This window comes from Embleya sp. NPDC127516 (assembly GCF_044765325.1).
In the GTDB taxonomy this organism is placed as follows: domain Bacteria; phylum Actinomycetota; class Actinomycetes; order Streptomycetales; family Streptomycetaceae; genus Embleya.
In genome coordinates, this window is sequence record NZ_JBIWJT010000002.1 from 170,734 (window position 1) to 228,404 (window position 57,671).

The following is a 57,671-nucleotide window of genomic DNA, read 5'->3' on the forward strand; positions in this document are numbered from 1 at the left end:
GGGTGGGGCGGTTGCGGTTGGCAGGCGCCTGCGGCGAGCGTCCTCAAGCGCCGGACGGGCTGGGTTGGTGTGCCCGGGGTGGGGCGGTTGCGGTTGGCAGGCGCCTGCGGTGAGTGTCCTCAAGCGCCGGACGGGCTGGGTTGGTGTGCCCGGGGTGGGGCGGTTGCGGTTTGTGGGTGCCTGCGGTGAGTGTTCTCAAGCGCCGGGCGGGCTGAGTTTGGTGGGGTCGGGCCGGGCGGTCGGGATTTTCGGGTGCGGGCGGTGGGGGTGCTCAAGCGTCCGATGGGCTGGGTTGGTCAGCGGTCGGGTTTTTCTTTGGGGAGGACGTCCTTGGCGAGGACGTCTATGCCGCAGATTTCCTTGGCGGCGGTGATCGGGTTGTTGGGGAAGCGGAACGAGGTGCGGTCGAAGGCGCCGGTGAAGTTCTTTTTGAAGCGGCTCCAGGACATCGGTTCGTGGACCGAGTCCTGGAGCTCCTTGAGCTTGCCCCGGTTGGCGTCGCCGCAGGTCAGGGCGTAGCGGGCGGCCTTGACCCGGATCGGGTCGATACCCGGGGGCAGAACGGCGTCGGGTGAGGCGTATTGGGCGAAGACCCAGGCGATGTCGATTTGCTTCTCGTGTCCGGGGCGGCCCCGGGTGGTGAGTTCGACGTGGGCGGCGAGCGGATACGCCAGGCCCAGGATGTCCACCGAGACGCCGTCGAGCGGGGTGTTGGCGCCGTTCATGCCCAGGTTGGCCCACACCGTGGCGACCGGGGCGGGCAGGTTCGGGTTGAGCGCGGTGACGTAGAAGCCGTCGTACCAGGGGTAGACGATCACGTGTGTGTGGTCGGCGCGGGCGGCGTTCGCGGCGGAGGGGAAGCGTGGGTAGTTGGCCACGTAGGAGTACGCGGTGACCGGGTTGGCGACGTTGAGCGCGCCGACGTAGAAGGCGCGTTCGTCGGCGACGCCGCGCGGGCCGATGCCGTCGTAGGGCACCCGGAAGGTGATCGCGCAGATCAGGGCCCAGCCGACGAGCACCGTGGCGGCGGGTACCGCGAGTCGGTTCGCGGGGACCATCAGGATCGGCAGGAGCAGCATGAACAGTCCGGGCAGCAACATCCGGGCGTGCATGAAGTCGCCGCCGACGCGCACCACGTACAGCAGCATCGCCAGGCCGCACAGGACCGGCACCGCGAAGACGGTGAACCGGTTCCAGGCGGCGCGGTCGATCGTGCGCAGGCGCCCGGGCAGGCCCGCGGGGTCGCTCAGGCGCGGCGCGAGTCGGCCGAGCACGACGGCCGCCAGCACGACGGCCGGGATCCACAGGTGGTACGGGTCGGCCAGGTCGTGGACGTAGTCCCAGCCCCGGGACCAGTCGGCCGCGGAGGCCTCCTTGGTGACGGCGGGCAGCGGCAGTACGACGCCGTAGTAGCCCATCCGGAAGATCTCGTACAGCAGCGGCAGGGTGAACGCGGTGCCGAGCAGGGCCAGGACCCGCAGCACCCGGGGGCGGCGGACGACGGCGAGCGCGATCAGGAAGCCGAGCCCGGCGATGGCCAGGTCGGGGCGCACCATCGGCCCGAGGCCGGCCAGGAAGGCCAGGGCGTAATCGACCCGGGCGCGCGGGTCGTGCGGCAGCCGGACCAGCAGCCACCAGCAGCCGGCCGTCCACAGCGTGGTCAGGCCGGTCTCCAGGCCGGAGGTGGCGAAGTCCCACACCGGCGGCAGCGCGAGCAGCGCGAGCACGCCGAACGGCACCAGCCAGGGGGTGTCGTCGGTGCGGGTGTACAGCCGGCGGGTGGCGTGCAGGGCGAGCGCGTAGCCGGCGGTGGTGCACAGCAGGCCCAGATAGACCGCGAGCCGGCCTACGTCCGTCTGGGTGGTCCACGAGGCCAGGACCAGGATCCACTGCCACAGCGTGCTCGTCGACGCCTCGGCGCGTTCGCCCACGTTGAACACGGGGCCGTGGCCGGCCAGGATCTGGCGGACCGTGCGGGTGAAGATCAGGCCGTCGTCGCTGATCCAGCGGCGGTGCCATCCCATGATCAGCACGATCAGTGCGGGAGCCAGCACCATCGCGGTGTTCCAGCGGGCGACGCCGCGGGGCCGCGGGCCGTCCACGGGCGGATCGGCCGGTCGCCCGGAGCGCGAGCGCCCGGACAGCACACTCACGAGGCTCATGGTTCGTTGACTCCAGTCGGGGCGGGCCGGCCGACCACACCATAACCACTGATGATCGCCTGCCGGGCCGATGGCGGGCTCAGGAGGGCGAGCAGAATTTCTTCTCCGCCAGGATCGGGTTGGCCGGGATCCGCAGGTTGGTCCGGTCGGCGGCGCCGGTCAGGTTCTTCCAGAAGCGCGACGCGGACATCGGTTCGGTGACCGATTCGACCAGTTCCTTGAGGTCGCCACAGCGCAGCGCGGCCCGGGCGGCCCGGATCTCCGCGGCGGGCGCCGCCGTCTCCGGGACCAGCGCGTCGCCCGAGGGGTCGACGTACAGTGCGACGTTCCAGGCGAACGGCAGCAGCTTCTTGTGGCCCGCGGCGACGTGCCGGGTCTCGGTGATGTGCGCGCCGACCGTGTTGGACAGGCCCCACACGTCGACCACGATGCCGCCGAGCGGGGTGATCGAGCCGCCCACGCCGAGCCGGCCGATGACCAGGCCCTTGTCGTAGGGCAGGTCGCGGCGCAGCGGCAGCGGCGGGATCTTCATGTAGTTCGGGTCCACGAACAACAAACGTTCGCCACCGGCCTTTTCGTTACGGAAGGCCTCTTCGATGGTCGGCAGCGTGCGGATGTGCGCTGCCTCGGTGGTGGGGTTGTCGGTCCGGGTCCAGGCCGCGTAGGTGTCGCGTTCGTTCCAGACCTGGTTGCCGTCGCCGCTGGGGGCGGGTGTGGTGATCACGCCCGAGCGCAGGGTGGTGCCGCAGACCACGGCCCACACCGCGAGCAGCACGACGACCGGGGTCAGCAGGCGGTCCAGTGGGGCGAGCAGGAGCGGGAGCAGGACGAGCAGCAGCACCGGCAGCCACATCCGGCCGTGCATGAAGTCGCCGCCGACCTTGAGCACGTAGACGGTCTGGCCGAGCGCCGCGACCAGCGGGGTGGCGATCACGATCCAGGTGCGCCGGTCGGCGGGGCGGCGGCGGGTGAGCGCGACCGCGACCGCGACCAGGATCAGGATCATCGGGATCCACAGGTGGTACGGCCGCATGTAGTCGGTCAGGTAGTCCCAACCCCGGCCCCACAGGGATCCCGACGCCTCCTTGGTGAGCGCGGGCATCGGGAAGATCAGGCCGTAGTAGCCCAGGCGGAAGATCTCGTACGCGGCGGGCAGGAAGCCGGCGCAGGCCAGCATCGCCAACGCCTTGGGCCAGCGGGCCCGAACGAGCAGGAACTGGGCGGTGAGCAGGACGATCATGGTCAGGCCCAGGTCCGGGCGGACCAGGGGGCCCAGGCCGAACCAGAGGGAGAGCGCGAGCGTGCGGCGGGTGGTATGGGTGCCGACCGGGCGCAGCCAGGTGCCGATCAGCAGCCACCAGGACAGGCCGATCCAGAACAGGATCAGTCCGGTCTCCATGCCGGCGGTGGCGAAGTCCCACACGGAGGGGATGGCGATGAAGACCAGTACGCCGGCGGGCAGCAGCAGGCGGGTGACGGCCATGCCGCGGAAGAGCCGGCGGGTGCCGTCCAGGGACAGCCACAGTCCGGCGACGGCCAGGATCAGGCCGGTGTAGACGGCGGTGGGCGCGTAGTCGAAGGGGGTGATCCCGCCGAGGAGCGCGAGCAGCCATTGCCACAGCGTGCTGGTGGAGGTCTCGACCCGTTCGCCGGCGCTGTAGACGGGGCCGTTGCCGGCCAGGATCTCGCGGACCGCGCGGGTGAAGATCAGGCCGTCGTCGGTGATCCACCGCTGGTGCCAGCCCATGATCGCGAACACCAGTGTCGGCAGCCCCAGCGCGAGCAGGTCCGGCAGTGGGACGCGGCCGGTCCGACGATCGGCCGAGGTCCGGCCCGTGGGGCCGTCGGGCGTGTCCGCGGTGCCCGATTCGGGCTCCGGCGGCGGTTCACCGGTCGGGGACTGTAGGTCCGTGCCCGCGGCGCGCGAGGCGCCGGCGGGCCCGGAGGTGCCGGGGGGAGGGGTCACGTGGTCTCGTTCGTTTCCTGGGCGGGGGCGCCCGCCGTCTGCTGCGTGTCGCTGCCGTCCCGCCGGCGGTCGACTGCCCGCTGGGGGGCGCGTATCCGAAGTCGGCTGATCCTAACGCACCGGCCCTGCGCCCTATTGGGGTGGAGGGCGGGCGCGGCATGGTTGCCCGGAGCGGGCCCCGGACGGGCGGTCACCCAACGTACTTGCATAGAGATTCATTGATACGTATAGTCATGCTCCTCACAAGGAGGCGGTAATGGGGGCCAAGGCGGCACTGGCCGGAGCGAGCGGATACGCGGGCGGGGAAATCCTGCGCCTGCTGCTCGCACATCCGGAGATCGAGATCGGCACGCTCACGGCGGGGTCCAACGCGGGCCGACGCCTGGGCGAGCTGCAGCCTCACCTGTTGCCGCTGGCCGACCGCGTGCTCGCCGAGACCACCGCGGACAACCTCGCCGGTCACGATGTGGTTTTCCTGGCCCTGCCGCACGGACAGTCCGGCGCGCTGGCCGCGCAACTGGGCGCGGACGTGCTCGTGGTGGACTGCGGCGCGGACTACCGCCTGCGGGAGGCGACGGACTGGGAGCAATTCTACGGATCCTCCCATGCCGGGACATGGCCGTACGGACTGCCCGAGCTGCCGGGCGGCCGGGCGGCGCTGGCGAACACCCGGCGGATCGCGGTGCCCGGCTGCTACCCGACCGTGTCGCTGCTGTGCACGGTGCCCGCGCAGGCCGCCGGGCTGGTCGAACCCGACTGGGTCGTGGTGGCCGCCTCCGGCACCTCGGGCGCGGGCAAGGCGCCCAAGACGCACCTGCTGGGCAGCGAGGTGATGGGCTCCGCGAGCGCGTACGGCGTCGGCGGCGTGCACCGGCACACCCCGGAGATCGTCCAGGGCCTGCGCGCGGTCACCGACGCGGACGTCACGGTGTCCTTCACGCCGACCCTGGTGCCCATGTCGCGCGGCATCCTGGCCACCTGCACCGCCCGGCTGAAGCCCGGGGTGAGCGCCGAGGCGGTGCGCGCCGCGTACGCCGCGGCCTACGCCGACGAGCCCTTCGTACATCTGCTGGCCGAGGGGCAGTGGCCCGCGACCGCGATGGTCTACGGAGCGAACACCGCCGTGTTGCAGGTCGCCGTCGACGAGCGGGCCGGCCGGGTGGTCGTGGTCGGCGCGATCGACAATCTCGCCAAGGGCACCGCCGGCGGCGCCATCCAGAGCACCAACATCGCCCTCGGCCTGGCCGAGGACCTGGGACTGAGCAAGACGGGAGTAGCGCCGTGAGCGTCACCGCAGCAAAGGGCTTCCGGGCCTCGGGCGTGGCCGCGGGCCTCAAGACCACGGGCCTGCCCGACGTGGCACTCGTGGTCAACGACGGCCCCTCGATCGCGGGCGCCGCCGTGTTCACCTCGAACCGGGTCAAGGCCGCACCGGTGGTGTGGTCGGAGCAGGTGGTCAAGGCCGGCCAGGTGCAGGCGGTCGTGCTCAACTCCGGCGGCGCCAACGCGTGCACCGGCGCCGAGGGCTTTCGCAACACGCACGCCACCGCAGAGCGCGTGGCCGAGCTGCTCGGGCTCAACGCGGGCGAGATCGTGGTGGCCTCCACCGGCCTGATCGGCCTGCAACTGCCGATGGACAAGCTGCTGCCGGGCGTGGACAAGGCCGCCGCGGCGCTGAGCGCGACCGGCGGCGAGGACGCGGCGATCGCGATCAAGACCACGGACAGCGTGCACAAGCAGTCCGTGGTCACCGACCCCGCCGGGTGGACGGTCGGCGGGATGGCCAAGGGCGCGGGCATGCTCGCCCCGGGGCTGGCCACGATGCTCGTCGTGCTCACCACCGACGCGGCCGTCGACGCCGAGACGGCGGACGCGGTGCTGCGCGGCGCCACGCACACCACGTTCGACCGGATCGACTCCGACGGCTGCATGTCCACCAACGACACCGTGCTGCTGATGGCCTCCGGCGCCAGCGGGGTCGAGCCCGACCCCGCCGCGTTCGCCGAGGCGGTGCGCACGGTCTGCGGCGACCTGGCCCGACAGCTGATCGGCGACGCCGAGGGCGCGAGCAAGGACATCCGGATCGACGTCACCGGCGCCGCGACCGAGGCCGACGCGCTCGAGGTGGCCCGCTCGATCGCCCGGAACAACCTCTTCAAGTGCGCGGTGCACGGCGAGGACGCCAACTGGGGCCGGGTGTTGGCCGCGATCGGCACCACCGCCGCCACCTTCGACCCCGACCGGCTCGACGTCGCGTTCAACGGGGTGTGGGTGTGCCGGGACGGCTTCGTGGGCGAGGACCGCGAACTGGTCGACATGAGCCCGCGCGAGACGCACATCGTGGCCGACCTGAACGCGGGCGACGCCGCCGTGACCGTATGGACCAACGACCTCACGGCCGACTACGTCCACGAGAACTCGGCCTACTCGTCATGACCGGTACGGACAGCCAGACGAGGGGGAGCGGGATGCGGACGGAATCGGCCGGCAAACAGGGGCGCAATAACGCGGCACTGGCCAAGGCACACACGCTGATCGAGGCGTTGCCGTGGTTGGAGCGCTTCTACGGCAAGACCGTGGTGATCAAGTTCGGCGGCAACGCCATGGTGGACGACGCGCTGAAGCAGGCGTTCGCCCAGGACCTGGTGTTCCTGCGCTTCGCCGGGCTGCGCCCGGTCGTCGTGCACGGCGGCGGCCCGCAGATCAGCGCGCAGCTCGACCGGCTCGGCATCGAGTCCTCGTTCGCGGGCGGCCTGCGGGTGACCACGCCCGAGGCGATGGACGTGGTGCGGATGGTGCTCGCCGGCCAGGTGCAGCGCGAGATCGTGGGCCTGATCAACGGGCACGGCCCGTTCGCGGTCGGGATGACCGGCGAGGACGCGCACACGATGACCGCCGTCAAGCGGCACGCGATCGTGGACGGCGAGCCGGTCGACATCGGCCTGGTCGGCGACATCGTCGAGGTCGACCCCGGCGCGATCAACGCCCTGCTCCAGGACAACCGGATCCCGGTGATCTCCTCGATCGCGCGCGGCACCGACGGACACGTCTACAACGTCAACGCGGACACCGCGGCCTCGGCGCTCGCGGTGGCGCTGGGCGCGGAGAAGCTGGTCGTGCTCACCGACGTCGAGGGGCTGTACGCAAACTGGCCCACCAGCGACGAGGTGATATCGAGCCTGGACGCCGAGGAGTTGGCGGCGCTGCTGCCGACGCTGTCCACCGGCATGCTGCCCAAGATGGAGGCGTGCCTGCGGGCCGTGCAGGCCGGCGTGCCCGCCGCACACGTCCTGGACGGGCGGGTCGCGCACTCGCTGCTGTTGGAAGTGTTCACCGACGAGGGCATCGGGACCATGGTGGTCCCGGCCCGGGAAAAGCCCGGCGTGCTCGCCGGACAGGGCCAGGACCGGACGGAGGGGGCGGCGTGACCGACATCGAGAGCGGTGCACTGACGCGGCGGTGGAACCAGTCGCTGATGAACAACTACGGCACGCCCGCGGTCGAGCTGGTCGGCGGATCCGGGGCCCGTGTCGTGGACAGCGCCGGCAACACCTACGTCGACTTCCTCGGCGGCATCGCGGTCAACTCGCTCGGCCACGCGCATCCGGCGATCACCGCCGCGGTCACCGCGCAACTGGGCCGGCTGGGCCACGTGTCCAACCTCTACATCGCCGAGCCGCCGGTCGCGCTCGCCGAGCGGCTGCTGGCCCTGTTCGGCCGCCCCGGCCGGGTCTACTTCGGCAACTCGGGCGCCGAGGCCAACGAGGCGGCGTTCAAGCTGGCCAGGCGCACCGGCCGGCCGCAGATCATCGCGGCCGAGGGCGGCTTCCACGGCCGCACCATGGGCGCGCTCGCACTGACCGGCCAGCCCGCCAAGCGCGAGCCGTTCGCGCCGCTGCCCGGCGGTGTCGACTTCGTGCCCTACGGCGACGTCGAGGCACTGCGGGCCGCGGTCGGCCCGCAGACGGCCGCGGTGATCCTGGAGCCGATCCAGGGCGAGAACGGCGTGGTCATGCCCGGCGAGGGCTACCTGCTCGCGGCCCGGGAGATCACCGCCGCGCACGGCGCGCTGCTGATCCTGGACGAGATCCAGACCGGCATAGCCCGCACCGGCGCGTGGTTCGCGCACCAGCCGTTGGGCATCGAGCCGGACGTGGTCACGCTGGCCAAGGGCCTGGGCGGCGGGCTGCCGATCGGCGCGTGCGTGGCCTTCGGCGAGGCCGCCGAGCTGTTCCGGCCGGGCCAGCACGGCACCACGTTCGGCGGCAACCCGGTGTGCTGCGCCGCGGCGCTCGCGGTCCTGGAGACCATCGAGAACGAGGGCCTGTGCGCGCGCTCGGCGCGGCTGGGCGAGCAGCTTCGGGCGGGCATCGAAAAGATCGCCCATCCGCTGGTCGATCAGGTCAGCGGAGCGGGCCTGTTGATCGGTATCGTGCTCACCGCACCGGTGGCCCCTGCCGTACAAAAGGCGGCGCAGGACGCGGGTTTCCTCGTCAACGCCGCCGTGCCCACCCGGGTCAGGCTCGCCCCGCCGCTCGTCGTCGACGACGCGGACGTGGACGCGCTGCTCGGAGCCCTGCCCGCAATCCTGGATGCCGGCCTCGCCGCCGCACCCGCCGGAGGAACACCGTGACGAACATCCGACGACGACGAGTCGCAGGCTAGGCGAGGTCGTCCGATGAGCAGCGAGCAGAGCAGTGACGCGACCCCGGTCGAGGGTGGGTACGCGGTGCCCAGCACCCGGATCGCCCGTCACCGGCGGATCGTCGACATCCTGACCCGGCACCGGGTCCGGTCGCAGAACCAACTCGCCCGGCTGCTCGCCGAGGACGGCCTCGCGGTCACCCAGGCCACGCTCTCCCGGGACCTGGACGAGCTGGGCGCGGTCAAGATCCGCGACGGGGAGGGATCGCTCATCTACGCCGTACCGGCGGAGGGCGGCGACCGCACCCCCCGGGCGCCGCTCGAGGAGTCCGCGGTCGAGGGACGGCTCTCGCGCCTGGCCGGTGAACTGCTGGTGTCGGCGGAGGCCTCGGGCAACCTCGTGGTGGTGCGCACACCGCCCGGGGCGGCCCAGTTCCTGGCCTCGGCCATGGACCACGCCGAGTCCCGGCTGATCCTGGGCACCATCGCCGGCGACGACACCATCCTCATGGTCTCGCGGGACCCCGAGGGCGGCGCGGCCCTGGCCGCCCACCTCCTGGCACTCGCCGAGAACAAGTCCTAGGCCCGGGCCCGGGGAGGCCCCGGGGCCCGGACCACACACACTTCCGCATCCTGCTGGACAGTTCCGCACCCTGCTAGAGCGCTCGGCTCCGGCAACACCGCACCACATCTGCCGAACCACTCTTTTCAAGGAGAACGCTCGTGACCGAGCGCGTCGTACTCGCCTACTCCGGAGGTCTCGATACCTCCGTGTGTATCCAGTGGATCGCCGAGGAGACCGGCGCCGAGGTCATCGCGGTGGCCGTCGACGTCGGCCAGAACGGCGAGGACCTGGACATCATCCGCAAGCGGGCGCTGGCCTGCGGCGCGGTCGAGGCCGAGGTCGCGGACGCCCGCGACGAGTTCGCCGAGGGCTACTGCCTGCCCGCGATCCAGGCCAACGCCCTCTACATGGACCGCTACCCGCTGGTCTCCTCGCTCTCGCGCCCGGTGATCGTCAAGCACCTGGTCGCCGCCGCGAGGAAGCACGGCGCCACCACGGTCGCGCACGGCTGCACCGGCAAGGGCAACGACCAGGTCCGCTTCGAGGTCGGCATCGCCTCGCTCGCGCCCGAGCTGAAGTGCATCGCCCCGGTCCGCGACTACGCGATGACCCGGGACAAGGCGATCGCGTTCGCCGAGGCGAAGAACCTGCCGATCGCCACCACCAAGAAGTCGCCGTACTCGATCGACCAGAACGTCTTCGGGCGGGCCGTGGAGACCGGCTTCCTGGAGGACATCTGGAACGCGCCGATCGAGGACGTGTACGAGTACACCCAGAACCCGGCCGACCCGCGGGACGCGGACGAGGTCGTGATCACCTTCGAGCGCGGCGTGCCGGTCGCCATCGACGGCCGCGCGGTCACCGTGCTCCAGGCGATCGAGGAGCTGAACCGGCGGGCCGGCACCCAGGGCGTCGGCCGGATCGACATGGTCGAGGACCGGCTCGTGGGCATCAAGAGCCGCGAGGTCTACGAGGCCCCGGGCGCGATCGCGCTGATCACCGCGCACCAGGAGCTGGAGAACGTCACCGTCGAGCGCGAACTGGCCCGCTACAAGCGGACCGTCGAGCAGCGCTGGGCCGAGCTGGTCTACGACGGCCTGTGGTTCTCCCCGCTCAAGCGGGCCTTGGACGGCTTCATCGCCGAGGCCAACCGGCACGTATCCGGCGACATCCGGATGACCCTGCACGGCGGTCGGGCCGTGGTCACCGGTCGGCGCAGCGACCAGTCGCTCTACGACTTCAACCTGGCCACCTACGACACCGGCGACACGTTCGACCAGTCGCAGGCCAAGGGCTTCATCGAGCTGTTCGGTCTGTCCAGCAAGATCGCCGCACGACGGGACAACGATCAGTCGTGACCAACAACAATCCCGATCGGGTGAGCCTGTGGGGCGGCCGCTTCTCCGGCGGCCCCTCCGAGGCCCTCGCCCTGCTCTCCGCCAGCGTGCACTTCGACTGGCGGCTCGCGCCGTACGACATCGCCGGCTCCCGGGCGCACGCCCGGGTGCTGCACGCGGCCGGGCTGCTCACCGACGACGAGCTGATCCGCATGCTGGCCGGCCTGGACACGCTGGCCGAGAACGTCGAGTCCGGTGACCTGGTCGCCACCATCGCGGACGAGGACGTGCACACCGCGCTGGAGCGCGGCCTGCTCGAGATCCTCGGCCCCGACCTGGGCGGCAAGCTGCGCGCGGGCCGCTCGCGCAACGACCAGATCGCGACCCTGGGCCGGATGTACCTGCGTGACCACGCGCGGATCCTGGGTCGGCTGCTGGCCGACCTCCAGGAGGCGCTGGTCGAGCAGGCCGCCGCGCACCCGGACGTGGTCATGCCGGGCCGTACCCACCTCCAGCACGCCCAGCCGGTGCTGCTCGCGCACCATCTGCTCGCGCATGTGCAGGCGTTCGCCCGGGACGCGGACCGGCTGCGCGACTGGGACCGGCGCGCGGACGTGTCGGCGTACGGATCCGGCGCGCTGGCGGGCTCCTCGCTCGGGCTCAGCCCCGAGTCGGTGGCCCGCGACCTCGGGTTCTCCGCGTCGGCGGCGAACTCGATCGACGGCACCGCCTCGCGCGACTTCGCGGCCGAGTTCGCCTTCGTCACCGCGATGCTGGGGGTGAACCTGTCCCGGCTGGCCGAGGAGATCATCATCTGGAACACGAAGGAGTTCTCCTTCGTGACGCTGGACGACGCCTTCTCCACTGGGTCCTCGATCATGCCGCAGAAGAAGAACCCGGACATCGCCGAGCTCGCGCGCGGCAAGTCGGGTCGGTTGATCGGCAACCTGACCGGGTTGATGGCGACCCTGAAGGCGCTGCCGCTGGCCTACAACCGCGACCTCCAGGAGGACAAGGAGCCGGTCTTCGACTCGTGCGACACGCTCGAGGTGCTGCTCCCGGCGTTCACCGGCATGATCGCCACGCTCACCTTCCACCGCGAGCGGCTCGAGGAGTTGGCGCCGGCCGGATTCTCGCTGGCGACCGACATCGCCGAGTGGCTGGTCCGCGAGGGCACGCCGTTCCGGGTCGCGCACGAGGTGGCCGGGGCCTGCGTGAAGTACTGCGAGCCGCGCGGGCTTGAGCTGTGGGACCTGACGGATGATCAACTCGCGGAGATCTCGCCGGAGTTGACCCCGGACGTGCGCGCGGTGCTGACCGTGCAGGGTTCGGTGGCCTCGCGGGACGGCCGCGGCGGTACCGCTCCGGTCCGGGTCGCCGAGCAACTCGCGGACGTTCGGGCGGACTTGGCCGGCCAACGCAAGTGGGCCGGCACGTAACAACACCGCACGCCGCACGGATTCAGCTGAGACGATGGGCCCGCATCCCCCGGGGGGAGGATGCGGGCCTTCGGCGTGTCCGGGCGCCGCGCCGCGCCGGGTCCGGTTTCGGGTCGGTTGCGCGTGTGTGAGCGGAAGTCGAGGTTCCAGTCCCATATGTGAATTCGCCGTTACCAAAAGCGATTCACCGTGTTCGCTCCGTGCGTCTGGTACTAGGGTCGGCCGTGATCGAGGGGAGGGAACACATGCTCGATCACCTGCGCCGAATACGTTCCGAGGGTGAGAAGTCCGTCTCCATGCTCTCGGATCTGCCGATCGGCGGGCTGCTGCTCAGCGTGCCCAGGTCCGTGGGGTTCGGGCTGCGCTCGTACGTCCGCTCGTTGCGCGCCGAGCGCCGCCGCTATCCCGACATGCCGACCGTCTTTCCCACGCCGGGACTGGTCTCCGCGGCCTTCCTGGACGAGCTGGTGGTCGCGCTGCTGGCGAACGGGCGCCTGTCGCCGGATCCCGGGGACGCCTCGCGCATCCGCGAGGAGATCGCCGACGCCGTGCACAAGTTCCGCGCCGAGACCTATCTGGACGACCCGACCCTGTTCCATCCCGAGCCGCCGGAGCTGGTCGATCCGGTGGTGCGGGGCAGGCTCTACGGCACCATCGGGTACGAACAACTGGCCTTCGACAGCGAGTACGTGCCCTGGGCCGGCGTTCCGGGCGCCACCCGCTGGCAGGCGGCCGGCGCGAATCAGCGGGTGTGGGCGTACGTGCTGCGCCACCCGGGCAAGCCGCGGCCGTGGCTGGTGAACCTGCACGGTTTCGGCATGGGGCGCCCGGGCGACCTGGCCGCGTTCCGCTCCCAGCGGCTGCACCGCGAACTGGGCGTCAACGTGATCCACCCGGTGTTGCCGATGCACGGGCCGCGCAAGAGCGCGCGCGCCCAGGACACGCCGTTCATCTCGTTCGACTACCTCGGCAACGTGCACGGTCTGGGACAGGCCGTGTGGGACGTGCGCCGCTGCCTGGACTGGATCCGCCGGCAGGGGGACACCCCGATCGCGGTGCACGGGCTCTCGCTGGGCGCGTACGTGGCCGCCCTGCTCGCGGGTCTGGAGGACCTGGACTGCGTCATCGTCGGCGTCCCCTCGGTCGACATGGCGTGGGTGATGTCGCACCACGCACCCGAGGACATCAAGCGCGAGGTGCGCGCGGCGGGCCTGCTCGGCGACGAGGCCGAGATGGTGCACCGCGTGGTCTCGCCGCTGGCGGTGACGCCCCGGGTGCCGTTGGACCGCCGCTTCGTCTATGCCGGCCTGGCCGATCGCATGGCCACGCCGCAGCAGGCGTATCGGCTCTGGAAGCACTGGGAGGAACCATCCGTCTGCTGGTACCGCGGCTCGCACATCGGAGCCATGTGGAACCGGGAGGCGCGCCGCTTCATCGAGGATGCCCTGACCTCGTCGGGCATCGGGAGGAGGAACACCTGGTGAAGCTCTCCGGTCTGGATTCGGCTTTCCTGGCCCTGGAGTCGCGGGAGTGGCCGGCGCACGTGGTCTGCCTGACCATCGTCGACGCCTCCGACACCGGGGGTCGCGTCGATCGCGACGCCTTCAAGCGCACGCTGGCCGCACGGCTGCCCCGGTTGCCGCTGCTCGGTCGCAAACTGGTTCAGGGCCCGTGGGGGCTGGCCCGGCCGCACTGGGTCGAGGACCCCGACTTCGAGCTCGAGAACCATCTGCACCGGGCCACCCTCGAGGCCCCGGGCGGTCGGCGCGAACTCACCGCCATGGCCGAGGAGATCTACCGGCACCGGTTGCCCCGGGACCGGCCGCTGTGGGACTGGTGGATCGTCGACGGCCTGGAGAACGGGCGGGTCGCGCACCTGTGGAAGGTGCACCACGCGTGCATCGACGGCCGTTCCGGTGCCGCCATGCAGGAGATCTTCTTCGACGCGGACCCCAACGCCTCGGCCGAGGCCGAGGGCGTCCCGGCGTTCGCGCCGGGCGAGGTGGTCGAACCGCCGCAGGGATGGGAGGCGGTGCGCGAGAGCGCGCTCTCGCTGGCCGGGACGCCGGCCCGGGTGGGCCGGCAACTCGGGCGGCTGGGGCAGGGCGTCGTGCAGGCCGCGCTGACCGGGCGACTGGGACAGGCGCTGCCGCTGAATGTGCCGCGCACCCGCTACAACGATCCGATCGGCAATCGGCGTTCGTACGGCTTCTGCACCGTGTCGCTGTCCGACGTCAAGCTGGTCAAGAACGCGTTCGGGGTCAAGGTCAACGACGTGGTGCTCGCGATCGTGGCCGGCGCGCTGCGCGAACAGCTGGACGGCCTGGGGGAGTTGCCCGAGCGGGAGTTGGTCGCCACGGTGCCCGTGGACGCCACGCGAGGCGGTGAGCGCGCGGGCGGCAACATGATCAGCGGGATGCTCGTGGGATTGGCCACCGACGTCGCCGAGCCCGCCGAGCGGCTGTTGTGCATCCACGAGAACTCCAACGCGGCCAAGGCCGTACAGAGCGCGATGGGCGGCGAGTTGCTCACCGGGCTCGCCGAGGCGCCGCCGCCGGCCGTGCTCGGTCTGCTCGGCGGCCTCTACCGCGACGCGCGACTGGCGTCCGTACTGCCCGCGTTGTGCAACGCCACCGTGTCGAACGTGCCCGGTCCGCGCGTGCCCCTGTACGCCCACGGTCAGAAGGTGGAGGCATTCCATTCGATGGGCATCATCGCCGACGGCTTCGGATTGTTCATCGGTGGCATGAGCTACCACGACCAGATCGACATCGGCGTGCTGGCGGACAAGGAGGCGCTGCCGGATCCGTTCGCGTTGGCCGACAGCATCGTCGAGCAGCTCAACCTGCTGCTGAAGGCCGCCGACGAGGTCGCGCCGGCGCCGGTGGTGCACGATGTGCCCGCCGACCCGGAGCGGGAGCCGCAGCCGGAGTCGCGGCGGGAGCCGCGGCCGGAGTCGGTGTCGGCGGAGGCGGCCGAGGGGATCGAGATGGTGAGCGAGGCGGCCGAGGCGGGCTCGACGCCCCCGGCTCGCGCGATGCCCGTGCCGGGCGAAGTCGGTTCGGGGAAAGGGGAATCCGTGCCGGAGGTCGCGGCCGCGATCAAGGTGCCCGGGCCCAGGCGCGGCCAGCCGGCCCGCAAGTCCGGTGCGGGCGCGGGCAAGAGCGGCGGCAAGGGCGCGAGCATGAGCGCGGCGGCCAAGCCCGCCGGCAAGACCGCGGCGCGCCGCGAACCGGCGAAGTCGCGTACCGCCGGCGTCGAGGCGGGTCGCGCGTGAGCAGAACGGCACTGGTCACCGGCGCCAACTCGGGATTGGGACTGGCCACGGTGCTGGCGCTGGCCGAGGCGGGCGTACGCACGGTCGGCACGGTGCGCTCCGCGGCGAAGGCGCAGGCGGTCGCCGAGGCGGCGGCCGGGGCCGGGGTCGAGGTGCGCACCGTGCTCCTGGACATCACCGACGCGGCCGCCGGCAAGGACGTGATCGAGGACGTGCGCCCGGACATCCTGGTCAACAACGCGGGTGGCACCTCGTTCGCGCCGGTGCTCGACGTGTCGGAAGAGGACGCCCGGCACCAGATGGAGACCGCGCTGTTCGGCCCGATGCGGTTGGCCCGTCTGGCCATCCCGCACATGCGCGAGCGCGGCTGGGGCCGGGTGGTGCAGGTCTCCTCGCTCGCCGGGCAGATCAGCTATCCGCTGCTGGGCTGGTACCAGGCCGGGAAACACGCGATGGAGGCGGTCTCCGACGCGCTGCGGGTGGAGGTGGCCGGCGCCGGGGTCGACGTCGTGGTGGTCTCGCCCGGCGGCTTCCGCAGCGGCGTCACCGACACGATGGCCGAGGCCGTCGAGCGGCACCGGGGCGGCCCGTTCGCGACCGCCTTCCGGCGCATGGACCTGGGCTTCTCGATCATGAAGCCGCTGTGGAGCGAGCCGGGGACGGTGGCCGCCACGATCGTCGAGGCCGCCACCACCACATCGCCCAGGTCGCGGTACGTGGTGGGCGCCGACGCGCACCTGACCCTGCTCGTGCACCGGGTCACCGAGCCGTTCTCGACGGTGCGGGCGATCAAGGAGGGAGTCGTGCGCCGGGTCACCGGCCTGTAGCGGGGCCGATCCCCGATCGCCCGAACGGGCGGACTTTCCCGAAGCGGTTGCCTGAACGGCGGATTGCGCGTAGGTGAGGGCCGGGTAGAAGTCCGGGAAAAGCCGTGTGGAACAGTGACGAATGCAGGGTCCAGGCGAGTGTTCGAGAAGGGGACAACCCTCCCCCTTCGCGGAGGCACTGTGACATGACGCTGCGGCACACACATCCGCACGGTGATCAGGGCGATCAGGGGAGCAATCCGATGGGGCAGAACGTAGGCATCGGCACGGCGGACGTATCCGACGCCGAGCAGATCCTCAAGCTTCAGTACCTCTGTTACCAGGGCGAAGCAGCCCTGTACAACGACTACGGCATCGAGCCGCTGACGCAGAGCCTGGAGAGTCTGCGCGCCGAGTTCGAGACGCACACCGTCCTGGTGGCGCGACTGGGCGATGAGGTCGTCGGTTCGGTGCGCGGCACCATCGAGGACGGCGTGGCCCGGATCGGCAAGCTGGTCGTGCACCCCCGGTTGCAGCGGCACATGCTCGGTACCCGGCTGCTGCGCGCGATCGAGGAGAAACTGGCCGACGCGGCCGAGTACGAGCTGTTCACCGGCCACCGCAGCGAGAACAACCTGCGGCTGTACGAGCGGCTGGGGTACGTCTCCGGCCGGGTCGAGAAGATCAGCCCCCGGCTGAGCCTGGTCTACCTGCGCAAGACGGCCGTCCTCGCGGCCTGAGCAAACCCTCGCGACACCCGGAAGCCCCGGTGACCATGGAATCCATGGCCACCGGGGCTTCGTCGGCTTCGGTCGCAGGTGCCCCGGTGGGATGACATTTCCATTGCGGGGTGTGTGTCTGCTTTAATCGGATCATGTTCACGACGGCTCACACATCCGGCACCGCGGCTACCGCCACGGGTTGTCGTCGCATGTGCCGTTCGTGTCAGATCTGTCGAATGTGTGGCTGTTGAGGATTTGAGGGCCTGATCCCTCTCCCGGGCCGAGCGCTCCGCGCCCCCGGTGTCATCCCCGCCACGCCCCCTGTGTGACGAAATCGCGCGGCCTTCGCCGGGCCCGATTCGGCACGCGCATCCACTTGAGGACTTACGGTGATCCGTACCACTGCCCTGAGCAAGGTCTATCGCAGCCGAGAACGGCAGGTGACCGCGCTCGACAACGTCGACCTGCACGTGCGTGAAGGCGAGATCTTCGGCGTGCTCGGTCGCAGCGGCGCCGGCAAGAGCACCCTGATCCGCTGCCTGAACCTGCTGGAGCGCCCCACGTCGGGCACCGTCGAGGTGGGCGGGCGCGACCTGACCGCGTTGTCCGCGAGCGCGCTGCGCGCCGAGCGGCGCGGGATCGGGATGATCTTCCAGCACTTCAACCTGCTCTCCAGCCGCACCGTCGCCGGAAACGTCGCGGTCCCGCTGGAGATCGCCGGCATCCCGCGCCGGGACCGGGCCCGGCGGGTGGCCGAACTGCTGGACCTGGTCGGCCTGTCCGAGCACGCCAAGGCGTACCCCGCGCAACTGTCCGGTGGGCAGAAGCAGCGGGTGGGCATCGCCCGCGCGCTCGCCGCCGATCCGCGGGTACTGCTGTCCGACGAGGCCACCTCGGCGCTCGACCCGGAGACCACCCGCTCGATCCTGGCGCTGCTGCGCGACCTGCGCGACCGGCTCGGCCTGACCATCCTGCTGATCACGCACGAGATGGACGTGGTCAAGAACATCTGCGACTCGGCGGCCCTGATGGAGGGCGGCCGGATCATCGAGTCCGGGACGGTGGGCGAACTGCTCGGCCGGTCCGACTCGCGGCTGGCCCGGGAGATGTTCCCGCTGGGCACGCCGGGGGTGCTCGAGGGCCGCACCGTGGTGGACATCACCTTCCGCGGCGAGGAGACGGCGCAGCCGTTCATCTCCACCCTCGCGCGCACCTACAACGTGGACGTCAACGTGCTGGGCGCGGCCGTGGAGAGCGTCGGCGGACGGCAGATCGGCCGGATGCGGATCTCGCTGGACGGCACGTTCGAGCACAACGTGGTGCCCATCGGCTACCTGCGCGAGCAGGGCCTGCAGGTCGACGTGGTCGACGAGGGCCCGAGCACCCCCACCGAGTCGGACGCCGACGTCGCCGCCGCGGACGGCGTGGCGCTCGCGGGCAAGGAGATCTGAAGATGACCTGGTCCGAGATGCGGCCACTGCTGGAGACCGCGACCCAGGAGACGCTGTACATGGTCGGCGTCGCGACGTTGATCACCGTGCTGATCGGGTTGCCGATCGGGCTCCTGCTCGTGCTCACCGACCGGGGCGGCCCGCTCGCGTTCGCGCCGGCGAACAAGCTGCTCGGGCTGGTGGTCAACGTGGGCCGCTCGGTCCCGTTCCTGATCCTGCTGGTCGCGCTGATCCCGTTCACCCGATGGGTGACCGGGACCACGATCGGCACCGACGCCGCGATCGTGCCGCTGACCGTGGGCGCCATCCCGTTCTTCGCGCGCCTGGTGGAGACCGCGGTGCGCGAAGTGGACCGGGGCCTGATCGAGGCCGCGCAGTCGATGGGCGCGAGCACGATCACCATCGTGCGCAAGGTGCTCGTGCGCGAGGCGGTGCCCTCGATCATCTCCGCGATCACCGTGACCATCGTCGCGATCGTCGGCTACTCCGCGATGGCGGGCGTGGTCGGCGGCGGCGGACTCGGCGACCTGGCCATCCGCTACGGCTACCAGCGGTTCGAGACGAACCTGATGCTGGTGACCATCGCGGTGCTCGTCGTGCTGGTGCAACTCGTGCAATTCCTCGGCGATCTGCTCTCCCGCAGGCTCGCCCACCGATAAGGCGTCCGTCCCCGGACCTGTTCCAGGACGCGAGGCGACCCACGCCCGCGTACTCCGTACCACCAGGAAAGGCACTCTTCGTGCGTATCAACAAGTTCGTCGCGCTCACCGCCGCCGCCGCCCTCGGACTCGGTCTCGCCGCCTGCGGCAGTGACGACAAGAAGGGCTCGTCCGCGTCCGACCCGCTCAAGGTCGCCGCCTCCTCCGTCCCGCACGCGCAGATCCTGAAGTACATCAAGGACAACCTCGCCGGGAAGGAGGGCCTGAAGCTGGACGTCAAGGAGTTCGCCGACTACACCCAGCAGAACCCGGCCCTGGACGAGGGCAACGTCGACGCCAACTTCTTCCAGCACAAGCCCTACCTGGAGGAGTTCAACAAGGAGAAGAAGACCAGCCTGGTCCCGGTCGTGCCGGTGCACCTGGAACCGCTGGCGCTCTACTCCAAGAAGGTCAAGTCGCTCGCAGAGCTCAAGGAGGGCGCGACCGTCGCGTTCCCGAACGACGCCACCAACGGCGGTCGCGCGCTCAAGCTGCTCGCCGACAACGGCGTGATCAAGCTCAAGGACGGCGCGGGCACCACGGCGACCGAGAAGGACGTCGTGGACAACCCGAAGAAGCTCAAGTTCAAGGCGATCGAGGCGGCCCAGCTGCCCCGCGCGCTGGACGACGTGGACGGCGCGGTGATCAACGGCAACTACGCGCTGGACGCCAAGCTGACGCCGGGCAAGGACGGCATCGCGGTGGAGAAGGCGGAGAACAACCCGTACGCGAACGTCCTGGTGGTCAAGAAGGGCAAGGAGAACGACCCGCGCGTGCAGAAGCTGGCCAAGCTGCTGAACTCGCCCGAGGTGAAGAAGTACATCACCGACGAGTACAAGGGCAACGTGCTCCCCGCGTTCTGATCCGCGCACCGCGCGAACACCACGGCCCCCGTCGCAAGGCGGGGGCCGTGGCGCGTCCGAGGGCGTATGAGAGGCTGTCGACGACAGCAGGGAAGGAATCCGGCGTATCGCGCGGAGCACCTTCGGGCCCGGTGTCGAGGTGTGTTCGCGTTCTCCACGAGGGTTCGGGCACTCCTCGACACCGGAACATCCGATGGAGGCGGCGCGGTGCGGCAACCCGGAGCGGTCCCGCCACTGTGAACGCGCGCCGTCCGGCGGGCGTGAGCCAGAGACTTGCCGCTGTCCGGGGCCCGGGTCACGGGTCCCGCCACCGACCAGGGCGTGGACACCCGAGGGAGGCCGACGGCGCATGCCTGCGTGCTTTGTGACAACCTGCGGCATATCGAGCGGTTCGGGGCGGCGCGGATGAGCGCCGCCTACCCCTTCTCCGCGATCGTCGGCCTGGCCGACCTGCGGCTGGCGCTCGTCCTCAACGCGGTCTCGCCCGCCGTCGGCGGAGTGCTCGTACGCGGCGAGAAGGGCACCGCCAAGTCGACCATGGTCCGCGCGCTCGCCGGTCAGTTGCCCGAGGTCGCGGTGGTGCCCGGGTGTCGCTTCTCGTGTGATCCGGCCTCCCCGGACGGGCAGTGCCCGGACGGTCCGCACGACCCGGCGATCGCCGGGACCGCACGCGCCGCGCGGCTGGTCGAACTGCCGGTCGGCGCCAGCGAGGACCGGCTGGCCGGCTCGTTGGACATCGAACGTGCCCTGACCGAGGGCGTCAAGGCGTACGAGCCCGGCCTGCTGGCCGCCGCGCACCGGGGCGTGCTCTACGTCGACGAGGTCAACCTGCTGCACGACCACCTGGTGGACCTGCTCCTGGACGCGGCCGCGATGGGCACCTCGCACGTCGAGCGCGAAGGGGTGTCCGTGCGGCACGCCGCGCGGTTCCTGCTCGTGGGCACGATGAACCCGGAAGAGGGCGAGTTGCGCCCGCAGTTGCTGGACCGCTTCGGGCTCACCGTCGAGGTCGCCGCCAGCCGGGAACCGCGCGAGCGGGCCGAGGTGGTGCGCCGGCGGTTGGCGTACGAGGCCGACCCCGACGCGTTCGCGGCCCGCTGGGCGCATGAGGACGCCGACCTTGCCGAGCGCATCCTGCGCGCCCGGACGCTGCTGGCCGACGTGCTGCTGCCGGACGCCGAGTTGGAGCGGATAGCGCGCGTGTGCGCGTCGTTCGAGGTGGACGGGATGCGCGCGGACCTGGTCACGGCGCGCACCTCGATCGCGCTGGCCGCGTGGCACGGCCGCACCGAGGTCACCGCCGAGGACGTGCGGCAGGCCGCGCTGCTCGCGCTGCCGCACCGACGGCGGCGCAACCCGTTCGACGCGCCGGGGCTGGACGAGGAGCACCTCGACGAGGCGCTGCGCGACCCGGAACCCGAACCGGAGCCCGAACCCGAACCCGAGCCGGAGGGGGACGGGCCGGACGGCGGTGGGTCGCCGCCGCCGGACGCGGACGGCTCGGACGGGTCGGACGGGTCGGGGAACGCGGCCCGGGCGCCCGAGCGGACCGAGGCGGCGCCCACCTCGGCGCCCGGTACCGAGGACGCGCCCGTCGAGGGGGCGCCCACCGCCTCGGGCGGCGGGCGGGAACAGGCCGCCGTGGCGGCGGCCGAGCCGTACCGCACCCGGCTGTTCGCGGTGCCCGGTGTGGGGCAGGGCGCGGCCGGGCGGCGCTCGCGCGCACGGACCGCGAGCGGGCGCACCACCGGCTCGCAGGTCGCGGCCGGCCGGGTGGCCCGGCTGCACGTCGCGGCCACGGTGCGCGCGGCGGCGCTGCACCAGAAGGCGCGTGGGCGTACCGGCGCGGGGCTGCTGTTGCGGCGCGCGGATCTGCGCGAGGCGGTCCGCGAGGGCCGCGAGGGCAACCTGGTGCTGTTCGTGGTCGACGCGTCCGGGTCGATGGCGGCGCGCAAGCGCATGCGTGCGGTCAAGGGCGCGGTGTTGTCCCTGCTCCTGGACGCCTACCAGCGACGGGACAAGGTCGGCCTGGTCACCTTCCGGGGCGCGGACGCCTCGCTGGTGCTGCCGCCGACCTCCTCGGTCGAGATCGGCGCGGCCCGACTGGCCGCGCTGCCGACCGGCGGACGCACCCCGGTGGGCGCCGGACTGCTGCGCGCGCACGAGACGTTGCGGGTGGAGCGGCTGCGCGATCCGCTGCGCCGGCCGCTGGTGGTCGTGGTCACCGACGGTCGGGCGACGGGCGGCCGGGACGCGCTGGGCGAGAGCCGGCGCGCGGCGCGGTTGTTGGCGGCGACGGGGGCCGCCTCGTTGGTGGTGGACTGCGAGAGCGGTCCGGTGCGGCTGGGACTGGCGGCGCGGCTGGCCGGCGACCTGGGCGGGCCGGTGGTGACACTGGACGAACTGGCGGCCGACGGCCTGGCGGGGCTGGTCCGGGACGTGCGTTCGGTGGCTTGATCCGGTCGGTGACCGGGCCCGCGCCGGCCGGTCGGGGTTCGCCCCCGGCGGGCGGCCGGGCGACTGTAGGAGACCTGCCTCGACGTTTTTATGGACACAGGGAGATCACCATGCCGCAAGGCGTTCCCACGCATGTTCCCGCCGACGGGCTGACCACGCGTCAGCGTCGGAACCGGGCGTTGGTCGTCGTGCACACCGGGCCCGGCAAGGGCAAGTCCACCGCCGCGTTCGGACTGGCCCTGCGCGGCTGGAACCAGGGCTGGCCGATCGGGGTGTTCCAGTTCGTGAAGTCGGCGAAGTGGAAGGTCGGCGAGGAGACCGTGCTGCGCACCCTCGGGCGGGTGCACACCGAGACCGGCGAGGGTGGCCCGGTCACCTGGCACAAGATGGGCGAGGGCTGGTCCTGGATCCAGCGCGAGGGCACCCAGGAGGACCACGCCGAGGCGGCCCGGCAGGGCTGGGAGCAGATCAAGCGCGACCTGGCCGCCGAGACCTATCGGGTTTACGTGCTCGACGAGTTCACCTACCCGATGAAGTGGGGCTGGGTGGACGTGGACGAGGTGGTCGCGGTGCTGCGCGACCGGCCCGGCAGCCAGCACGTGGTGATCACCGGCCGCGACGCCGACCCGCGGCTGATCGAGGCGGCCGACCTGGTCACCGAGATGACCAAGATCAAGCACCCGATGGACGCGGGACAAAAGGGCCAGCGAGGCATCGAGTGGTGAGTGGTCCGGCGCTGCCGCGCGTGGTGATCGCCGCGCCCGCCTCCGGGCACGGCAAGACCACCGTCGCCACCGGGCTGATCGCGGCGTTCACCCGGCGCGGCGACACGGTCTCACCGCACAAGGTGGGGCCGGACTACATCGACCCCGGCTATCACGCGCTCGCGGCCGGCCGGCCCGGGCGCAACCTCGACCCGTTCCTGGTCGGCGAGGAACGGATCGCGCCACTGTTCGCGCACGGCGCGCGCGGCGCCGATCTGGCGGTCGTCGAGGGCGTGATGGGCATGTTCGACGGCGCGGCCGGACGCGGCGGGTACGCCTCCACCGCGCACGTCGCGCGCCTGCTCGCGGCACCGGTGATCCTGGTCGTGGACGCGCGGGCGCAGAGCCGCTCGGTGGCCGCGCTCGTGCGCGGGTTCGACGCGTTCGACCCGGACGTGGGCGTGGCCGGGGTGATCCTGAACCGGGTCGGCTCGGATCGGCACGAGAGCATGCTGCGCGAGGCGCTGGACGAGATCGGTATGCCGGTCCTGGGCGTGCTGCGCCGACACGACGCGATCGCCAAGCCCGCCCGGCATCTGGGCCTGGTCCCGGTCGCCGAGCGGCACACGGACGCCGTGCGCACGGTGGACGCGCTCGGCGAACTGATCGCGCGCAGCGTGGACCTGGCCGAGGTGCGGCGGATCGCGGCGAGCGCGGGAGCGCTGCCCGACGCGCCGTGGGACCCGGTGCGCGAGGTGGGCGGCGCGATCTCCGGGCGACCCACGGTCGCCGTCGCGGGCGGCTCGGCGTTCACCTTCGCGTACGCCGAGACCGCCGAACTGCTCGACGCGGCCGGGGCGGACGTGGTCACCGTCGACCCGCTGCGGGACGAGCGGTTGCCGACGGGCACGGCGGGACTGGTGGTGGGCGGCGGCTTTCCCGAGGTGTACGCGGCGGAGCTGGCCGCCAACACGACGCTGCGCGCGGACGTGGTGGCGCTGGCCGCGCGCGGCGGTCCGATCGCGGCCGAGTGCGCGGGGCTGCTGTACCTGGCCCGGACCCTGGACGGTGCGCCGATGTGCGGCGTGCTGGACGCGGACGCGCGGATGACCGAACGGCTGACCCTGGGCTATCGGGAGGCGACGGCCGCGCACGACTCGGTGCTCGCCGAGACCGGTCGAGTGGTCCGGGGACACGAGTTCCACCGCACGACGCTCACCCCTCGGGCCGGGCGCCGAGCGGCGTGGAGCCTGGGCGACTCCGGTTTGGAGGGGCACATCGCCGGGTCGGTGCACGCGTCGTACCTGCACGCGCACTGGGCCGGCGCGCCCGATCTGGCCCGGCGGTTCGCGCACTCGTGCGCGCTCGCGGTCGAACAGACGGGCGCGGGGGCGGTGGATGCGCGAGGGCGGGTCCCGGGCGGCGCGGGTGGGTCGCCGGTCACCGACCGGAGGGAAGGGACCGCGCTCGGGCGGTGATCGGCGCAACCCGCGACGGCGGGACCGACGTCGTGTCGGGTGTACGGGCACCCCGTCGGGGATGTCACCGCATGACCACGCGCGGGACCCCCGGGGTTCGGCACGGCGAGGGGATGGCCATGGCTGATCGGGTGACCGTGATCGGGTACGACGGCGGACCGCTGTCGGCACCGGCGGTGGAGGCGATTCGGACGGCGACCCTGGTGGCCGGTCCGGAACGGCTGTTGGCCGCCGTCACGGTGCCCGAGGGCGCGGAGCGGGTGGTGCTGGGCAACGTGCACGTGGCCGCGCAGCGGATCGGCGCGCATCGCGGCATCGCGGTCGTGCTGGCCGTCGGCGACCCGGGGTTCTTCGGCATCGTGCGGCTGCTGCGCCGGCCCGAGTACGGCCTGGAGTTGGAGATCGTGCCCGCCGTCTCCTCGGTCGCGCGGGCCTTCGCCCGGGCCGCGATGCCCTGGGACGACGCGCGGGTGGTCAGCGCCCTGGGCCGGGACGTGCGGCGCGCGGCGAACGTGTGCCGGGCGTTCGGGAAGGTCGCGGTGCTCACCGGTCCCGGCGCGGGTCCGGCCGAACTCGCCGCGCTGCTTCCGGATGTGCCGCGCACGTTCGTGGTGTGCGAGCGCCTGGGCACCGAGCGGGAGGAGATCTCGATGGTCTCCGCCGAGCACGCGATGGAGCACGAGTGGTCCGACGTGGACGTGGTGATCGTGATCGGGCCGGCTCCGCGCGCGGGTGCGGCGGCGGGCTGGTTGGCCGGTGAACGCCCGGGCTTTCCCGGCCCGGCGCGCGGGTGGGCGGTGGCGGAGGACGCGTACGCGCATCGGACCGGCGCGATCACCCGTGCCGAGGTGCGCGCGTTGGCGGTGGCCCGAATCGGCCCCAGGCTCGGTGATCTGGTGTGGGACATCGGGGCGGGCAGTGGTTCGGTGGCCGTCGAGTGCGCGCGGCACGGCGCGGCGGTGGTCGCGGTAGAGCAGGAGGCGTTCGGGTGCGATCTGATCGCCGAGAACGCGAACCGATTCGGGGTCGAGATACAGGTGGTGCACGGTAAGGCGCCCGAGGCGTTGTCTCGATTGCCGCTGCCGGACGTGGTGTTCGTGGGCGGCGGCGGACCCTCGACGGTGGCCGCGTGCGCGGCGCGGCGGCCGGAGCGGATCGTCGCGGCGATGTCCGAGGTGGATCGGGTGGCGGAGGCGCGCGCGGTACTGGAGCGGGCGGGCTACACGGTGGAGGGGTGCCTGCTGCAGGCCTCGCGGTTGTCGCCGGTGAACGGTGGCGCGCAGCGGCTGGAACCGGCACATCCGGTGTTCGTGGTGTGGGGGGATCGTTCTTGACGAGGGATGGGGTGTGGGGCGGGCGGGCGACCGTTTCGCGGGCGGGTGTCGCGGCGGTGGGTGCTTCGGCGGAGATCGGTGCGGCGGTGGGTACTCCGATGGAAGGTGCTTGGGCGGAGGGGGCTTCTGCGAAGGGTTCTTCGGTGCGAGGTGCTTCGGCGGTGGGTGTTCCCGCGGAAGACGCTTTGGCGGAGGGCGCTTCGGTGGCGCCTGCTTCGGTGGGTCGGGTTTCGGCCATGGAGGGTGGCGCGGGGTCGGGCGGGTGGGATCTGGTGGTCGGGGTCGGGGCGGCGCGCGGGGTGGGCGCGGAGGAGGTGCGCGCGAGCGTGTGCGCCGTGCTCGCGCGGGCCGGTCTGGAGCGTTCGGCGGTGCTGGCGCTGGTGACCGTGGCGGCCCGGGCGAACGAGCCGGGGCTGGTCGCCGGGGCGGAACTGCTGGGGCTGCCGCTGTTCGCCCGCGCGGCGCGGGAACTGGCCGAGGTTCCGGTGCCGCATCCGAGCGAGCGGGTCCGGGCGGCGGTCGGGACACCGGGCGTGGCCGAGGCCGCCGCGTGTCTGGGGCCGGTATCGGGTGCGCCGGTGGGTGAGTTGCTGGTGGCCAAGACGCGCGGTGTGGGGGAGCGGCCGCGCTGTACGGTGGCGGTCGCCCGGCACGGTCGCGCGGTGGACGCGGTGGACGCGGTGGACGCGGTGGCCGAGGGGCGTGCCGACGCGGGTTCGGGACCGGCGGGTGGGTCGGTCGACACGCGGGTGGGGCAACAAACGTCATGATCGATGCGGAAATGGTCGGACTCGGCAGCGGGGCGGTCGAGTTCGCCCGGCGAAACGGTCGGGAAGTGCCGGCTCACGGTCAACGCCGGGACCCCGGCCGTCGGACCGGGCACCATCACCACCATCATGGACACGAACGACACGGGCGGGGCAGGGGCACCGGGCAGGGGTACGGGAACCACGGACATGGGCAATGACGCGATGACGGAACTCGACGGTCCCACTCCCGACGAACGGGACGGCACACCGGGCGCGCGCGTCGAACCGGACGTGGATCTGCGCCATCACGGCGACGCCGAGATCGGACCGGGCCTGGTCGACCTCGCGGTCAACGTGCGCCTCGCGGCCCCGCCGCCGTGGCTGGTGCACCGGCTCACCGCGAGCCTGTCCGACCTGGCCGCCTATCCCGACACCGGTCGGGCCCGGGCCGCGATCGCCGCGCGGCACCGGCGGCCGAGCGCCGAGGTGTTGCCCACGGCGGGCGCCGCCGAGGCGTTCGTACTGCTCGCCCGGGCGCTGACCCCGCGTCACGCGGTGGTCGTGCACCCGCAGTTCACCGAGCCCGAGGCCGCGCTGCGGGCCGCCGGACACACCGTGCACCGGGTGCTGCTCGACGCGGAGAGCGGCTTCGTGCTGGACCCGGCCCGGATCCCCGACGAGGCCGATCTGGTGGTTCTGGGCAACCCCACCAACCCCACTTCGGTGCTGCACCCGGCGGCGACCATCGCCGCGCTGGCACGTCCCGGCCGGATCCTGGTGGTCGACGAGGCGTTCGCCGACACCATTCCCGGCGAACTCGAAAGTGTGGCGCACCGACGCGACCTGCCCGGGCTCGTGGTTGTGCGAAGTCTCACGAAAACCTGGGCGTTGGCCGGACTTCGGATCGGTTACGTCCTGGCTTCCCCGGATCTGGTGCGCATCCTCACGGACGCTCAGCCGTTGTGGTCGGTGTCGACACCGGCGTTGATCGCCGCCGAGGCGTGCTGCACGCCGGAGGCGCTCGCGCAGGCGGAGGCGTTGGCCGTTACGCTCGCGGCTGACCGTTCGTACCTCGTGGAGAGGCTGCGCACGCTTTCGGGGATGCGGCTACCGGTCGTTCCCCGGTCCTCGTTCGTGCTCGCGCGGATCGAGGGGGGCCCAGAGATCCGCGAGCAGCTGAGGGAGCGAGGCTACGCGGTTCGGCGGGCCGACACCTTTCCGGGCCTGGGTCCGGACTGGCTTCGGATCGCGGTGCGGGATCGTGCCACGACGCTGGCCTTCGCGGCTGCCCTGGAAGGAGTAGTTAGATGAGCGAAGCCGACGAGCGCCGACCTGCCGGGGAGGGCGTAGGCCCTGGCCCCGCCAGGCACGCCGCCGGCACCGGCCCGGTGGGGGAACCGGCCGGTCCGTATCCGTACGACGATCTGGACGACGAGGACTCGCTGTTGATGCCGGGGCCGCAGGCCGGCTGGGCCGATCCGAACGCTGCGGTCACGGGCGCGCCGGGGATGTCCCTGGCCGACCGGATGGCCGCGGCCGGCGACGACGCCTCGGGACAGGTTCCGGTGCCTCCGGTCGAGCAGGCGTACGACGCCGTGCCCGGCCCGCAGTCCGGCATGTTCGCCGCGATGATCATCGACGAGCCGGAATTGCCGGTGACCCAGGTCGCGCCGATGACGGCCGGTCAGATCCCGTATCCGCCCGGTCCCATGACACCGCATCAGGAAGTCCCGCAGCCGGTCCAGGGATTCGGCCCCGGGGAGTACGGCGCGCCGCAGGGCGTGGCCGAGCCCTACCCGGCGCCGGCCCAGGGTGGTCCGGTGCAGGGCGGTCCCGTGCAGGGCGGTCCCGTGCAGGGAGCGCCGATCCAGGGCGTGCCCGCGCAGGGCGGCCCGGTGCAGGGCGGCCCGGTGCAGGGCGGCCCGGTGCAGGGCGGGCCGGTCCAGGGTGCGGCCGTACCGGAGGTGCAGGTACCCGGTGTGCCCGCCCCGCTGCCTGCGCAGGCGCCGCCCGTCGTACCGCCGCCCGCCGCACCGCAGTTCGTTGCGCCGCAGTTCGTGCCGCCGGCCGCCGCGCAGGCGGTCGCCGGGTACGGCTCGGACGTACCGCCGGCGCCGGATCGCGCGCCGGTCGAGGCCGGGGCCGAAGCGACCCCGAATGTGACGCCGGGTGCGACGCCGAGCCCGGTGCCGAACCCGGCCGGTGGTCCGGTGCCCGGTGCGTTCGCCGAGCAGCCCGGGACCGGTGGTGGGCGGTTGCGGCAGCGCGTGCGTGCGGCGCAGAGCGCGGACCAGCCGCAGCCGGTCCAGCAGGCGCCGCTCCAACAGGTCCAGCAGACGCAGGAATCTCGGCAGGTCCAGGAGCCGGTGGCACCGCAGCAGCCGGCGCAGCCGGTCGGCGGCAATCCGGCGGACACCCCGCCGTTCCCGGTAGCCGCCGCCGTGCCGCAGCGCACCACGCTGCCGCCGCGACGCCAGCGTCGGGTGGGGCGCGGCCCGGTGCCGCAGCAGACCGGCCCGCACAGTGGCGCGCATCCCGTGGGCGACGCGGTGAACACCGGCATCCCCGCACAGGCGACGCCGGCGCAGGCGCTGCCGGTGGTACCGCCGCAGGCCACCGCGCCGCAGCCGCCCGCGCCGGCGCCCGTCGAACCGCCGCCGGTCGCGCCGATCGCCGAGCGGCCCGCGCCGCCGGCCGCGCCCGCGCAGGGGGTTACCGCGCCTGCCATACCGCAACCGTTGCCGGGTGTGCCGCCGCAGCCCGCGCATCCCAGGTTCGTCCAGGCCGCGCCGGACGCGGTCGTCACCGCCTTGTCCGGACAGACCGCTCCGCAGCCCGCCGCGCCCACGCCCGCCGCGCCCACGCCTGTCGCCGGGCCGATCGGCGGCGCGGAGGCGGCCGGTTCGGTGCCGCCGGGTGTGGCGGACGCGCCACCGCAGGCGGTCGAGCCCGCGAGTGCGCCGGAGTCCGCACCGCAGGTCCCGTCGGCGCCGGAGCAGGCCGTGGCCGAGGCCGGGCCGTCCGTTGTTGCCGCACAGCAGGAGAACGCCGCGCAGGAGAACGCCGAACCGCCGGTGGCGGCCGAGCCGGTGCCGCCGGTCGCGCCCGTCACGCCCGTCGTGCCGGAAGGCAGCGGGGGTCGGCGACGCAAGCCCGAGACCGGGTCGGCCTCGGCCGAGTCCGGTGAGCACGGGGCGACTCCCGTTGTCGAAGGGCCGATCGGTCCGGTCCCACCGCCAGAGCCGGTCATCGCGCAGGTCGCGGAGGAGACCGCGGCGGCATCGCCGACTGCCGAGCCGGTCGAACCCGTCGCCGAGCCGGTCGAGTCGCCGGCGGCGAACGAGGGTTCGTCGGCGACCGAGGCGCCGGCGGAGGCCGCTCCGGTCGCGACGGCCGTGCCGGCGACGCCGGTTGCGGTGGAGGCGCCGTCCGAGGGTTCGGTCGCGGCGCCGACCGAGCCGACCACCCCGGTCGAGACCGGCACGGCGGGCGTACAGCCGGCCGGGTCGCAGGTCGAGGCCGGTGGCGTCGACGTGGTCGCGCCGGAGGCCGGCGCGTCCGAGGCGCCCGGCCCGAGCCCGGCGGCGACGGTGGTCGGGGAGCCGGATGTCGAGTCGGCACCGGCCGAGCCGGTCGCGGCCACGGCCACCGGGGAAGCGTCGGCACCGGTCGCGCAGGCCGATTCGGTCACGCCGACGGCGCCGACCGAGCCGACCGGACCGTCCGTACAGCCGGCGCCGACCGCACCGGCGGTGTCGACCGGGCCGACCGCGCCCGTCGAGCCGGCCACGTCGGTGGCACAGGCCGTGCCGGTCGCGCCGACCGCGCCGACTGTCGCTGCCTGGACCGAGCAGGCCGCGTCCGTCGAACCCACCGGGGCCGAGGCGGCTTCGGCCGAGTCGTCCGCGCAGGATCGGGGCGCCGAGCAGTCGGGCGAGGCACCGCCCGTCGCCGAGGCTGTTCCGGTCGCCGCGCCGGCGGAGCAACCGGCGGCCGGTGGCGCCGTCGAAGCGGTCGCCGAGGCCGCGCCGGTCGCGGTCGCCACGGGCGAGGCATCCGCCGAGGCGACTCCGGTCGCTCCCGCGGACGACGCGTCGGCCGACTCGACCCCGGCCGCACTCCCGAACGAGGCGCCGGTCGTCGGCGAGCCGGCCGGGCCCACACCCGCCGGACCGACCACGCCGTCCAGCGCGGCGGAGCAGGTCGCGGAGGAGATCCCCGCTCCGCAGGCCGCCGGCGAGCAGCAGGCGCCCGCGACGGCCCCCGAGCCCGTCGCGGGAACGACGCCGACCGAGGCCGCGCCGGCCGCCGGTCCGCTCACGGCCGGGCCGGCCGGATCGGCCGTCGCCGACCCGGCAGTTCCACGTACGTCCGACGAAGGCACCGCCATGCAAGGCCCCGAGCCGACGCCCACCGCCGAGCCGGATCGGCAGCCGCAGCCCGCGGCCGTTGCCGGAACCGGCGAGATCCCCAGGATTCCGCCGCCCCCGGCCGATCCGGTCGGCGCCCTGCCGATCGCACCGGCTCAGGGCGGAGCGGCTCAGGCCGGCCCGGCAGCGGGCGAACCGGTACAGGGCGGACCGGCTCAGGGCGGCCCGGCCGAGGAGGTCGCGGCGGAGGCAGCGGTTCCGACCGGGTCCACGTCGACCGAGCCCGCCGGCGAGGCGCCTGCGGGTGACGCGCCGGCGACCGGCGACGATGCCGCGGCGACCGACGGTGACGCGGCGCGCGAGCCCGCCTCGGCGACCGCAGTCACCGTGCTGCTGCCCGCCGCCGAACGGCCGGTCGTAGCCGAACCGGCAGCGGCGGCGGACGGTTCCGCGCCGGCACCGGCCGAGGAGCCGACGCCGGAGGCGGTCGCGGCCGAGTCGGCGACGCCCGACGCGAGCGCGCCGGTCCAGGAGCCGGCCGAGGGGTCGGCCGAGCCCGAGGCCGCCGCCACGTCGGAACAGGAGCAGGAGCCGGAGCCGGAGCCGGAGGTCGAGCGTGGCCCGGCCGCGCCCGGCTACGACGACGCGGCGCGCGAGGCGGTGCATCGCGTGATGCGCGAGCGCCGGGACGTCCGGGCCGGTTTCCGACCGGATCCGGTGCCGGACGACGTGCTGGTGCGGGTACTGGAGGCCGCGCACGCGGCGCCCAGCGTCGGCTACTCGCAGCCTTGGGACTTCGTGGTGATCCGCTCCGAGGAGACCCGGGTCACCGTTCAGGAACTGGCCCAGCGGCAGCGCGAGGCGTACGCGACCTCACTGCCCAAGGCCAGGGCCAAGCAGTTCCTGGAGATCAAGGTCGAGGCCATCCTGGAGACCCCGGTCAACATCGTGGTCACCGTGGACTCCACACGCGGCGGTCGGCACACGCTCGGTCGGCACACCCAGCCGCAGATGGGCCCGTACTCCAGCGCGCTCGCGGTGGAGAACCTGTGGCTGGCCGCGCGGGCCGAGGGCCTGGGCGTGGGCTGGGTGAGCTTCTTCGACGAGCGCGAGCTCGCCACGGCGCTCGGGCTGCCGGACCACATCGACGTGGTCGCCTACCTGTGCGTCGGCTACGTGGACGCCTTCCCGGACGAGCCGGAGTTGGCCACGTCGGGCTGGGCCAAGGCCCGGCCGCTGTCCTGGGTGGTGCACGAGGAGACGTACGGTCGGCGCGGCCTGCCCGGCGAGGAACCGGTCAGCCTGCTCGACGAGACGCTCCACTCGGTCCGACCGCTCGACGCCAAGGCGCTGGGCGCGGCCTGGGAGCACCAGCGCGTGATGACCAAGCCGCCGGGCTCGCTGGGCATCCTGGAGACGATCGGCGCGCAGTTGTCCGGCCTGGCCCGGACCTTCCCGCCGCCGATCCCCGAGCCCGCCGCCGTCGCGGTGTTCGCCGCCGACCACGGCGTGCACGCGCAGGGCGTGTCGCCGTGGCCGCAGGAGGTCACCGCGCAGATGGTGGGCAACTTCCTCGCCGGCGGCGCGGTGGTCAACGCGTTCGCCAAGCAGATCGGCGTCGAGGTGTGCGTCGTGGACGTCGGCGTCGCGACCGAGCTGCCGCAGGCGTCCGGACTGCTCCCGCGCCGGATCCGGCCGGGCACCGGCGACATGACCCAGGGCCTCGCGATGACCCGCGAGGAGGCCGTCGCGGCGATCGAGGTCGGCATCGAGACCGCGCGCGACCTGGTCACCGCCGGTAACCGGGGCCTGCTCACCGGCGACATGGGCATCGCCAACACGACCGCGTCCGCCGCGCTGATCTCGGTGTTCACGGGCATGGACGTGGCCGAGGTGACCGGACGGGGCACCGGGATCGACGATGCGACGCACCGGCGCAAGATCGAAGTGGTCAAGGCGGCCCTCGCGCGGCACGAACCCGACCCGGGTGACCCGATCGGAGTATTGGCCGCGGTCGGCGGTCTCGAGCACGCGGCGATCGCCGGCTACATCATCGGCGCGGCGGCGCTGCGCGTCCCGGTGGTGCTCGACGGCGTGATCGCCGGCGCGGCGGCGCTGGTCGCGCAGGCGATCGCGCCGGAGGCGATCCAGGCCTGTGTCGCGGGCCACCGTTCGGCCGAGCCCGGCCACGCGGCGGCCCTGGCGAAGTTGTCGCTGCGTCCGCTCGTCGAGCTGGAGATGCGGCTCGGCGAGGGCACCGGCGCGGTACTCGCGCTGCCCCTGGTGCAGAGCGCGGTCCGCGTACTGCACGATGTGGCCACGTTCGACTCGGCGGGAGTCAGCGGCAAAACCGACTGATTTCGACCCCCGCCCGCAGCAGCCGAAGGGCACCTCGGCCACGATGGAGTGGCAGAGGTGCCCTTTCCGCGCGGGAAAACGCCGAGAACCCGAGACCCAAGACCCAAGACCCCGTACCCAGAGCACCCAGCCCCACCCGAAAAGTGAGAACGATGTCCCGACTTCCTGGTCCTCCCGCCTATCTCGCCGGCCTGCGCCTGGAAGGGCGCCGGGTCGTCGTGGTCGGCGCCGGTACGGTCGCCCAGCGCCGCCTGCCCGCACTGCTCGACGCCGGCGCGGACGTACTCGTGGTCGCCCCCGAGGCGACGCCGGCCGTCGAGGGCATGGCGACCGGCGGCGAGCTGCGGTGGGCGCGGCGCGCCTACGCGCCCGGTGACCTGGACGGCGCGTGGTACGCGCTGGCCGCGACCGACCTGGCCGAGGTCAATGAGGCGGTGGCCGCCGACGCCGAGGCGCTGCGGGTGTTCTGCGTGCGCTGCGACGACGCGTCGCACGCCAGCGCGTGGACACCGGCGAGCGGCCGGCACGACGGACTCACCGTGGCGGTGCTCGCGGGCGGCGACCCCCGGCGCGCGGCGGGCGTGCGGGATCGCATCGTCGAGGGCCTGCACGACGGCTCGCTGGCCGCACGGGGGGAGCGCCCGGTCGGTGTGCTTCCGGGCGTGGCCCTGGTCGGTGGCGGCCCCGGCGATCCGGACCTGATCACCGTGCGTGGTCGGCGACTGCTCGCCGAGGCCGACGTGGTGATCGCCGACCGGCTGGGCCCACGCGCGCTGCTGGGCGAGTTGCCGCCGCACGTCGAGGTGATCGACGCGGCGAAGATCCCGTACGGGCGGGCAATGGCCCAGGAGGCGATCAACGACGCGATGATCGAGCACGCCAAGGCGGGGCGGTTCGTGGTCCGGCTCAAGGGCGGCGACAACTACGTCTTCGGCCGGGGCTTCGAGGAGGCGCTCGCGTGCGCCGAGGCGGGGGTGCCGTGCCAGGTGGTGCCGGGCATCACCAGCGCGATCTCGGTGCCGGCGATAGCCGGCATCCCGGTCACGCACCGGGGCGTCGCGCACGAGTTCGCCGTGGTCTCGGGGCACGTCGCGCCGGAGGACCCGCGCTCGCTGGTGGACTGGACGGCGCTCGCGCGGCTGCGCGGGACGCTCGTACTGCTGATGGCGGTGGAGCGGCTCGGGCCGATCACCGCGACGCTGGTGGCGCACGGGCGGGCGGCGGACACGCCGGTGGCGGTGATCCAGGAGGGCACGATGGCCACCCAGAGGGTGTTGCGCACGACGCTGGCTTCGGCTGCGGCCGACGTGGTGGCGGAGGGCATTCGGCCTCCGGCCATCGTGGTGGTCGGTGACGTGGTCGCGATCACGGGCTGAACGGTTGCCTGGCGGCTACGGAGGTGAGGGGGCCTGTGGTCCGTTGGTCCTCAAACGCCGGACGGGCGGATCGGTGCCCTCAAGGTGCGGTGGTTGCGGGTCGCGGGTGCCTGCGGTGGGTGTCCTCTAACGCCGGGTGGGCTGGATTGGTGCGCTCGGGGTGCGGTGGCTGCGGCTGCCGGCAGGCAGCTGCGGTGGGCGTCCTCAGGCGCCGGACGGGCTGAGTGGGCGCGTGGGGCGGGCTGTGGGAGGGGCCTGTCGGACGGGTTGTCGGTGGACGGATGGGCGAGGTCGGTGCCGGCGAGGCGGGTTGGTTGCCGGACGGTGCGTCGCGTGCCGGGCCATGGGGCGGTGGGTGGGCTGTCGGGGGGTGTCGGGTGGGCTGGGAGACTGAGGGGGTGTCCGTGATTTTGCTTGACGACTGTGCCGACCCGCGGCTTGTGGATTACACCGATCTGACCGATGTGGAGCTGCGCCGTCGTCGTGAACCGGCCGAGGGGCTGTTCATGGCGGAGGGCGAGAAGGTGATTCGTCGGGCGCTCGCGGCGGGTTACCCGATGCGGTCGATGCTGCTGTCGGAGCGTTGGATCGAGACGATGGCGGATGTGATCGAGGCCGCCGATGTGCCGGTGTATGTGAGCAGTCCGGATGTGGTCGAGCAGGTGACGGGCTATCAGGTACATCGCGGCGCGCTCGCCTCGATGGGCCGCAAGCCGTTGCCGGCGGCGGCTGATGTGGTGGCCGGGGCGCGGCGGGTCGCGGTTCTGGAGGGCGTCAACGACCACACCAACGTGGGCGCGATCTTCCGGGGCGCGGCGGCGCTGGGCATGGACGCCGTGTTGTTGTCGCCGGACTGCGCGGACCCGCTGTACCGGCGTTCGGTGAAGGTCTCGATGGGGGCGGTGTTCTCGGTGCCCTACGCCCGACTCGAGCCGTGGCCCGGGGGGCTGGACGTGTTGCGCGGAGCCGGTCTGACGCTGCTCGCGCTGACTCCCGCCGAGGGGTCGGTCGCGCTCAACGCACTGCCCGCGGCGGATCTGGACCGGTGCGCGCTGATGCTCGGTGCCGAGGGGCCCGGGCTGACCGCCAAGGCGCTGGCCGCGTCCGATCGGCTGGTGCGGATCCCGATGTCGCACGGGGTCGACTCGCTCAACGTGGGCGCCGCGGCGGCGGTCGCCTTCTACGCGGTGACGTTCGGCTGAACCGGCCGACCCGGCCGGACCCGGGTGAGCCGGTTCACTCGTCGGTGGGGTCGGCCTCCCGGCGTTCGCCCGGGGTCGGGCCCGAGCGCTGGATCTCGTTGATCGAGCGGGTCTGGTAGAGCGCCGGCCGGTGGACCACACGGCGCCCGCGCATCCGCTCCTTGCGGATCTCGGTGCCCCGGACCCAGATGTGTCGGCGGACCAGGTCGCCCTCGTGGTAGCCCGGGCCGGCGTGCCGGTCCGGCGGCACCGGCAGCGACCCGATCTCGCGGCGCGCGGTGCGGGCCGCGCTGACCCGGCGCCGGAAGTCGTGGAAGATCTGGAACTCGTAGTGGTGCAGGTACTCGTAGGCCATCGGCGCCTTCGCGGACACCTCGAGGCTTGCGATCAGCACGGCCTCGCGCAGCAGCGCGTCGGTGTTCCCGGGCAGGACCAACAGTCCGTCACGCACCGTATGGTGCCGTTTGCGCTTGAGTCGGCGCTCCCGCTCCCAATCCCAGGGCGGCTCCGGATGCTCCTGCTGCCACGCCTCCCGGTCGGCGAGTGCCGCGGTCAGGCCGTGGGTTTGCCAGCGCACGGTGCCGTGCGGGGTGGCCGGCGCGGGCAACAGTCTGCGCAGGTCGCGTGCGGCCCGGCCCCCGAAGGGTGTGCGCTCGGTCGCGAACAGCACGATGGGCAACGACGGTTCGGCCTCGAACGGGGTCGGGGTCAGGAACCGTCGATCGATCACCACGAGAGTGTTCTCGTGCCGCCCGTAGGCCAGGCCCCACAGCAGCCGGGCGAACAGCCGGGCCCCGGCCTGGTCGGACAGCACGTGCCAGGAGTCGTGGAAGTGGTTGACGGCGAATCGGGCCGTGGTGGACGGTCGCAACGTGATCAGCGTGTACGGTCGTCCGTCCAGGTAGGCGGCGGTCCGATGCAGTTTCATCCGATCGTCCGCGTCCGTTTTTGCACCCGAACGCCCGTCATTGTGTGTTTGGTTGGTAGTGATCTGCTTCCTCTTTCTTATGTCTATTGAGATGTTTCTTCCGATCGTTCGGAATTGGGCGCAAGGCCCTTCCCTAATTTCTCCCAGGACATGCCGATCGTGTCATGCCAATTTCGATCGAATGTGATCTTGGACTAGCGTGTGCGCGGAAGTGCAGTACGGTCGAGCGTCGCCCTAATTGGCGCAGTGGCCTGTTGGGGTCGCACGGGCGGCCGAAAAAGTGGTTGTGCAGGGGAATGTCCTGTCACCCACACGCGGGATATTCGGTGGATTCGACCCGCACCAGGCGAAATTCCGCCAGTATGGGGCGCCGCGCAATCGGATCAGGAACGGGAAGCGAGGCAAAGCTCGTTGGAGATCATGGGTGTACCCCTGGCCTGGGCCCTCGTCGGCTTGGCGGAACTGGTCGCCCTTATGGCGCTTGTGGCGTATCTGGTCGTCCGACGCCGCAAGGCCGACGCGACGGATACCGGGGAAGGATCCGACAACTGGGAGCGTGAGCAGGACCGTCGGCGGCGCAAGGAGCTGATGTACGGGGTCGCCTCGTACACCCTGCTGTTCGTCTGCGCCGGTGTCGCGGCCGCGCTGTCGTTCCACGGCCTGGTCGGCTTCGGCCGGGAGAACCTCGGGTTGGCCAACGGCTGGGAATACCTGGTGCCGTTCGGGCTCGACGGGGCGGCGATGTTCTGCTCCGTGCTCGCGGTGCGCGAGGCCAGCCACGGCGACGCGGCGCTCGGTTCGCGGATACTCGTCTGGACGTTCGCGGGTGCCTCGGCCTGGTTCAACTGGGTGCACGCGCCGCGTGGCGACATGCACGCCGGTGCCCCGCAGTTCTTCGCCGGCATGTCGCTCTCCGCGGCCGTCCTGTTCGACCGTGCGCTCAAGCAGACCCGTCGGGCCGCGTTGCGCGAACAGGGCCTGGTCCCGCGTCCGTTGCCGCAGATCCGGATCGTGCGGTGGCTCCGTGCCCCGCACGAGACGTTCAACGCGTGGTCGCTCATGCTGCTCGAAGGCGTGCGCACCCTCGACGAGGCCGTCGAGGAGGTCCGCGAGGACAAGCGTGCCAAGCAGGACGATCGCGAGCGTCGTCGGATCGACGGCAAGCGCGAGCGCGCGCAGCTCAAGGCGCTCAGTCGCGGCGAGGGTGGCGGCCACTTCGGCCGTCGCGGTGCCGCGCGTCAGGAAATGGCTGCTCTGCCGGGAGGTGGCGGCTCCGAAGCACTCTCGGAGCCTGCTATAGCCGGAAACGACGTTTCCGGCCACGGCGGCTCAGCCGACTCGAACAACCCTTCCGGCCGTCCGGCTCTTGCCCCCTCCGCGCGCGCGAGCGAGCTCCCGGCGGCGACTGCCGGCACCGGTGGCGAGCGCCGCGACGTCATCGACCTCACTGCCGAGGACGACACGATGACGCTGCCCCGGCTCGACTCGCTGGAGCGCAAACTGAAGGACCTGGAGCGCCAGTTCGGCTGAGGCCGGGCAGCACGATCCGCTCACCCGACGAGATGTGATCCGATCCACGACGAGGGGCACCCGGCTTCGGCCGGGTGCCCCTCGTCGTGTCGTGTCGGTCGGTGGTGGGTGTCCGGTGGTCGTCGTCCGGGCTCGGGCGAATCGGCACGGCCGTCTCGCGCCTGCTTGTCTCGCGCCCCGCGCCGGTTCGGTCCGGTTCGGCGATCAGGATGCCGGGCGGCACGGGGACGGACGGGGGACGGGGCTCGCCCATTCGGTCGGGCGGCCCCTCATGCCCCGGCGGGGACCAATACGCCGTCGGGGCCGACGACGTAGCGGGTGGTCACGTCCGGGACGTCCACATAGGAGCGGATGCGCACGATCGCGTCGTCGGTGACCGTCCATCGGGTGGCCACCGCCTGCGGATCGGCGGCCGCCGCCAGCGCCGCCACCGCGACCGGCGTCCCATTGGCGAACCGGAAGAGCTCGACCAGGTGGGTTGCCGCGCCGCCGGTGCCGGGGGAGCGGGTGAGCACCACGATCACCGCCGGTGCGCCGTCCAGGCTTGCCGGGACCACGTCGGCGAGGGTGATCCGGTCGCTGCCGACCACCGCCGTGCCGTCGGCGAGGGTGACGCCGGCGCCGCCCGCGGACGGGTCCGAGTAGGTGCGGTCGGACCAGTCGGCGATCGGGATGGTGCCGTGCGCCGGGCCGATCCGGAACGGTCCCGGCGCCGGCGGGGCTTGCGCGGGCTCGGCGGCGGTCGTGGTCTTCACGCCGTCGTCGCCGCCGTCGCCGTCGTTCTGGAACGCCGCGATGGCGAACGCGGCGATGGCGGTCACCACGATGAATACGATCAACTGCTGGATCAGCAACCGCCGTCGGTCCTCCGGCCGGCGCCGACGCGGAGTGCCGGTGCCGGCACGCGAACGCGGCCCGTGGTCGACCCGGCCGGCACGCTTGGCGTCGGCACGGTCGGTGCGCTCGGCGCGGTCGGTACGCTCCGGGCGGTCCGGCACCGCGCCGCGCGCCGGGTCACCACGCTCGGTCCGTTCGCCGCGGGTGACGTCGTGCCGACCGGCATCGCCCCGCCCCGCCTCGTGCCGAACCGGGTCCGTCCGCCCGCCGTCGGTCGAACGCCCGTCCTGCCCACGACCCTCGTGTGCACGTCCTTCGTGCCCGCGCCCTTCGTGGCCCCGCGCGTCGGGTCGCCCGCCATCGGGTCGGGTCGAATCGTGCCGACCCGACTCCGGTCGGGTCGCCGAACGGCCCTCGACCGGCATCCGCCCGGAATCCGCCCGAGCCGAGTCGGCCCGGCCCGCCGCGGACCGGTCGGCACGCGTGTCCTCGTCCCGGCGCGCGCTCTCCCGACGGGCCGCCTCGCGCCTGGCCCGATCCCGATCCCGCTCGCGCGGCGCGGCCGGGGCCGTCGGGCCGCCGTCGGTCCGCGCCGCACCGCCCGGACCCTTGGTCGCGACCGAGGCCGCCGCGGTCGACGCCGTCGCCTCCAGGCCGCGGGCCGGCGTACCGCGTTCGGCCTCGCGCTGACGGGCGATCGCGGCCAGCCGCTCGCGGACCTGCTCGGCGGAGGGCCGCATCCGCGGATCCTTGGACAGGCAGGCCGAGATCAACGGCACCACCTGCTCCGGCACGCCCTCCAGGTCCGGTTCCTCGTGGACGACCCGGTACAGCAGCGCGTCCACCGGTCCCGACCCGAACGGCGGGGCGCCGCGGCCCGCGTAGGCGAGCGTGACGCCGAGCGCGAATATGTCGGTGGCCGGGGTCACGGTCTGTCCGCGCACCTGCTCCGGGGCCAGAAATCCCGGTGAGCCGACCGCCGTTCCGGTCACCGTCAGGGTGCCGGCGCCGTCCGCGTAGGCGATTCCGAAGTCGATGATCTGCGGGCCGTCCGGCGACAACAGGATGTTGGACGGCTTCACGTCGCGGTGTACGACGCCGACCGCGTGCACGGAGACCAGGCCGTCGGCCACCGCCGATCCGACCCGGGCCAGGTCCAGGCAGCCCAGCGGGCCGCGCTCGCCGACTCGGCGCTGGAGCGAGGGCCCGGGGACGTACACGGTGGCCAACCAGGGGCGGTCGGCGCCCGCGTCGGCGTCCACCAGCGCGGCCGTCCGGTTGCCGCGCACCATCGCCGCGGCGGCCACCTCACGCGCGAAGCGGGAGCGGAACTCCGGGTTTCCGGCCAGCTCCTGGCGGATCAGCTTGAGCGCGACCCGGGTGCCGTGCCGGTCCACGCCGAGATAGACCACACCCATGCCGCCGGCCCCGAGACGACGCAGCAGCCGATAGGACCCGACGATGCGCGGATCCTGCCGTCGCAGCCGCACCATCGTCATGTGTGACCGATCCCCTCGCGTGGTGCCGTCGTCCGGGTGTCGTGTGCCCGAATCCCCTGTGCGACACACGTTAGAGGAACCCCGGCGCCCGGCGCGGTAAGGCGCCCCGGAGTCGGGCCGGGACCACCCCCATCGGGGAGACGGTCGATGTCGGACCTGTGGGAGAAGATGGAGGTAATCGGTCGAAGGGGGCACGTATGAAGGGCGATCGGGTCGAGATAGTGGTCGACGCGGGCGACAGCACCAAGACCTACGAGATGACCGCGACGCGTGCGGGGCGCCGGGTGGACGTCGCGGTCCGCCGGGGAGTCGTCGAGGTGAGCGAACTGACCCGCACCGGCACGGTGGTGCGGACCGCGCGATTCATGGCCAGTCGGGTGCTCGCGTTGGTCGAACAACCGCTGGACCGCCCCGGCGCGGACTGACCGCGCCCCCGGGCGGCCGCCGTGCCGCGGGCCGCCCGGGCGGGTTCGCGGATTCGATCGTTCCCGCACCGGTAGCCTGTCCGGTCGAAGATCCACGACCGGTGCCGGAACGGAACGGGGTGCGCCGAGGTGACGAGCCGTCAGGGCAGCGTGGGACCCATCGCGCGCCGACTCGCGGACGCGTTCACCTGGCGCGAGACCCCCTGGGGCACGTTCGCCGACGCCTCCGGCTGGTGGCACGATCCCGAGGTGCTGGCGATGTTGGGCCCCGGGCTGGGCGCGCTGCACGCGGAGGCGCGGCCGACGCTGATCGTCGGCATCGAGACGCGCGGCCTGGTCCTGGGTCCGATCACGGCCCTGCACCTGGGCGTCGGCTTCGTCGAGATCCGCAAGGATCGGCGGATCGTCGGCGACGGCCGACGACCCGGCGACGATCCCATGCTGCGTGCCGCCACCCCGCCCGAATACCAGGACGGTGGCCTCACATTGGTGGTCCCGAGCCGGCTGTTCCGACCGGGCGATCGGGTGCTCCTGGTCGACGAGTGGCTCGAGACCGGCGCGCAGGCCAGCGCCGTGCGGCGGATGGTCACCGAGGCCGGCGCCGAGTGGGTCGGCGCGGCGGTCGTGGTGGACGCGTGCGCGCCGCACGTGCGGGATCGACTCGACGTGCGCGGGCTGCTCACCGAGGACGACCTGCCGGCCTGACCCCGGATCCGGCCGCGCGCCCGACGACGCCCGACGCGGGCCCGATCAGGCCGCCGTCGTGGTTTTCTCCCGCTCGTGCTCGTGCTCGTGCGCGTGTTCCTGCTCCTGCTCGCGCAGCAGTGCGGCGCGTTCGGTCTCACCGAGACCCGCCCACACACCTCGGCGCTCCGGGACCGACATCGCGTGCTCGTGGCAGCGCCGCCGCACGGGGCAGGACAGGCAGACCTTCTTGGCGACCCGCTCGCGCGCCCGGCGCTCGCCGGGCCGCTCCTGGTCGTCACCGAAGAAGAGGCCGGCGTCCAGGCCCCTGCAAGCCGCGTCCTCCTGCCACCCGTAACGCGGTGGTGTCGGTATGGCGATCCGTGTGGTCCCCATCGCCCCGTTCTCCTCCTGCTCGACGGTGCCAACGGTCAACTCGGGCCCCCTTCCCGGCGGACCCTCATGCTCCTACCGACGCATCGGATGGGGGACCGGTTTCCTTCGGTCGCGAATTCGGCTCCCGTTCGGCAAGGGTTGAGGGCGATCCCTCACGTCCCCCGTTCGGAGCACCTCAACAACCAGGTCACAAGTCGGTCGTACAGCTGCCCGATGGCCGAAGTCGTTCGGCGGTCCGGGTAGCGTGACCGAAGACCTCCGGCGGGCCGCCGGGGGTTCATGGACGTTCGGGAGGAATCTGGTGGGCAGCAAGAAGCGGCGGTTCCCGTCGACCGTGCCCTTGGCGTTGTCCGTCGTCGTGGTGGCCGCGTTGACCTCGTGCAGTGGCGGCGGTGACGAGAAGAAGGACACGTCCGAGACCACGGCCAGGAACTTCCTGAGCGCGTGGCAGGCCGGCGATCTGGTGAAGGCGGCGTCCTTCACGGACAACCCCACCACGGCGCAGCAGGGGCTGGACACCACCGGCAAGCAGTTGGGCATCGTCAAGGCCGAGTACAAGCCCGGTACGTACACCAAGGGCAAGGACAACGCGCCCGCAACGCTCACCTACAACGCGACGCTGACCCTCAAGGGCGTGGCCGACCCGGTCAAGATCGACTCGACGGTCCCCGTGGTCACCGCGAGCGGCAAGTCCACCGTGCACTGGACGCAGACCATCGTGCACCCCCAACTCGCCGACACCGGGAAGATCAAGCGCGACCGGACGCTGCCCAAGCGCGGCGAGATCCTGGACCGCTCGGGCAAGGCGCTGGCCACCTCGACGCCGGTGGTGGCGTTGTCCCTGTGGCCCGCCAAGATCACCAACCCGGACTCGCTGTACGCCGCGCTCGCCGACCCGATGTTCGACCTGGACATTCCCAAGCTCAAGTCCCGGGTCGCGGCCGCGGATCCGAACCAGTCGCTCCCGCTGGTGACCCTGCGCAAGGAGAAATGGGACGGCGGCGGCCAGGTCAAGCTGGCCGGTCAGGCCGGGATCCAGGTCAAGGAGGGCACGCAGCAGACCAGCGACGTGGCCAAGCAGATCGTCGGCACGGTGGGCTCGGGCGACAACGCGGACCTGCTCAAGAACGCGGACCCGAGCGCGTCCTCGGCGGACTCGGTGGGCGCGTCCGGGCTCCAGTACCGCTACGAGAAGAAGCTGGCCGGCACCGCGGCCCTGAAGATCACCATCGTGGATGCCGCGGGCGCCGAGAAGGCGAGCCTGGTCGACGTCAAGGGCAAGCCGTCCGAACCGCTGAAGACCACCCTGGACCCGAACACCCAGAAGCGGGCCGAGGAGGCGCTCAAGGCGGTCACCGGCGGCAACAACGCCTCGATCGTGGTGATCGACGCCAAGACCGGCGGGATCATGGGTGCCGCGAACACCCCTGCGAACGGCGACAACCGCGCGTTCACCGGTCGGTACCCACCGGGCTCGACCTTCAAGACGGTCTCCTCCGGAGCGCTGTTGCGGGCGGGCCTGAAGCCGACCGACAAGGTGCCGTGTGAGAACACGCTCGTGGTCAACGGCCAGACCTTCAAGAACTACGACGGTCTCCAGCCGATGCCGAACGCGCTCTTCCAGGAGGACTTCGCGCAGTCCTGCAACACGGCCTTCATCGGCAACCGGTCCAAGATCGACAACGACACGCTGAACAAGCTGGCCGGCGAGCAGTTCGGGATAGGCGCCAAGTGGGACGTCGGCACGGCGACCTTCGACGGTTCGGTGCCCGCGGCCAACAGCGAGAACGACAAGGCCGCGTCGATGATCGGCCAGGGTCGGGTGCTGGCCAGCCCGCTGGTGATGGCCTCGGTCGCCGCGACGATCGCCTCCGGCAAGTTCAACCAGCCCGTGCTCGCGCCGGACGACGTGCCCGGACGGGTGCCCTCGCACGACCTGGACCCGGCCATCGCCGGTCAGCTCAAGGCGCTCATGCAGGGCGTGGTGGCCAACGGCTCGGGCAAGATGCTCCAGGGCATCCCGGGCACGGTGGGCGCCAAGACCGGTACCGCCGAGTTCGACGAGAAGGGCGAGACCCTCACGCACGGCTGGATGATCGCGTTCAAGGACGACGTCGCGATCGCGGTCCTGGTCGAGAAGGGCAAGTCCGGCGGCTCGGCGGCGGGACCGGTGGTGAAGGCCTTCTTCGGCTGACCCACCGGGGGAATCGGATACGGCGACGGGCCGTTGGCGATTCCCTCACACGAAGGAACCGCTCGACTCGAGGCCCCGGCGCGCGACGCGTGCCGGGGCCTTTCGACGCGTCGGGGTGCGCCTCGTGCGCTCCTTGTGCCACCGGAGACACCTGGACACCGTCCGAACGCGGTGCGAGCGTGAGTGGTGACCGGCAATGACAACGGCGATCGTTTTCGCTCTCCGAAGGGAGTCGACGTCATGTCGAACAATGTCACCCTGGTGGCCCGGGTTCCGGTGCTGCCGTCCGCCGACGCCGATCGTCCGATCGAACTGCGATTCGGCCCGCACACCGACGAACAGGGCCGCCCCACCGACGAGTGGACGGTCGAACGACTGACCCCGGACCAGGCCGCCAACCTGGTCGAGGACCTGGCCGCGGTGCTCGGCCTGAGCGTGGTCGGCCCGGCCGAACTCCGGGTGGTGTCCTGACCGACCGCACCACCCCACCGTCCCACTCGCGTGGCGCGCGCATGCGCCGTACGGGTGGGACGCGTGCGTGCGGGCGCGCTTTCCGGCCGGCGCGCCGCCGCCGCGCCGCACAATGGCCGCGTGAGCAGCAAGACCGCAGTCGTACCGAATCCGACCGCCGCCGGCGAGTCGCCCCCTCCTCTCGCGGAGCCCGGTCTTCGGGAGCCGCCGCCGGGCCCGATCGGCGAGCGACGCAAGGAGGCGGATCTGCACGCCGCGGGTCCGCGCGTGCGCATGGTCCTTCCGGACGGGCAGCACCTCGAGGTCACCCTGGTGAGCTGGCATCAGTACCGGGACGGCACCTGGCGCGCCCGCGTGCGCTGGCCCGTCTGGGGGGCGTACGGCTTCGCGGCCGACGTGCGGACCCGGGCCTGGGCGATGGAGTCGTTCGTCCCGGCGAGCGTGCTCGGCCCGCTCGACGGCGAGGACTACGGGACCGTCCGGCGCGACCGGCCGCGCGTCCAGGTGCCCAAACAGCACTGAGGCGCGCCGGCCGGGCCCGGCCACGGAGGGGTCGACCCGGGTCGGCCGGCCGGGGTGGGGCGGATCGCCCTGTGGGTGTCGCCCCCGCACGGCTGCCCGCGGATCGCCCCGCGCGGCGCGTACGCCCATCACACCCGCGGGTCGCACACACGAACGAGGTCGGTACAGTTCGTAGCTTCGGGTGACGAAACAGCGACGAGGTTTCCCCGAAACAACGGGCAACGGGTACATGTGTCCTAAATCCTGTTGCTCCAGGGTTGCCGGCCACCGATGCTTGCGGCATGTTCGATCCGGTCATCACCTCGCATGACGCCCTCCTTGGCCTGCTTCGCAGCGGCCACGGTCAGGGCGCCCGGCGGGCCCTCGTCGCCGACCGCGTCGCTGTGCTCGACGCGCTCGACGGCTGTGTGGTCCGCGATCCCCGCACCGTTCCGGCCACCGAGTCGCGGTCGCTGTACTACGCGCGCCTGTACGCGGACCTCGACGCCGGCCTCGACGGCCTTGCCCGACACCTGCTGTGTGACGACGACTGGACCGACGAGGACGCGGACCGTACCGCGCTCCCGCTCGCCGTCCTCGGCACCCTCGCCCGGCTGGGCCGCGCCGACGCGATCACGCTGCTGCGGGACTACGTCCAGGAGGGCCGCGACTGGCCCGAGGCGCTGGACCGGCTCGCCGCGATCGGCCACGACGCGGCCCTGACCGGTCTGCTGGAGGTGGTCCTGGACCGCGGCGAGGACGACGAGCTCTACGACTGCGTCAAGCGCTCCACCGGGATGCGCCCGTGGCGGGTCTGGGCCGCCGAGGACGAGCGCGTGCGCACGGTCGTCGAGCAGGTCGACCTGGACTGGTGGAACTGGGAGTTGACCCGCTCGGTCAAGACCCCCGCCGGTCCGACCGCGCCCGCGCAGACCGTCGACCAGGTGCTCTCCGAGGCCGCCGACGGCCCCCGACAATCACTCGCGTGCGGACGACGGCTCGGCGCCGTGGCCGGCCCCGAGCACCGGGGCGCGATCCTGGCCGCCGCCTGGGCCGGCCCCGACGGCGCCCGGGCCGCCGCGCTGAGATACCTGGGCGAACAGGGCGACGGCGCGCTCCTGGACCTGGCCGAGGGCGCGCTGGCGCCGGAGGCGCCGACCGGCGTGCGGCTCGCCGCCGCACACGCCATCGGCGGGCTGCGCAGCCCGGCCGCGGTCGAGCGGGCCCGCACCTGGGCCGGCCGCGAGGACCTGCTCGGCGAGGTCGCGATACGGATACTGGCCGGCGCCGGGGAACCCGTCGACGGACCGATCCTGTTGGCCGCGCTGCGCACCCGGGTGGCCGAGCCGATGCGCGTCGGCGCCCCGATCACCGACCAGGCCGACCACTTCCGACTGTGCGACCTGGTCTCCGGGATAGGGCGCCTGGCCCTGGTCGACGCGCTCGACCTGGTCCGGGGCGTCTACCGGGAGGCCGCCTCCGCCGGACTGCGCGCGTGCGCGGTGCGCACCCTGGCCCGGATAGAGCCCTCGTTCGCCGCCGGGACCGCCGTCGAAGCCCTGTGGGACTGCCAGGCCGACACCCGACTGATCGCCGCGCGCCACGTGGACGCGCGCCGCCCCGAGGCCGTGACGCGCCTGCGCCGACTCGCGGGCGACCCGGCCGAGCACGACGAGGTGCGCACCGCCGCGCTGGCCAGGCTGAGCGAGATGTAGCCGCTCGCCCGCCGACCCGCGCCCCCGTTCGGCCCCCGGGGCCCCAGGGCGTGTCCGAAGCTGTCGGCCGAACGTCCTAGGCTCTACTCCCATGACCGTTTCCGCCCGAGCCGTCCTGCCCGGGGAGCTGCCGCCGACCCTCGGTACGGCGCTGCCCCCGGGCGCGGCACACCCGCGCTCCGGGGTGACCGAGGAGGGGCTCGCCCGCCGCCTCAAGGCCCTCGCCTGCACCGCGCCCCTGCACGACCTGGAGGCGCGCAAGGCCAACCTGGCGGGCGAGTACACCGTCTACGCGATGGCCGAACTCGGCCTCACCGCGATCGACCTGGTCACGGTCACGATGGACTTCGACACCGGCGCCGACCACGACGAGATCGTCGCCCGGCTGCGCCCCCGGGTGGCCGCGCAGGCGCCCGGACGCGATCCCGCCGAGTACGAACGTGTCGCCCGCTGGGTGCTGGAGAACCTGATCAACGTCGGCAGTGTCGACCGGGGCTTTCGCGCGGTCTACGGGATGTGGACCCGCGAGGGTGAGTACATCCGACGCGACTACGACTTCAAACTGCTCGAAGAGGTTCCCGGCCCGGACGGGCACATCTTCCTGCGCGCCACCGACGAGGCGATCAACGTGCTCGTCGGCGCGCTGGACACGGACGTCACCAGCGCGCAGATCGCCGCCGACGTCAAGCTCGAACACCTGATCCGGCGCGGCCGACTGGCCGAGGCGCGGTTCGCCGCCGAACAGGCCCGCTACCGCACCGTGCAGTACGCCGAATCGCTGCGCCGCGCGCTGGACGCGACCCGGCGCAACGTGCGCGCGGTGGACTGGTTGCGGGCCGTGCCGGACCTCATCGACGAGGCGTTCGAGCACGTCGCCGACCGCTACCGGCACGAGAACGCGATCCTGATCAACATCCGGCGGGCCCGGGACGAGGCCGAGGAGAGCGAGCGCAAGCGCGGCGCGGCCGAACTGGTCGACATCGTGCAGGACTGCATCCGCCGGCACACCCAGTTGCAGACCCGGCTGATGGAGGCCGGGCCGCTGTTCCGCGCCGAGCAGGATCGGCAGGCGTTCGCCGCGCCGAGCACCCGCACCGGGCTCGACCTGTACGGGCAACTGCTGCGCCCGCTCCTGGAGTTGCCGGTCGGCGACGCACGCCGGGTGACCGACCGGTTCTTCGCGGCGGGCACGGGTCTGCGCACCCCGGTCGCGGTGCGCCTGCACGATCTGACCGAGATGCTGCTCACCCCGCCCGCCCCGCGCGACCACCTCGGCGCCGAACTGCCCGAGCCGGACGTGTCGCTCACCCCCGACGACAGCCGCTACAGCGAGAGCCAGCACGACGCGGCGGCGCTGCTCCTGGACATCCCGCCGGAGACCCCGCGCAGGCTCTCCGGGCTGCTCGCCGAGGCCCGCGAGGCGGATCCCGACCTCGGCTACCTGGTCGCGCTGCTGGCCTTCCACGCGGCCTCGCCGCCGGTGGGCACCGCGCTGCGGCAGGGTGACCGCACCCTCCTGGTGGCCGTCGACGACGGCACCGAACTCGACGACCCCGAGGTCGGCGGCGCCGACCTGATCATCGGCACGGCGGTTCTGACCGGCGCGCGACCCGAGCCGGAAGGCCCCACCCCCGCATGAACCACGACACGGCCGGCGAGGCCGCGCCGATCACCTCGGCCGACGTCGGCGACGCCGCACGCCTGGTCGCCTACGGCCTCCAGCCCAAGCTGCTGCCCGCGCGCGACGCCGAGTACGCCGACCTGATCCGCAGACACCGCGAGGACCCGCGCTTCGCGGCGCTGGCCGCGGCGGTAGCGGCGGGTTTGGGCCTGGTGGTTCTGGAGGTGTCACCGCGCGCCGGGATGGCGGTGACCGCCGGCGAGGACTCGGTGTTCGCGGTCCGGATGGGCGACTACGCGCGCCGGGCCGGCACCGAGTCGACCGACCGGTTCCTGCACGGCCTCGCCCACCTCGCGGTCGCCGCGATGGCCTTCCCACGTCCCGAGGACCTCGCCGACGACGCCTACGTGGGCCGGCTCAGCGTGCACGGCGTGGACGCGTTCGTCCGCCAGGCCTGCCTGCGCCTGGAGGAACGCGCCGAGCAGCGCGGCGAGATCAGTGACCCCGAGGTGGACGGCCCCGGCCTGGAGGTCGCCTGGCGGGTCTACGCCCGGCGCAGCGCCACCGGCGCGACCAAGGACGCCCGCCGGCTGGCCGCGTCCACCATCGGCATCGTGGCCAAGGCGGTTGCGTTCCTGGTCGACTCGGGCTTCCTGCACCGGGTCTCCGACGACGCGGGCGGCACCTACCGCACGACCGCGCGTTATCAGCTGCAGGTGCGCGACACGGCCGGTTCGGCGGCGATGTCCGAACTGCTCGAGCTGGGCGTGGTGGCGGTGACCGACGGCAGCCCCAGCCTGCTGGCCGCCGCGACCGACGGCGGCGAGTTGGCGCCCGGCGCCGGGTTGCCCTTTCACGGGGTCTGACGGGTACGGGGGCCGGCGGGTGTGGGGATTCGCCCCGTCGCGGAGTCCGAGTCGTCCCGGAGCCGGCTCGTCCCGGACTCGGCCGGTCCGGGTCCGGCCCCGAGTGGGCGGCGGGTGCCGGGTGTTCCCGGGCGCTTCGCCCGCCGAGTGTTCTTCGCTGTGTTGTTCGACCGCTGTGTGATCGTCTTGTCCCGCGCTTCGACCAGAGAGATTTGACCGCCGATGTACGAGCTGTCCCGGGTCCGCCTGTTCTCCATCGGGCCCGCCGGTGCGCGTTACGCCGACACCGTGCTGGACCTGCGCGGAGTCGGCGCGCCCGTGCCCGACCCGGCGCCCAGGCAGGCGCAGTTGTTCGAGGGCGAGCCGGTCGGGCCGCCACGCCGGCCGGCGCCGGCGGGCGTGTTGTTCCTGGAGAACGGCGGTGGCAAGTCGGTCCTGCTCAAGCTGATCTTCTCGGTGATGTTGCCCGGACACCGCAACACGCTGGGTGGCGCCAGCTCGGGTGTGCTGCGCAAGTTCCTGCTCGCCGACGACTGCGGGCACGTCGCGCTGGAGTGGCAGCACGTGCTCACCGGCGAGACGGTCGTGGTCGGCAAGGTCAGCGAGTGGCGCGGGCGTCAGGTCTCCTCCGACCCGCGCAAGTTCGCCGAGAGCTGGTACTCCTTCCGGCCCGGTCCCGGGCTCACCCTGGAGGGGCTGCCGGTGCAGGTCGGCGGGCGGCGGCGGACCATGCGCGGCTTCCGGGACGCGATGACCGAACTGCACAAGGTCTACCCGGACGTGGACGTGGTGTGGGAGGAGATCCACGACCGCTGGATCGAGCACCTGAACGCGCTCGGCCTGGACCCCGAACTGTTCCGCTACCAGCGTGAGATGAACGCGGACGAGGGCGAGGCGGCGGGCCTGTTCGCGGTCAAGAACGACGCGGACTTCGTCGACCTGCTGCTGCGCGCGGTGTCCGATCCGGCGGACACCGACGGGCTGGCCGACCTGGTCGACGGGTTCGCGGTCAAGCTCGCCCAGCGGGCCGAGTTGACCGCCGAGCGGGACTTCGTCGAGGGCGCGGTGGAACTGCTCGACGCGGTGAGCGAGGCGGCCGGCCGACGCACCAGGGTGCGGGCGGCGCATCGCGGCGCCGAGGACGCCGCGCGCGGGCTCGGCCGCGAACTGGGTGCCCGGGCCGAACGCGAGCGTGAGCGGGCCGCCGAACTGGCCCGCCGGGTGGCCGAATCCGCTGCCGCGGTGGACGCCGCCGAGCGGGCTCGGGCACACGCCGCCCTGGTCACCGCCGAGATCACCCACCGGCACGCGGGCATGCGGTTGACCGCCGCGGAGAAGGACGCCGCGCGGCTCAAGCGCGAACTGGCCGACGCACGCGGGCTGCACTCGGCCTGGCTGGCCACCGAGGCGGTGCTGCGGCACCGGGCGGCGGTGGACCGCTCCGAGCGGGTGGACGTGGCGATCCGGGCGGCCGAGCGGGACGCCGCGCCCGCGCTGGCCGCCCGGCAGGAGGCGGCCGGCGCGCTGGTGCGCGCGCTGCACGCGGCCGCCGCCGGGGCCGAGGGCCGGGCGGACACCGAGGAACGCCGGGCCGCCGAACTCCAGGACCGGGGCGAGCGGGCCCAGCGGGCGGCCACCACCGCGGCGACCGAGGCGCAGCGCACCCGCAGCGAGGCGGCGCACCTGCGCGGCCGACTCGCCGAGGTGGGCGCCGAACTCGATCTGGCGGTGCAGGCGGGCTGGATCGACGACGACGGCGATCCGGCCGAGTCCGCCGCGCGCGCCTCGGACGAGGAGAAGGCCGCGTCTGCCGCGTGGGCGGAGGCCCGGGTCAGTGCCGAACAACTCGCGGCGGGTGTGCGCGAGGCCGAGTCGGCGCGCGGCCGGGCCGAGTTGGCCGCGGCGCGGGCCGCGGACCGCCTCGGTGTGGCCGAGGCCGACCTGACCGCCGTGCACGCGGGCGCGGCGGCGTTGGCGGCCGATCCGCGGGTGGCCGAACTGCTCGGCCCGGACGCCGAGGTCGCGGTCGGCGAGCAGGCCGCGCAGTCCTTCGACCGGGCCGCCGACGTGTTGCGCGAACTGCTCGCGGAGGCGGTGTCCGACGGCGAGCGCACGCTGTTCCAGTTGCGCACCGGCGCCGCCGACGACTCGCGGATCCTGGGCGCGCTCGGCGACGGCGGTCTGCTGCCCGCCGGGCCGGATGTGCTGGCAGCGGTCGAACTCCTGGGCGAGCACGGCATTCCGGCACTGCCGGGCTGGCGCTACCTGGCCCAGTCGGTACCCGCCGAGCGGCACTCCGCAGTGCTCGCGGCCCGCCCCGAGCTGGTCGACGGCGTGATCGTGACCATGCACAACGCGATGGACCGGGCCCGGGACGTGCTCGCCGAGGCCGCGCTGTTGCCGCGCTCGGCGGTCGCGGTGGGTACCCCCGAGGCGCTGCTGGAGCCCGGCGTGGACCGCCCGGACACCTTCCTGGTGCCGCCGAACCCGGCGATGCACGACGAACGGGCCGCGGACACCGAGCGGGACGCGCTGCGCCGTCGGGCCGGCGAGCGGCAGGAGGCGATCCGGGTCCGGGCCGCGCGGCTGGAGGGGGACCGCGCGTTGGCCGGGCGGCTGGCGACCTGGCGGGCCGCGTGTCCGGCGGGCCGGCCGGCCGCGCTGTTCGAAGCGGTGAGCGAGGCGCGGCACGAACTGGCCGCCGCGCAGGCGGCCGGGGAGGCCGCGGAGATCGCCGCGGTGAGCGCCGAGCAGGCCCGCGTACAGGCGGTGGACCGGCGGGACCGGCGGATGGACGCCGCGCAGACCGCGCGCCGCCGGGCGGACGCCTTGGCGGGGCTGGCCTTCCGGCTGCGCGAGCGGGCCGGATGGGCGCGCCGGATCCGCGAGTTGGAGCAGGAGACCGCCGAACACGAGGCGGGCGTCGAGGCGGACCGTACGCTGGCCCGGACCGCCGACGAGGACCGCAGGCAGGCGCAGCGCTCGGCCGACGACGCCCGGCGGACCGCTCGCGCGCTGCGCGAGGAGCGCGCCGAGATCACCGGCGCGCTGGAGGAGCAGGTCGCCGACGCGCCGGCCGACGAGGCCGCCGCGCGCGCGTCGCTGCCCGCGCTGCGTGAGGCGTACCGCACCGCCCGCGCGCTGTACGAAAAGGTCGGTGTGGGCGCCGATCTGCGTGCCGAGCAGGCCCGGGCGGAGAGCGAGGAGTCCGCCGCACAGAGCACGCTGGACCGGCTGAGCGCGAAGGTGCGCCGGCAGGCGGCCGAACTGCTCGACGGATTCGACGGCTCCGACGGCCCGTCCCGATTGGCCGCGGCCGGCCGCGCGGAGGACCACGTACGCACCCTGGAGGGCCGGGCCGACGCGGCCAGCGAGCTGCTCGGCCGGTTGCGCGGCGAGGTCGAGCGGCATGCTCCGGCCGAGGGCCGCGAGCATCACCTGGACCTGCCCGAGGAGCAGCGTCCCCGGGACGGCGCGCACGCGCTCGAACTGCTGCGCGCCGCCGGCGCCGAGCACGCCGGGCGTACCGAGGCGCTGACCTCGGCGCGCGAGACGCACGGCCGGTTGGCCCGTGAGCACACCGACGCGGACCACGCGGCGGGTGCCTTCGGCGAGGTGGCGGCCTCGCTCACGGACACGCTGCCGACGATGGCGGTGGATCCCGAGCAGCCGCCCGCGACGCCGTTCGCGAGCCCGGTCGCGGACGCCCGGGACGCGGCGACCACGTGCCGGCGGGCGCTGCGCGCGGCCGCGGCCGAGTTGTCCGCGGCCGAGAGTCAGGTCCGCGATCGCATCGAGACGCTGGTGCGGCACGCCGGCGCGACCCGATTCGAGCAGGTCCGGATGCCCGCCCGGCAGCAGATCCGGGAGCTGCCGCCGGCCGCGCTGGCCGAGCACGCGCCCGCGTGGTCGGCCGCCTTCGCGCCGCGCCTGCGGGTGCTCACCGACGAACTGCGCCAGATCGAGCGCAACCGGGACAGCATCGTGGACCGGATGCGCGGCATGGTCGAGGCCGCGCTGACCACGCTGCGCGCGGCCCAGCGGTTGTCCCGGTTGCCGGAGGAACTCGGCGAGTGGTCCGGCCAGGAGTTCCTGCGGATCAGGTTCGACGAGCCGGACGCGGCGGGCCTGGTGGAGGCGCTGGGCGAGGTGGTCGACGAGGCCACGCGCACGATCAAGCGCGGTCGCGACGGCACGGTCGGCGGCGTGCGCCGGGACGGGATGACGCTGCTGCTGCGCGGGGTGCACGCGGCGCTGCGTCCGCGCGGGGTACAGGTGGAGATCCTCAAGCCGGACTCGGTGCTGCGTGCCGAGCGGGTGCCGGTGGGCCAGATGGGTGACGTGTTCTCCGGTGGGCAGCTGCTCACCGCGGCCATCGCGCTGTACTGCACGATGGCCGCCCTGCGCAGCAACGATCGTGGTCGGGCCCGGCACCGGCACGCGGGCACGTTGTTCCTGGACAACCCGATCGGGCGGGCCAACGCGTCGTATCTGCTCGAGCTGCAACGCGCGGTCGCGGACGCGCTGGGTGTGCAACTGGTCTACACGACCGGGTTGTTCGACACCACGGCGTTGGCCGAGTTCCCGTTGGTGGTGCGCTTGCGCAACGACGCGGACCTGCGCGCGGGGCTCAAGTACATCTCGGTCGAGGAGCATCTGCGGCCCGGGTTGCCGGTGCCGCAGGAGCCGGACGCGCCGCAGATCGTCGGCGAGATCCACGCGACGCGGGTGTTCCGCCGGCCGGTCGAGGTCGCGGCGGAGTCGACCGACTAGGACTCGCCCGGATCCGTCCGGCCACGGTCGTTCGGACCGGTTTCGGGCGGGGCGATGGGGAAGGGCGCGTACACCGCGTCGGTGCGGTCCCGTCGGCCCGTCCGGATGCCCTCGGGCACCGGCCACTGTCCCGCCGCGTCGTCGACCCGGACCCACTCGGTGGTGGCCACGCGGCGGGCGATGCGCCACACGCCGTCGCGCCGGGCGAAGTCGTCGATGTAGCGGAATCCGGTGATCAGGTTGCCCCTGGGCGCGGGGTCGGCGCTGCGGTGGAAGGCGGTTCCGTACGTCTCCGAACGGGCGAGATCGGGCGTGTCGTCGCGGAATTCCACCAGGTGGTTGCCGGTGAGATGCATGGTCGAGGTGTATCGGGGGAGCAGGCGACCGATCCACGCGAGGTATTCGTCCACCGTCCCGGCGAAGCTGCCGTGCTCGTCGGTGGCGTCGGGGTGGTAACACGCGCGGACGGCGTCGAGGTCCATGCGATCGATCCCCCGGCAGTACCGCATGACCACGTCGTGGATGGCCTGACGGTCGATCAGTCTGCGTAGCTCCAGGTCCCCGCCGAAGTCGTTCATGACCCACGACACTACGGTCGGGAGGGTTGGATTTCCTCGACCGGGGGAGACCGAAACAACTTCCGGGCAGCGGCGACGCGACGACAAGGGTGATCAGATGGAACCGGCTCTGCGTGAACACGCGGGCACCGTACGGGAACTGGCTTCGCGCTGGCTCGACTCGATGCTGAGCGATCCCGATGTGCGGTCGGCCGGCGGCGACGTGGTGTGCTCGCCGACCGGTCTGTGGCTCGCGCTCGCGGCGGTGGCCACCGGCGCGGAGGGCGACACCGCCGAGGAACTCGCCGATCTCGTGGGCCTCGCGTGGCGCGAGGCGGCCCCCGTGGTCACCGCCGTCGCGCGCGATCTGGCCGGCACCGAGGCGCTCGCGGTGGCGACCGGGGTGTGGAGCGCGTCACCGCTGCGCGAGGGGTTCCGCGCCGCGCTGCCGGACATCGGGTTCGGGGCGTTGGCGGCGCAGGCCGACCTGGACGCGTGGGTCGCGCGCGCCACCGACGGGCTGATCGAGCGGATACCGGTCGAACTCGACGCGCGGACCCGGGTGGTGCTGATCAGCGCGCTCGCGCTGCGGGCCCGCTGGCGTGAGGAGTTCGACGCGGCCAGGACCCACGACGGATACTTCCACGCCGCCGACGGGACGCACACCCAGGTGCCGACGATGCGGCGCGAGGTGCCGGCCGCGGATGTGTGGGCGATCTCCGGTCGGGACGGCGAGGTCACCGTCGTGGAGTTGGCGTGCGCGGGCGAGCGGCCCGCCCTGGTGCGGTTCGCGCTCGGCCCGGAGCACGCGCCGCCGGCGTCGGTGATCACCGCGGCGTGGGCGCCGCGCGATACGGGGAAGGCGTACGAGGGCGAGGACGTGGAGGTGCGGCTGCCGCGCTTTGAACTGCGGACCCGGCTGGATGTGGTGCCGCATCTGATCGACCTGGGCCTGGAGGCCGCGTTGACCGACGTCGCGGACTTCGGCGGGATGACCGACGAGCCGGTGTGTGTCGATCGGGTGGTCCAGGAGTCGTTGTTGCGGATCGCCGAGGAGGGTGTCGAGGCGACATCGGTGACCACGGTCAAGCTGGACTGGATGAGCCACGAGCCGGAGCCGGTCCGGCGGCGGGTGGTCTTCGACCGGCCGTTCGCGTGCGTGGTGATGGACGCCTCCGGCTATGTGCCACTGTTCGCCGCCTTCCAGGCCACCGCGCCGCGAGACGCGCCCGATCAGGGGCTGTGAGGCTCCGGCTGCGGTGACGGGCCTGGGCGGGATCCGCACGGGTCGCGCGGCGCCGCCGGGTCGGGGGCGGCGCGCCGGTGTCGTGGTCGGCCGCGCACGGGCCGGCGACCGTGGCCGCGTCGCGCGCCCCCGACGATCAACCGGCCCGAGCGTCCCTCAGGCCCAGGTCCGCTCCACCGCCGCCCACGCCGCGCGCGCGTACTCCACCGCGCCGAGCGCGGCCAGTTCCGGATTGATCACCTCGACACTGACCGGCCCGTCGTATCCCTTGGCCGCCAACGCGTCCCGGAACGCGCCCAGTTCGAACACCCCGTCGCCCGGCAGCACCCGCCGCGACATGCACTCCGTATACAGATCCGCGCCCGCCGGCAGCAGTTCCGGGTGGTCGTCGATCTGGACGTAGGCGATCTCGGCGACCGGGAGTTCGGCGAGCGTGGTCCAGGTGTCCGGGCCTTGGAAGAAGTGCCACGCGTCGACCAGGACGCCGGAGTTCGCGGTCCCCGCGTGCGCCACCAGGGTGCGCGCGTCGGCGATCGTGGCGATCGGGGTGAACGGCAGGAACTCGACCGCCGCACGCGCCCCGGCCTGCGCGATGATCTCGGCGCAGCGGGCGAACAGGTCCGCGCAGCGTGCGTCGGGCGGCAGCATGACCATCCCGAGCGCGAAGTCGGCGCCGAACGCCGCACACGCCTCGGCCACCTGCCGAGCGCCCTCCAGTGCGGCGGCCTCGTCCGCGTCCACCACGAAGCCCAGCATCTCCGGACAGCGCAGCCCGGCCGCGGCCACCTCGGCCGCGAGCTCGGCGAGCGGCCGGCCGTAGCCGAGCACGGAGAACACGTCGAGCCCGATCGCGGTGAATCCGGCGTCGCGCACCGCGGCCGACAACTCGGGCAGGGGCGGCGCTTCCCGGGCGCCCGCGAACGGGGAGAACGCGAACGTGTTGAGGCACAGGGTCGACATGGTGCCTGACGCTACATCAGGTATCCGGCCGGTTGTGGTAGTCCTGAGGAACCATCAGGACCGCGGAGGAGCACGCATGAGCCAGTCCCGATATGGCATCACCGTTCCGCTGAACGCGCCGCTCGCCGACCACCCGCGCCTGATCCGCGAGCTGTGCGCGGCCGGCTACACGGACGTCTGGTCGGCCGAGGTGGACGGCCTGGACGGCTTCACCCCGCTCACCGTGGCCGCCCTGGCCGATCCGGACGTGCGCCTGGGCACCGCGATCGTCTCGCCCTACACGCGCGGCCCGGCGACGCTGGCGATGACCGCGGCGGCGCTGGCCGAGGTGGCCCCGGGGCGTTTTCGGTTGGGCATCGGCGCGGGGTCCGCGCCGATCGTCGAGGCGTGGAACGGCGCGAGCTTCGACCGGCCGTACCAGCGGGTGCGGGACACCGTGCGGTTCCTGCGCGCGGCGTTCGCGGGGGAGAAGGTGACCGAGGAATACGAGACCTTCGCGGTGCGCGGCTT

General features: G+C 73.0%; 42 protein-coding genes (1 of these 42 running past the window's edge). 35 read left to right on the forward strand and 7 right to left on the reverse strand.

Annotated elements, in window-relative coordinates; all coding sequences use genetic code 11:
* Positions 1-296 precede the first annotated feature (296 nt).
* Positions 297-2,162: a hypothetical protein gene (locus ACIRL2_RS03325; RefSeq protein ID WP_402229846.1), complete on the reverse strand. Its 1,866-nt coding sequence runs from the start codon at positions 2,160-2,162 to the stop codon at positions 297-299.
* 79 nt (positions 2,163-2,241) lie between these two features.
* A complete protein-coding gene (locus ACIRL2_RS03330) occupies positions 2,242-4,128 on the reverse strand; it encodes a hypothetical protein (protein WP_395872114.1) in 1,887 nt (628 codons plus the stop codon).
* Between the two features lie 256 nt (positions 4,129-4,384).
* Here ACIRL2_RS03330 and argC point away from each other — a divergent pair, with 256 nt between their 5' ends.
* The 23 genes from argC (at position 4,385) to ACIRL2_RS03445 (ending at position 35,958) form a co-directional block, all read left to right on the forward strand.
* Complete coding sequence (gene argC / locus ACIRL2_RS03335; RefSeq protein WP_395872116.1) at positions 4,385-5,413, forward strand: N-acetyl-gamma-glutamyl-phosphate reductase; 1,029 nt, start codon at positions 4,385-4,387, stop codon at positions 5,411-5,413.
* Complete coding sequence (gene argJ / locus ACIRL2_RS03340; RefSeq protein ID WP_395872118.1) at positions 5,410-6,564, forward strand: bifunctional glutamate N-acetyltransferase/amino-acid acetyltransferase ArgJ; 1,155 nt, start codon at positions 5,410-5,412, stop codon at positions 6,562-6,564. Before argC ends, argJ begins: the two co-directional genes overlap by 4 nt.
* 32 nt (positions 6,565-6,596) lie before the next feature.
* Entirely contained in the window at positions 6,597-7,556 is a 960-nt protein-coding gene (gene argB, locus ACIRL2_RS03345) for an acetylglutamate kinase (protein ID WP_395872120.1), read from the forward strand.
* A 5-nt stretch (positions 7,557-7,561) separates the two neighbouring features.
* Positions 7,562-8,761: an acetylornithine transaminase gene (locus ACIRL2_RS03350; RefSeq protein ID WP_395872304.1), complete on the forward strand. Its 1,200-nt coding sequence runs from the start codon at positions 7,562-7,564 to the stop codon at positions 8,759-8,761.
* A 45-nt stretch (positions 8,762-8,806) separates the two neighbouring features.
* Complete coding sequence (locus ACIRL2_RS03355; RefSeq protein WP_395872122.1) at positions 8,807-9,355, forward strand: arginine repressor; 549 nt, start codon at positions 8,807-8,809, stop codon at positions 9,353-9,355.
* A 140-nt stretch (positions 9,356-9,495) separates the two neighbouring features.
* Positions 9,496-10,695 (forward strand): argininosuccinate synthase, encoded by a 1,200-nt coding sequence (locus ACIRL2_RS03360; protein ID WP_395872124.1) that lies wholly within the window; start codon positions 9,496-9,498, stop codon positions 10,693-10,695.
* The gene (argH, locus tag ACIRL2_RS03365) at positions 10,692-12,113 is read left to right on the forward strand and encodes an argininosuccinate lyase (protein ID WP_395872126.1); all 1,422 of its coding nucleotides are present in this window, start codon (positions 10,692-10,694) and stop codon (positions 12,111-12,113) included. The genes ACIRL2_RS03360 and argH overlap by 4 nt, the downstream gene beginning before the upstream one ends.
* A 245-nt stretch (positions 12,114-12,358) precedes the next feature.
* A complete protein-coding gene (locus ACIRL2_RS03370; RefSeq protein ID WP_402229852.1) occupies positions 12,359-13,597 on the forward strand; it encodes an alpha/beta hydrolase family protein in 1,239 nt (412 codons plus the stop codon).
* The gene (locus tag ACIRL2_RS03375; protein WP_402229853.1) at positions 13,594-15,390 is read left to right on the forward strand and encodes a wax ester/triacylglycerol synthase family O-acyltransferase; all 1,797 of its coding nucleotides are present in this window, start codon (positions 13,594-13,596) and stop codon (positions 15,388-15,390) included. The genes ACIRL2_RS03370 and ACIRL2_RS03375 overlap by 4 nt, the downstream gene beginning before the upstream one ends.
* Entirely contained in the window at positions 15,387-16,217 is an 831-nt protein-coding gene (locus ACIRL2_RS03380) for an SDR family NAD(P)-dependent oxidoreductase (RefSeq protein WP_402229856.1), read from the forward strand. Before ACIRL2_RS03375 ends, ACIRL2_RS03380 begins: the two co-directional genes overlap by 4 nt.
* A 242-nt stretch (positions 16,218-16,459) precedes the next feature.
* Positions 16,460-16,936 carry a GNAT family N-acetyltransferase gene (locus ACIRL2_RS03385; protein ID WP_395872134.1) on the forward strand — a complete coding sequence of 159 codons (477 nt, stop codon included), beginning with the start codon at positions 16,460-16,462 and terminating at the stop codon, positions 16,934-16,936.
* Positions 16,937-17,307: 371 nt separating this feature from the next.
* Complete coding sequence (locus tag ACIRL2_RS03390) at positions 17,308-18,369, forward strand: methionine ABC transporter ATP-binding protein (RefSeq protein ID WP_395872136.1); 1,062 nt, start codon at positions 17,308-17,310, stop codon at positions 18,367-18,369.
* A gap of 2 nt (positions 18,370-18,371) precedes the next feature.
* On the forward strand, positions 18,372-19,028 hold the full coding sequence (locus ACIRL2_RS03395) for a methionine ABC transporter permease (protein ID WP_360306263.1): 657 nt from the start codon (positions 18,372-18,374) through the stop codon (positions 19,026-19,028).
* Between the two features lie 80 nt (positions 19,029-19,108).
* Entirely contained in the window at positions 19,109-19,930 is an 822-nt protein-coding gene (locus ACIRL2_RS03400; protein WP_402229860.1) for a MetQ/NlpA family ABC transporter substrate-binding protein, read from the forward strand.
* 405 nt (positions 19,931-20,335) lie between these two features.
* Entirely contained in the window at positions 20,336-22,387 is a 2,052-nt protein-coding gene (locus tag ACIRL2_RS03405) for a putative cobaltochelatase (protein ID WP_402230285.1), read from the forward strand.
* Between the two features lie 110 nt (positions 22,388-22,497).
* Positions 22,498-23,112: a cob(I)yrinic acid a,c-diamide adenosyltransferase gene (gene cobO, locus ACIRL2_RS03410; protein WP_395872142.1), complete on the forward strand. Its 615-nt coding sequence runs from the start codon at positions 22,498-22,500 to the stop codon at positions 23,110-23,112.
* Positions 23,109-24,569: a cobyrinate a,c-diamide synthase gene (locus tag ACIRL2_RS03415; RefSeq protein WP_402229863.1), complete on the forward strand. Its 1,461-nt coding sequence runs from the start codon at positions 23,109-23,111 to the stop codon at positions 24,567-24,569. The genes cobO and ACIRL2_RS03415 overlap by 4 nt, the downstream gene beginning before the upstream one ends.
* Before the next feature lie 71 nt (positions 24,570-24,640).
* Entirely contained in the window at positions 24,641-25,903 is a 1,263-nt protein-coding gene (cbiE, locus tag ACIRL2_RS03420; protein WP_402229864.1) for a precorrin-6y C5,15-methyltransferase (decarboxylating) subunit CbiE, read from the forward strand.
* A gap of 236 nt (positions 25,904-26,139) precedes the next feature.
* On the forward strand, positions 26,140-26,673 hold the full coding sequence (locus ACIRL2_RS03425) for a cobalamin biosynthesis protein (protein WP_402229866.1): 534 nt from the start codon (positions 26,140-26,142) through the stop codon (positions 26,671-26,673).
* A gap of 186 nt (positions 26,674-26,859) precedes the next feature.
* A complete protein-coding gene (gene cobC, locus ACIRL2_RS03430; protein ID WP_395872150.1) occupies positions 26,860-27,963 on the forward strand; it encodes an Rv2231c family pyridoxal phosphate-dependent protein CobC in 1,104 nt (367 codons plus the stop codon).
* Positions 27,964-29,462: 1,499 nt separating this feature from the next.
* Complete coding sequence (gene cobT, locus ACIRL2_RS03435; protein ID WP_402230287.1) at positions 29,463-33,380, forward strand: nicotinate-nucleotide--dimethylbenzimidazole phosphoribosyltransferase; 3,918 nt, start codon at positions 29,463-29,465, stop codon at positions 33,378-33,380.
* A 152-nt stretch (positions 33,381-33,532) separates the two neighbouring features.
* On the forward strand, positions 33,533-34,756 hold the full coding sequence (gene cobA, locus ACIRL2_RS03440) for a uroporphyrinogen-III C-methyltransferase (protein WP_395872152.1): 1,224 nt from the start codon (positions 33,533-33,535) through the stop codon (positions 34,754-34,756).
* Positions 34,757-35,154: 398 nt separating this feature from the next.
* Positions 35,155-35,958 (forward strand): TrmH family RNA methyltransferase, encoded by an 804-nt coding sequence (locus ACIRL2_RS03445; RefSeq protein ID WP_402229869.1) that lies wholly within the window; start codon positions 35,155-35,157, stop codon positions 35,956-35,958.
* 34 nt (positions 35,959-35,992) lie between these two features.
* Here the strand turns inward: ACIRL2_RS03445 and ACIRL2_RS03450 are convergent, their stop codons facing one another.
* Positions 35,993-36,886, reverse strand: coding sequence for a hypothetical protein (locus tag ACIRL2_RS03450; RefSeq protein WP_395872156.1), 894 nt, complete (start codon positions 36,884-36,886; stop codon positions 35,993-35,995).
* 411 nt (positions 36,887-37,297) lie between these two features.
* Between ACIRL2_RS03450 and ACIRL2_RS03455 the strand changes: the two genes are divergently transcribed.
* The gene (locus ACIRL2_RS03455) at positions 37,298-38,416 is read left to right on the forward strand and encodes a DUF2637 domain-containing protein (RefSeq protein ID WP_395872158.1); all 1,119 of its coding nucleotides are present in this window, start codon (positions 37,298-37,300) and stop codon (positions 38,414-38,416) included.
* A gap of 269 nt (positions 38,417-38,685) precedes the next feature.
* On the opposite strand, the gene ACIRL2_RS03460 is transcribed toward ACIRL2_RS03455, so the two are convergent.
* The gene (locus ACIRL2_RS03460; RefSeq protein ID WP_402229872.1) at positions 38,686-40,752 is read right to left on the reverse strand and encodes a protein kinase; all 2,067 of its coding nucleotides are present in this window, start codon (positions 40,750-40,752) and stop codon (positions 38,686-38,688) included.
* A gap of 197 nt (positions 40,753-40,949) precedes the next feature.
* Between ACIRL2_RS03460 and ACIRL2_RS03465 the strand changes: the two genes are divergently transcribed.
* Complete coding sequence (locus tag ACIRL2_RS03465; RefSeq protein ID WP_395872162.1) at positions 40,950-41,177, forward strand: hypothetical protein; 228 nt, start codon at positions 40,950-40,952, stop codon at positions 41,175-41,177.
* A 129-nt stretch (positions 41,178-41,306) separates the two neighbouring features.
* Complete coding sequence (locus ACIRL2_RS03470) at positions 41,307-41,882, forward strand: phosphoribosyltransferase family protein (RefSeq protein ID WP_395872164.1); 576 nt, start codon at positions 41,307-41,309, stop codon at positions 41,880-41,882.
* 45 nt (positions 41,883-41,927) lie between these two features.
* Here the strand turns inward: ACIRL2_RS03470 and ACIRL2_RS03475 are convergent, their stop codons facing one another.
* Positions 41,928-42,296, reverse strand: coding sequence for a WhiB family transcriptional regulator (locus ACIRL2_RS03475; protein WP_402229876.1), 369 nt, complete (start codon positions 42,294-42,296; stop codon positions 41,928-41,930).
* Positions 42,297-42,558: 262 nt separating this feature from the next.
* On the opposite strand from ACIRL2_RS03475, the gene ACIRL2_RS03480 reads away from it, so the two are divergent.
* The 7 genes from ACIRL2_RS03480 (at position 42,559) to ACIRL2_RS03510 (ending at position 54,398) form a co-directional block, all read left to right on the forward strand.
* Positions 42,559-44,451 (forward strand): penicillin-binding transpeptidase domain-containing protein, encoded by a 1,893-nt coding sequence (locus ACIRL2_RS03480; RefSeq protein ID WP_402229878.1) that lies wholly within the window; start codon positions 42,559-42,561, stop codon positions 44,449-44,451.
* 240 nt (positions 44,452-44,691) lie between these two features.
* Positions 44,692-44,922: a hypothetical protein gene (locus tag ACIRL2_RS03485; RefSeq protein WP_395872170.1), complete on the forward strand. Its 231-nt coding sequence runs from the start codon at positions 44,692-44,694 to the stop codon at positions 44,920-44,922.
* Positions 44,923-45,042: 120 nt separating this feature from the next.
* Positions 45,043-45,444 carry a hypothetical protein gene (locus ACIRL2_RS03490; RefSeq protein ID WP_395872172.1) on the forward strand — a complete coding sequence of 134 codons (402 nt, stop codon included), beginning with the start codon at positions 45,043-45,045 and terminating at the stop codon, positions 45,442-45,444.
* 281 nt (positions 45,445-45,725) lie between these two features.
* Positions 45,726-47,138 (forward strand): HEAT repeat domain-containing protein, encoded by a 1,413-nt coding sequence (locus ACIRL2_RS03495; RefSeq protein ID WP_395872174.1) that lies wholly within the window; start codon positions 45,726-45,728, stop codon positions 47,136-47,138.
* Positions 47,139-47,229: 91 nt separating this feature from the next.
* Complete coding sequence (locus ACIRL2_RS03500; protein ID WP_395872176.1) at positions 47,230-48,777, forward strand: hypothetical protein; 1,548 nt, start codon at positions 47,230-47,232, stop codon at positions 48,775-48,777.
* Entirely contained in the window at positions 48,774-49,625 is an 852-nt protein-coding gene (locus ACIRL2_RS03505) for a hypothetical protein (protein ID WP_395872177.1), read from the forward strand. The genes ACIRL2_RS03500 and ACIRL2_RS03505 overlap by 4 nt, the downstream gene beginning before the upstream one ends.
* Positions 49,626-49,847: 222 nt before the next feature.
* A complete protein-coding gene (locus tag ACIRL2_RS03510) occupies positions 49,848-54,398 on the forward strand; it encodes a hypothetical protein (RefSeq protein WP_402229881.1) in 4,551 nt (1,516 codons plus the stop codon).
* Here the strand turns inward: ACIRL2_RS03510 and ACIRL2_RS03515 are convergent.
* On the reverse strand, positions 54,395-54,976 hold the full coding sequence (locus tag ACIRL2_RS03515) for a nuclear transport factor 2 family protein (RefSeq protein WP_402229884.1): 582 nt from the start codon (positions 54,974-54,976) through the stop codon (positions 54,395-54,397). The two genes, ACIRL2_RS03510 and ACIRL2_RS03515, sit on opposite strands and share 4 nt — an antisense overlap.
* A 97-nt stretch (positions 54,977-55,073) precedes the next feature.
* Here ACIRL2_RS03515 and ACIRL2_RS03520 point away from each other — a divergent pair, with 97 nt between their 5' ends.
* Complete coding sequence (locus tag ACIRL2_RS03520; protein ID WP_395872183.1) at positions 55,074-56,201, forward strand: serpin family protein; 1,128 nt, start codon at positions 55,074-55,076, stop codon at positions 56,199-56,201.
* Positions 56,202-56,357: 156 nt separating this feature from the next.
* Here the strand turns inward: ACIRL2_RS03520 and ACIRL2_RS03525 are convergent, their stop codons facing one another.
* The gene (locus ACIRL2_RS03525; RefSeq protein ID WP_395872185.1) at positions 56,358-57,161 is read right to left on the reverse strand and encodes a sugar phosphate isomerase/epimerase family protein; all 804 of its coding nucleotides are present in this window, start codon (positions 57,159-57,161) and stop codon (positions 56,358-56,360) included.
* A gap of 76 nt (positions 57,162-57,237) precedes the next feature.
* Here ACIRL2_RS03525 and ACIRL2_RS03530 point away from each other — a divergent pair, with 76 nt between their 5' ends.
* On the forward strand, positions 57,238-57,671 hold the beginning of the coding sequence (locus ACIRL2_RS03530) for an LLM class F420-dependent oxidoreductase (protein WP_395872186.1). The gene runs 541 nt beyond the window's last position; only the first 434 of its 975 coding nucleotides appear in the window; its start codon is at positions 57,238-57,240; its stop codon lies beyond the right edge, outside the window.

What these genes read in the sequence shown, in the direction of transcription:
- ACIRL2_RS03325 (WP_402229846.1), bottom strand. Translation starts at nt 2,162, where the DNA reads ATGAGCCTCGTGAGTGTGCTGTCCGGGCGCTCGCGCTCCGGGCGACCG.
- argC (WP_395872116.1), top strand. Translation starts at nt 4,385, where the DNA reads ATGGGGGCCAAGGCGGCACTGGCCGGAGCGAGCGGATACGCGGGCGGG.
- argB (WP_395872120.1), top strand. Translation starts at nt 6,597, where the DNA reads ATGCGGACGGAATCGGCCGGCAAACAGGGGCGCAATAACGCGGCACTG.
- ACIRL2_RS03355 (WP_395872122.1), top strand. Translation starts at nt 8,807, where the DNA reads ATGAGCAGCGAGCAGAGCAGTGACGCGACCCCGGTCGAGGGTGGGTAC.
- ACIRL2_RS03370 (WP_402229852.1), top strand. Translation starts at nt 12,359, where the DNA reads ATGCTCGATCACCTGCGCCGAATACGTTCCGAGGGTGAGAAGTCCGTC.
- ACIRL2_RS03385 (WP_395872134.1), top strand. Translation starts at nt 16,460, where the DNA reads ATGGGGCAGAACGTAGGCATCGGCACGGCGGACGTATCCGACGCCGAG.
- ACIRL2_RS03395 (WP_360306263.1), top strand. Translation starts at nt 18,372, where the DNA reads ATGACCTGGTCCGAGATGCGGCCACTGCTGGAGACCGCGACCCAGGAG.
- ACIRL2_RS03405 (WP_402230285.1), top strand. Translation starts at nt 20,336, where the DNA reads ATGAGCGCCGCCTACCCCTTCTCCGCGATCGTCGGCCTGGCCGACCTG.
- cobO (WP_395872142.1), top strand. Translation starts at nt 22,498, where the DNA reads ATGCCGCAAGGCGTTCCCACGCATGTTCCCGCCGACGGGCTGACCACG.
- cbiE (WP_402229864.1), top strand. Translation starts at nt 24,641, where the DNA reads ATGACCACGCGCGGGACCCCCGGGGTTCGGCACGGCGAGGGGATGGCC.
- ACIRL2_RS03425 (WP_402229866.1), top strand. Translation starts at nt 26,140, where the DNA reads ATGGAGGGTGGCGCGGGGTCGGGCGGGTGGGATCTGGTGGTCGGGGTC.
- cobC (WP_395872150.1), top strand. Translation starts at nt 26,860, where the DNA reads ATGGGCAATGACGCGATGACGGAACTCGACGGTCCCACTCCCGACGAA.
- cobA (WP_395872152.1), top strand. Translation starts at nt 33,533, where the DNA reads ATGTCCCGACTTCCTGGTCCTCCCGCCTATCTCGCCGGCCTGCGCCTG.
- ACIRL2_RS03450 (WP_395872156.1), bottom strand. Translation starts at nt 36,886, where the DNA reads ATGAAACTGCATCGGACCGCCGCCTACCTGGACGGACGACCGTACACG.
- ACIRL2_RS03460 (WP_402229872.1), bottom strand. Translation starts at nt 40,752, where the DNA reads ATGACGATGGTGCGGCTGCGACGGCAGGATCCGCGCATCGTCGGGTCC.
- ACIRL2_RS03465 (WP_395872162.1), top strand. Translation starts at nt 40,950, where the DNA reads ATGAAGGGCGATCGGGTCGAGATAGTGGTCGACGCGGGCGACAGCACC.
- ACIRL2_RS03485 (WP_395872170.1), top strand. Translation starts at nt 44,692, where the DNA reads ATGTCGAACAATGTCACCCTGGTGGCCCGGGTTCCGGTGCTGCCGTCC.
- ACIRL2_RS03495 (WP_395872174.1), top strand. Translation starts at nt 45,726, where the DNA reads ATGTTCGATCCGGTCATCACCTCGCATGACGCCCTCCTTGGCCTGCTT.
- ACIRL2_RS03500 (WP_395872176.1), top strand. Translation starts at nt 47,230, where the DNA reads ATGACCGTTTCCGCCCGAGCCGTCCTGCCCGGGGAGCTGCCGCCGACC.
- ACIRL2_RS03505 (WP_395872177.1), top strand. Translation starts at nt 48,774, where the DNA reads ATGAACCACGACACGGCCGGCGAGGCCGCGCCGATCACCTCGGCCGAC.
- ACIRL2_RS03510 (WP_402229881.1), top strand. Translation starts at nt 49,848, where the DNA reads ATGTACGAGCTGTCCCGGGTCCGCCTGTTCTCCATCGGGCCCGCCGGT.
- ACIRL2_RS03515 (WP_402229884.1), bottom strand. Translation starts at nt 54,976, where the DNA reads ATGAACGACTTCGGCGGGGACCTGGAGCTACGCAGACTGATCGACCGT.
- ACIRL2_RS03520 (WP_395872183.1), top strand. Translation starts at nt 55,074, where the DNA reads ATGGAACCGGCTCTGCGTGAACACGCGGGCACCGTACGGGAACTGGCT.
- ACIRL2_RS03525 (WP_395872185.1), bottom strand. Translation starts at nt 57,161, where the DNA reads ATGTCGACCCTGTGCCTCAACACGTTCGCGTTCTCCCCGTTCGCGGGC.